This window comes from Mesorhizobium sp. M0119 (assembly GCF_040322615.1).
In the GTDB taxonomy this organism is placed as follows: Bacteria; Pseudomonadota; Alphaproteobacteria; order Rhizobiales; family Rhizobiaceae; genus Mesorhizobium.
Genome location: NZ_JAMYTU010000001.1, coordinates 54,638 through 112,308 on the forward strand (window position 1 = coordinate 54,638; position 57,671 = coordinate 112,308).

Consider the following 57,671-nt stretch of genomic DNA (forward strand, 5'->3'; position numbering starts at 1 on the left):
GCATCGGCAATGGCCGCGATGCGAGCCGGATCCTGCTCCGACAAAAGCATCAGCGCGAACTGGTCGCCGGCAAAGCGCGACAGCGAATCCTTCGGCTTGAGCAGCCGGTGCAGCCGCCGCGCGATGGTCAAAAGGATGGTGTCGCCGGCCGAGATGCCGAGCCCGTCATTGACCTGCTTGAAGCGGTCGATGTCGATGACGAAGACAGTCGGGCGCACCTTCTCTTCGGTGCGGGCGATCGAAATGATCGCCTCCAACCGGTTCATGAACAGCTCGCGGTTGGGCAAGCCCGTCAGATTGTCGTGCACGGCGTCGTGCAGCAGCCGTTCCTCGGATTTCTTCTGCTCCGTCACGTCGACCATGGTGCCGACGCAGCGGATGACCTCGCCGTCCGAGCCGATCACCGGCCGGGCGCGCAGCGAAAACCAGTGATAGTGCCCGTCAGCGCCGCGCAGGCGGAAGTTTTGTGACACCCGGCCGCGCCGGTGCTCGAGCACTACGTCGAGCGTCGTACGAAACGTGTCGCGGTCGTCGGCATGCAGCACCGGCAGCCAGTTGCGGGCGGGACCGCCGAGGCTGTTGGGCGCAAGACCGAGCTGGATGCTGACGTCGGGACGAGTGACGACACGGTCGCGCAGCACGTCCCAGTCCCACACAGTATCGCCCGATCCGGCAACCGCCAGCGCCTGGCGCTCGAGATCGGAGAACAGGCCCTGATGCAGGGCGCCGCCGGCAAAAGCGTGCTGCATCACGGTGAAGCCGATCAGCAGGATGATGAGGATCAGCCCGCCGCCCAGCGCCGGCTGGGCGATATCGTTGTCCAGCATGCCGGTGATCGCCATCCACGATCCACATAGCCACAGCAGAACCATCACCCAACTGGGCACCAGCATGATGGCGCGGTCGTAACCGCGGATACCGAGGAAGATGATCAGGCCGAGCCCGGTCAGCGCGGTAGCGGCGAAGGACAGCCTGGCAATGCCGGCGGCAACCGCCGGATCGATGATGGCGACACCGGCGATCAGCACCAGCCCGAGAATCCAGACCAGTGCGCCGTAGCTGAAATGGCCGTGCCACCGGTTGAGGTTGAGATAGGCAAACAGGAACACCACGAAGGTCGCCGCAAGCGCCACCTCCGTTCCGGCGCGCCACATCTGCTCATTGCCCGGTGAGATTTCTATGATCTTGTTGAGAAAGCCAAAATCGACGCAGATATAGGCAAGCACCGCCCAGGCTAGGGCCGCCGTTGCCGGGAACATCGAGGTCCCCTTGACGACGAAAAGAATGGTCAGGAACAGCGCCAGCAGGCCGGCGATGCCGATGACGATGCCACGAAACAGCGTGTAGGAATTGACCGAGTCCTTGTAGGATTCAGGGTCCCACAGATAGACCTGCGGCAGCTTGGGCGAGGCGAGCTCGGCGATGAAGGTAATCACCGTTCCGGGGTTCAACGTGACCCGGAACACGTCGGCGTCGGGGCTGGTCTGGCGGTCGAGCGCAAAGCCTTCGCTGGGCGTGATCGCGGCGATACGGGTCGAGCCGAGATCCGGCCAGAACAGGCCGGAATTCACCAGCCGGAAATGCGGTGCGACAATCAGCCTGTCGAGCTGCTGGTCGGTGGTGTTAGCGAGCGCGAACACCGCCCAGTCGCCGGTCGAGCGTGCGTCATTGGCCTCGACCTCGATGCGCCGCACGATGCCGTCCGGGCCGGGCGCCGTCGAGACCTGGAAATTCTCGCCTTGGTTGCGGTAGATTTCGACGGCGCCCGAAAGGTCGAGCGCCACGTCGTCGCGGGCAATCTTGATCGGTTCGACCGCAAACGCCGAGGATGCCGCGCAGAGCGTGACGATTGCCGCCAGCATAAAGGCAAGCAGCGACCCGTTGCGCAGAAAATTCGTCAAAAATCAGTCCTTTGTTCCAACGCCCGGCGGATCGTCCGCGATTCGGGCGTATAGGTAATGATCCTGCCAGATGCCGTTGATCCTCAGATAGGATCGTAGCAGTCCTTCGCGCCGGAATCCGGCTTTTTCAAGCACGCGGATCGACCGGGCGTTATCGGGGATACAGGCAGCTTCGATCCGGTGCAACCGCAGCGTTTCGAAGGCGAAACGCGTCACCACCTTGACGGCATCAGTCATCAGGCCGCGTCCGCTGAAGCGCTCGCCGATCCAGTAGCCGATATGGCCGCTTTGGGCGACCCCGTGGCGGATATTGCCGAGGGTGATACCGCCGGCCAGCTTGCCGCTGCTTTTCTCGAAGATGAAGAAGGCGATCGCCGTCCCCTGCGCGTAGTCCTCGCGGTAGCGGCCGATACGATGCCGCCACGCCGTGCGGTCGAGCTCGTCAGGGGTCCATCGCGGTTCCCACGGCTCAAGAAAGGCGCGGCTTTCGCCGCGCAGCACCGACCACTCGCGATAGTCGTTGGTCAGCGGTACGCGCAGCGTGACAAGGTCGCCCTTCAGTGCCGGCAGGTCGCGGCGAAAGAAAGGGAGCGCGAACACGACGCTCGAATAGGCTTAGACGGCGAGCTTGCGGGCAGTGGTCTGCGTGCCCGAAAGCGAATCGAGGATCGCTTCATAGGGCGCGAGCGTACCCACCGGCCCGACGGCTGTAAGCGTCGGCTTGGTCGAAAAAAGCCGAGACGACAGATCCGTCAGCCGCTCGACAGTCAATGCCGACAGCCGCTCCATCAGCTCTTCCTTGGCGATTGGCCTGCCGAACAGAAGCAACTGCCTGGCGATCTGCGAGGCGCGACTGGCCGGGCTCTCGGCCGACATGATCAGCCCGGCGCGGTATTGGGCACGCGCCCGGTCGAGCTCCTCCTGCAGGATGTTTTCACCGGCCTTTTGCAGCTCATCGATAATCACAGGCACCAGCTCGGCAATATCGCTTTGTCCGGTCGCCGCATGGACCCCGAAGACGCCGGTGTCGGAAAAACCCCAATGGAAGGCATAGACCGAATAGCACAGGCCGCGTTTTTCGCGCACTTCCTGGAAAAGTCGCGACGACATGCCGCCGCCCAGGATCATCGAAAGGACCTGAGAGGCATAGAAATCGCGGACGTGATAGGCGCGGCCCTCGAAACCCAGCACGATCTGCGCGTCCATCAGGTCACGGTCTTCGCGAAAATCGCCGCCGACATATTGCGCATATTGCGGGATGGTGCCGTCGGCCTTGCCGCGGAAGCTGCCGAGACGCTTTTCGACCTCGCGCACGAAGTCGTCGTGCTTGATATCGCCGGCCGCCACCATCACCATGTTCTCGGCGCCGTACTGCCGTTCGATGAAGTCGTGCAGCTGCTTCGAAGTGAAGGATTTGACAGTTTCCGGCGTGCCGAGAATCGAGCGGCCGATAGTCTGGTGGCGGAAGGCGGTCTCGGTAAAGTGATCGAAAACGACATCGTCGGGCGTATCGTGCGCGGCGCCGATCTCCTGCAGAATCACATGCTGCTCTCGCTCCAGCTCCTGCGGATCGAATTCGGATTCCTGCAGGATGTCGGAAAGGATATCGACCGCCAGCGGCACATCGTCGCTCAGAACCCTTGCATAATAGGAGGTCGTCTCGACACTGGTGGCGGCATTGATCTCGCCGCCGACGTCCTCGATCTCCGAGGCGATCTCGAAGGCGCTTCGCCGCCTGGTGCCCTTGAAAGCCATGTGCTCGAGCAAGTGCGCCATTCCGTGCTCTTCGTCACGCTCGTTGCGTGCGCCCGACTTGACCCAGGCGCCAAGGGCAACAGATTCGAGGCTTGGAAGGGTTTCGGTGGCGACTGTCAGGCCGTTCGACAGACGGCTTACCTCAACACCCATATGGCAATTACTCCCTAACGCGCCGCCCGCGTGTGGCGGCCGAGATAATCTTCCACCATTTTCAGGTCGGATGGAAGTACCGTGTATTTTTCCTCGGCGCTCATCAACCCGCCTAGCCATGCAGGCAGGGCAGGCGACACGCCGCTGGCGGCTTCGACGGCGGCCGGAAACTTTGCCGGGTGTGCAGTGCCCAGCACCACCATCGGCACCTCACCCGTAGCCTTGCCGGCGGCCACATGCACGGCTGCGGCCGTATGCGGGTCGAGCAGATAGCCGCTCGCCGCAAGTGTGGTGCGGATGGTGGCGGCGACCTCGTCCATGGTGGCGCGGCCGGCGTCGAATTCGGAGCGGATCCTGGCGATTTCGCCGGCCTCGATGGTGAAGGCGCCGGACTGCTTGAGCCCGTCCATGTAGCGCCGCACGGTCGAGGCATCGCGGCCGGACCCCTCGAACAGCAAGCGTTCGAAGTTCGAAGACACCTGGATGTCCATAGAGGGCGACGTGGTCGAAAAGACCCCCTTCGTGCGGTATTCGCCGGTCGCCAGCGTGCGCGCCAGAATATCGTTGTCGTTGGTGGCGATGATCAGCCGTTCGATCGGCAGCCCCATCTTCTTGGCGGCGTAGCCGGCGAAGATGTCGCCGAAATTGCCGGTCGGCACGGTGAAGGAAACCGGCCTGTCGGGCGCGCCGAGCGACAGCGCGGAGGAGAAATAATAGACGATCTGGGCCATGATGCGGGCCCAGTTGATCGAGTTGACGCCGGACAGCGATACCCGGTCGCGAAAACCGTGGTCGTTGAACATGTCCTTCACCAGGCCCTGGCAGTCGTCGAAATTGCCTTCGATCGCCAAGGCGTGGACGTTTGCGGCCGTCGAGGTCGTCATCTGCCGCTGCTGTACCGGCGAGACGCGGCCGTGCGGGAAAAGCACGAAGATGTCGGTGCGGTTGCGCCCGGCAAAGGCATCGATGGCGGCCCCTCCGGTGTCGCCGGAGGTGGCACCGACAATGGTGGCGCGCTGGTCGCGCTCGGCCAGCACATGGTCCATCAGCCGGGCAAGAAGCTGCATCGCCACGTCCTTGAACGCGAGCGTCGGGCCGTGGAAAAGCTCGAGCACGAAGCTGTTCGGCCCGGTCTGCACCAGCGGGCAGACGGCCTCATGGCGGAAGGTCGCATAGGCTTCGCGCACCAGCCGTTCGAACACCGGCGCCGCGATCTCGCCGCCGAGGAAAGGCGACAGCACACGGATGGCAAGATCGGGATAGGCAAGGCCGCGCATCGCGCGGATCTCGGCTGCGGAAAAATGCGGCCAGGCGCTCGGCAGGTAGAGCCCGCCGTCGCGCGCCAGTCCGGCCAGCACCGCGTCGGAAAATCCAAGCGCGGGCGCTTCCCCGCGGGTACTCACATATTGCATCGTCACGTTTCCATTGTTGCCGGGAATTTTCGCCCGCCGCGAGGTGGTGGATTTCTGCGCTGGCTCAGTCGCATTTTTGCCGCGCGGTTGATATACGTCACCGGCTTTGCGAGAGGGAAGTGCAGTTCATGGCGTTTCATTCATTCAACGGTCGTTTTGTCGCGGGTCTGGCGCTCACCGGCTTTATGCTTGCCGCCGCAGGCTGCCAATCGAGCGACAATGGCATTCTCGGCTTCGGCAAGAAGGACACGACACCGCCACCGCCACCCGACCCCAAGGTGCTTTCCAGCCAGCTGCAGGCCTATTGTCCGAAAGTGACGTTGCGTGACGGCACCGCTTTCTTCAATACTTACGCCAAGAGCGGTCCGAAGCCGAAGAAAAAAACCGATGTCGCCGCCGAGGAAGCCGCCCAGCCGGCAGCGGACGGGGCAGGCGTCGATCAGCCGGACGATTCCGCCAAGATCATCTATCAGGCTTCGATCACCGATGTGACCCGCGACTGCAGCCGCGCCAACGGCTCCCTGTCGATGAAGATAGCCGTCGCCGGCAAGGTCGTGCCTGGCCCGATGTTTACCCCCGGCACCATCACCATGCCGATCCGCATCGCGGTGATGCACGGCACCGAAGTTCTTTATTCGCAGCTTCACTCCTATCAGGTCCAGGTCACCGATCCTTCGAGTGCCACGCAGTTCGTCTTCACCGATTCCAGCGTCGTCGTTCCGGAGCCGACGGCGCGGGACTACCAGGCATATGCCGGGTATGACGAGGGCGCTCCGAAAGTAGCGACAGACAAGCCGAAGAAGAAGAAAGCCGCCGCGACCAACTGAGCCGCTGCATTCGCGCCACGGGGGTTGGAGGCGGCCTCTCAGGCGTCCGCCGACCATTCCGACAGCGCGGCGATCACGCTTTTCAGTTCCGCCCAGCGGCGGATGACCGTTTCCGCGCCGGCCTCGGTCAGCGCATCGGCGTGGCCGGGATAGCTGTGCGCCGCGCCGGTAAAGCCGATGACGCGCATTCCCGCCGTCTTGGCGCCGGTGACGCCATGCACGGAATCCTCGATGACGAAGGTGTTCGCAGGATCGGCCTTGAGCTTTTCCGCGGCGAACCGAAACACGTCCGGCGCCGGCTTGGTTTTCCCGGTCGGGGTTTCCAGCGAGGAAAAGATACGGCCGGCAAAGAACGGCAAAAGCTGCACCTTCTCCAGCATGAATTCGATCCGCTCCGAACGCGAATTCGAACAGACGCAGCGCGGCACTGCTACCGCGGCGACAGCTTCGTGCGCCCCGTCGATGGCACGCACGTCGCTGCGCAGCCGGCGATCGACCAGTTGTTCCTCCTTGTCGATCAGCGAGGCCTGGAACGGGATCCGGGACTTTTCCTCGACCCGCATCATGATGTCCTTGAAAGTCAACCCGGCATAGACCTCGGAAATCTCCTCGGCCGATATCTCGTAGCCGGCCGAGGTCAAAAGCTCGGCATCGATACGCGCGGCGATGATTTCGGAATCGACGAGCACGCCGTCGCAATCGAAGATGACAAGATCTAGCTGGGGCATGGTGATCCGGAAAGCGGGATGAAGGTATGCCGAGGGCCCTTTGGTCCAAACGGCTCAGGCGGCGCGGCATACACCAACAGGCCGGGCTTCGCAAATTCGGCAGTCTGCTTCACTGAATATTTACGCTGATCGGTAACCATAACGGACAGTAAACAGTAACGCGTGCCTTGGGTGTCACAATGTCTGCCGTGCGTCTTCTCGACGAGCTTTCCGATGCTCCCCAGCAATCCGAGTGGCTGGATACGATCCTGAAGGGCGACTGCGTCGCCGCGCTCGAACGGCTGCCGGAAAAGTCGATCGACGTGATCTTCGCCGATCCGCCCTACAATCTGCAGCTCGATGGCGATCTGCACCGGCCCGACCAATCCAAGGTCGATGCCGTCGACGACCATTGGGACCAGTTCGACAGTTTTGAGGCCTACGACGCCTTCACCCGCGCCTGGCTGCTGGCGGCGCGCCGCGTGTTGAAGCCCAACGGCACGATCTGGGTTATCGGGTCCTACCACAATATTTTCAGGGTCGGCGCCAAGATGCAGGACCTGGGCTTCTGGATCCTCAACGACGTCGTCTGGCGCAAGACCAATCCAATGCCCAATTTCCGTGGCCGCCGTTTCCAGAATGCCCACGAGACGATGATCTGGGCCTCTCGCGACCAGAAGGGTAAGGGCTACACTTTCAACTACGAGGCGCTGAAGGCATCGAACGACGACGTCCAGATGCGCTCGGACTGGCTGTTTCCGATCTGCACCGGCGGCGAGCGCCTGAAGAACGACAATGGTGACAAATTGCATCCGACGCAGAAGCCGGAAGCGTTGCTCGCCCGCGTGATGACGGCCTCGACCAGGCCCGGCGACATTGTCCTCGATCCCTTCTTCGGTTCAGGAACCACCGGAGCTGTGGCCAAGCGGCTTGGCCGCCACTTCGTCGGCATCGAGCGCGAACAAACCTATATCGATGCCGCCATGGAACGCATCGATGCGGTCCGGCCGCTGGAAGGCGCCAATCTGACGGTACTAACCGGCAAGCGGGCTGAGCCGCGCGTCGCCTTCGTCACGCTTCTCGACAATGGCCTGGTGGCGCCCGGCGCCACGCTCTACGATGCCAAGAAGCGCTGGGCGGCAAAGGTGCGTGCCGACGGCACGCTGGCAATCGGCGACAGCGCCGGGTCGATCCACAAGATCGGCGCACAAGTGCAGGGGCTGGACGCCTGCAACGGCTGGACCTTCTGGCATTATGAGCGCAGCGGCGGCCTGACCCCGATCGACGAGCTTCGCCGCATCGCCCGCCTGGGCATGGAGCGGGCAGGGGCCTGACGGCTTCCGAGTTGCGACAGATCGGTTAATGCGAAGGCTCAACCAACTCCTGGGACCGATTCAAATCACACTTTGATCCCAAGACGCTCAAGGTCCGCCCTGAGCGTCTTTGCATCGGTAAACAGCACCGACTGCCAGCCGGCCGCCTTGGCACCGTCGACATTCTTCGGGCTGTCGTCGATGAACAGCGTGGCTGACGGTTCGAGGCCGAACGCGGCGACGTGGTGATCGTAGATGGCGCGATCCGGCTTGATCTGGTGGATGTCGCCGGAAACGGTGACGCCGCGCGGCCGATTGAGGAAATCGAAGCGCTCGCGGGCCTCGGCAAGCGTATCCGCAGCGAAATTGGTCAGCATCGTCACGTCGTGGCCGCTCTCGATCAGGCCGATCATGATGGCGACGCTGTCCTCATAGGCGTGAGGCACCATCTCGTGCCAGTGCCGGCGGAAATTGCGGATATTTTCCGCGTGCTCGGGATATTGCGCGATCGCCAGCGCTTCGGCCTCTTCCCAACTGCGGCCGCGATCCTGCTCGATATTCCAATCATGCGTGCAGACATTGTCGAAGAACCATTTCCGTTCGTCGGGATCGGGGATCAAGCGACTGAAGGGCAGGTCCGGATCATAGTGGATCAGCACTTTGCCGATGTCGAAAACGATGTGGCGGATTTCAGTCATTCTTCTCTCTTTCAACGCGGCCGCTGCTTTTTCGTCGCGCCCGGTATCGCCGCTTCGATTACCTTTTTCATGACGCTCGGCAGCGCTTCCCCGGAAATTTCATCGGCCAGCGACCAGAAATGCCCGGCGGGGGCGGCACTGTCGGTCTCCGCCTTGAACACGTCGAGTTCAAGCGCAAAATGGGTAAAGACATGGCCGATGCGTCCGGCCTGCCGCCAATTGCCGGGGAACGGGGCTGCCGCTTCCGTGGTGGCGCCGTCGATGCGCGCCGTCCAGCCGGTCGTCGGCACCTCAGTCATGCCGCCGAGGAGGCCCTTTTCGATGCGCTTGCGCAAAAGCACAGCGCCGTCGCCCCTGACCGCAACGAAGGCGGCACCGCGGCGTAAGGGTCTTTCGGCCTTGGGCAGGCGGACCGGAAAGCGTTCGGGGTCGCCCGACATTGTGGCGCTGCAATCTTCGCGAACGGGGCAGAGCATGCAGCGGGGCCGACGCGGCGTGCAGATCGTCGCGCCCAGGTCCATCATCGCCTGCGCGAAGTCGCCGGGCCTTGTCCCGGGGACCATGCGTTCGACCTGGTCGCGTATCTCGCCCTTGGCTTCGCCCAGCGGCGTCGCGATCGAAAACAGCCGTGAGACCACCCGTTCGACATTGCCGTCGACGACCGCGGCTGGTTGGTCGAAGGCGATCGCTGCGATCGCCGCCGCCGTATAGGCGCCGATGCCGGGCAGTTCCTTCAAGCCGGGCTCGCTGTCCGGGAAGCGGCCGCCTTGCCGCGCGACGAGATCGGCACAGGCTTTGAGATTACGGGCGCGAGAATAATAGCCGAGCCCGGCCCAGGCCTTCATGACGTCTTCGGTCGGTGCCGCCGCCAGCGCCTGGACCGTTGGCCATTTCTGCACGAACGCCCGGAAATAGGATTTTACCGCCTCGACCGTGGTTTGCTGCAGCATCACCTCGGAAAGCCAGACCAGATAGGGATCGGGCCGCGCCCCGCCTGCCAACGCGCGCGGCGGAATGCGCCAGGGCAGGTCGCGGTGATGCGCGTCGTACCAGCCAAGCAGCCGGGATGCGATCTCGCCATTGTCTCCGGATACGGCCTTGCGGGTCTGGTCGTGCAGTGCCATTGATCGAGGGTCGGCCCTAATCCATTGGTGCTGAAGCTGGTGATTGGAGAACGCACATGGCAGGGAAAAGGCCCTTCGGCAATCCCGTTCCGGTGAGCGATCTCGCAACCGAGATCCTCGACCCGGTGCTGCGCAAGCGGGCCGGCATGTCGATCGGGCTGGTCCAGTCATGGGAAGAAATTGCCGGGCCGCGGCTTGCGGGCCGCTCGCGACCGGAAAAGATCCAGTGGCCGCGCCGCATGCACGAGGACGATCCTTTCGAACCGGCGGTGCTGGTGATTGCCTGCGAGGGTGTAGCGGCACTGCATCTGCAGCACGAGACCGGCGAGGTCATCAACCGGGTCAATGCCTTCCTCGGTTTCAATGCGATCGGCCGGATCAGGATCGTGCAGAAGCCTGTAATGGCGGGCAAGGACAAGCCGAAACCCAGTTTGCGGCCATTGACTGCGGCCGAGAAAGCGAAGCTGTCCGGCACCGTCGGTTTGATCGAGGACGGCGGGCTGCGCGCCTCGTTGGAGCGGCTTGGCGCCACCATTCTCGGTCAAAAGAAGCCGTGATCTCGCGCTATCGTGATGGTATGCCCGGATTTGGCGATTGGAATAGGGGCGGTAATGCCTTAATTCGCGCCAACTCTCGCTTTTTGTAGCCTTTGCATTGCAAAATCCAACTATTGCCAGGTGATTCGTATGATCCGTTCCTTGTCCCGCAGAAACCTTTTGACTTCGCTGGCCGCAATACCAGCTGCGGCCCTGCTTGCCGCCTGCAGCGACTCGGGCGAGAAAGCCGAGGCGCAGGATGTGAAGCCTGCGGCTCCGGCGGAACCTGCGAAGCCGGCCGCTCCGGCCGCCGCCAAAGCGCCTGAAGCTCAGGGCACGGTGGATATGGCAGCCTTGTTGAAGCCCGGCGCGCTGCCCGACATGCAGCTCGGCAAGGACGACGCAAAGGTCACTATCGTCGAATATGCTTCGATGACCTGCCCGCATTGCGCGCATTTCGCCGAAACCACATTCCCGGAGCTGAAGACGAAATATATCGATACCGGCAAGGCCCGCTATATCCTGCGCGAATTTCCGTTCGATCCCAGCGCCGAGGCCGGTTTCATGCTGGCGCGCTGCTCCAAGGACAATTATTTCCCGATGGTCGACGTGCTGTTCAGGCAACAGGCGAACTGGGTTGGTGTGAACAATACCAAGGACGCACTGCTGCAAATCGCCAAGCTTGCCGGTTTTACACAGGAGTCCTTCGAGGCCTGCTTGACGGACCAGAAACTTCTGGACGATGTGAGATCCGTCCAGAAGCGCGGCGCCGACGAATTCAAGGTTGATTCCACACCGACCTTTTTCATCAACGGAAAGACCTACAAAGGGGCGATGTCGATTGCGGAAATGTCGGCCATCATCGACCCTCTGCTCTGACGTTTCGGCGGCGCCGAAGCGGCGTCGCTTCGGCGTGCGCACTTCTTTGTCTTGCCGCGGATTTTTGTCCTGCCGCGGGTTCTCCTCGCAAAACCGCGGAACAGTTTTGCGAAACTTGGCGATGGGCAGGCGCGAATGAAGTTCTCGCGCCTTCGCCTGCTCGGCTTCAAATCCTTCGTAGAACCCGGCGAGTTCGTCATCGAACGCGGCCTGACAGGCATCGTCGGGCCGAACGGCTGCGGCAAGTCGAACCTGGTCGAGGCGCTGCGCTGGGTTATGGGCGAAAGCTCCTACAAGAACATGCGTGCGTCCGGCATGGACGACGTCATCTTTTCCGGCTCGGGAACGCGTCCGGCCCGCAACACCGCCGAAGTCACGCTCTTCCTTGACAATAGCGACCGCACCGCGCCGTCTGCCTTCAACGACGCCGATGAGTTGCAGGTCTCGCGTCGCATCGAGCGTGAAGCCGGCTCGCTCTACCGCATCAACGGCAAGGAAGCCCGCGCCAAGGATGTCCAGCTGCTGTTCGCCGACCAGTCGACCGGCGCCCGCTCGCCCTCGATGGTCGGCCAGGGCCGCATCGGCGAGCTGATCCAGGCAAAGCCGCAGGCGCGCCGCGCGCTCCTGGAAGAGGCGGCCGGAATTTCCGGCCTGCATACGCGCCGCCACGAAGCCGAGCTGCGGCTGAAGGCGGCGGAACAGAACCTCGAAAGGCTAGACGACGTCGTCGGCGAGCTGGAAAGCCAGATCGAAAGCCTGAAACGCCAGGCCCGCCAGGCCTCGCGCTTCAAGAACCTGTCGGCCGGCATCCGCAAGGCCGAAGCGACGCTGCTGCATCTGCGCTGGACGCTGGCCAAGACGCAGGAAGGCGAAGCGCGTTCGGCGCTGGCGATTGCCACCGCGCTGGTCGGCGACCGTGCCGCCGCCCAGATGGCTGCTGCGAGGGAACAAGGCATCAACGCCCACCGGCTGCCGGACTTGCGCGATGCGGAAGCCGCTGCGGCCGCCGCCTTCCAGCGTCTGTCGATCGCCAAGGCGCAGATCGAGGAAGAGGCGGGCCGCATCCGCGCCCGCCAGGCAGAGCTCGACCGCCGACTGCAACAGCTTGATGGCGACCTTGCCCGCGAGGAGCGCATGGTCCGCGACAATGCGGATATCCTCGAACGCCTCGCCGCCGAAGAAGCCGCGCTCAACGCCGAAAACGCCGGCGCCGCCGAGCGCGAGGCCAGCACCCGCGCGGCTTTCGAGCAGGCGGCATCGACGCTTGCCCTGAGCGAGGCCAGGCTCGCCGCGCTGACCGCCGAACGGGCGGAGGCCGCCGCCTCGCGCAACCAGATCGAACGGACGCTGCGCGACACCGCTGAGCGCCGCGACCGCTTTGCCCGCCAGCTTGCCGATGTCGACCGCGAACTGTCGGAGATCGTCTCCAGGGTCGCCGGCCTGCCCGATCCCGCCGAGAAGCGGCTGCTGGTCGAACAGGCGCTGGCGCTGCTCGAAGAGGCCGAGGCAGCCGCCATTGCCGCCGAACAGGCGGTCGCCGAGGCGCGTGCTGGCGAAAGTGCTGCCCGCCCACCGGTTCAGGACGCAAAGGCCGAGCTGGCGCGGATCGAAACCGAGGCCCGCACGCTGGCCAAGATCCTCAACGCCGCCAGCGGCGATCTATTTCCCTCGGTGCTGGAGCAGATCAGCGTCGTGCGCGGCTACGAGACGGCGCTGGGTGCCGCGCTTGGCGAAGATCTCGACGTGCCGCTCGACCGCAGTGCGCCGGTGCATTGGGGCCAGAGCGAAATCCAGCCCGCCGACGCCGCATTGCCCGAAGGCACAAGGAGCCTCGCCAGCGTTGTGCGCGCGCCGGCGCAGCTGGCCCGCCGGCTGGCCCAGATCGGCATTGTCGAAGCCGCCGAAGGAAGAAGGCTGCAGACGCTGCTTGCTCCCGGTCAACGGCTGGTCAGCCGTGAAGGCGCGCTCTGGCGTTGGGATGGCTTCACCGCTAGCGCCGATGCTCCGACCGCCGCTGCGCAGCGGCTGGCGCAGAAAAACCGGCTGGCCGAACTCGACGCCGAAGCGGTCCAAGCCACGCGCACCCTGCGCGAAGCTGAACAAGCCCTTGCCCAGGCCGAACAGGCGCTTGCCCAGGCGAGCGAGGCCGAACGCAATGCCCGACAGGCCGGGCGCGACGCCCAGCATGGGCTGGATGCTGCCCGCAATACGCTGGCTGAGGCCGAAAAAGCCGGCGGCGAACTGTCGAGCCGGCGTGCAGCACTTGACGAGGCGCGCGCACGCATTGTCGACAGCCATGAGGAAACGGCGGCGGCATTCATCGAGGCGGAAATGCTGCTGCAAGACGCGCCCGATCTCGGCGATCTGCAGTTGCAGCTCGAGCAGTCGGCCGCCAACGTCGCCCGCGATCGCGCCGCCCTTGCCGATGCGCGTGCCGTTCACGAGGGCCTGAGGCGGGAAGCCGAGGCACGTGCGCGCCGGCTCGATGCCATCGGCTCTGAACGGCGCAACTGGGTGGAGCGCGCCGAAAACGCCTCGACGCAGATTGCGGCACTCGGCGAACGTAAGGCCGAGGCGGAGGCCGAGCGCGAGCAACTGGCCGACGCACCCGACGAGATCGACGCCAAGCGGCGCGCCTTGCTGTCGCAGCTCGCCGAGGCCGAAAGCCTGCGAAAAGCTGCGGGCGACCGCTTGCAGGAAGCGGAGAACCGGCAGTCCGAGATGGACAAGGCTGCGACCGCTGCCATCCAGTCGCTCGCCGAAGCTCGCGAAACGCGTGTTCGCGCCGAAGAGCGGCTGACCGCCGCCGACGAGCGGCGGCTGGAAGTCGAAGCGCGCATCCAGGAAACGCTGAACACGCCGCCGCATCTTGTGATCCGCCACACCGGCCTCGAACCCGACAGCCCGATGCCCGAAATGGCCGAGATCGAGCGTCAGCTCGACCGGCTGAAGGTCGAACGCGAACGGCTGGGCGCCGTCAATTTGCGCGCCGAGGAAGAGCAGAAGGAACTGTCGGACCGGCTGGAGACCATCGTTTCCGAGCGCGACGACATCATCGAGGCGATCCGCAAGCTGCGGCAGGCGATCCACAGCCTGAACCGTGAAGGCCGCGAGCGGCTGCTCGCTGCCTTCGAGGTGGTTAACGGCCATTTTCAACGGCTGTTTTCGCATCTGTTCGGCGGCGGCACCGCCGAGCTGCAACTGATCGAGTCCGACGATCCGCTCGAAGCGGGGCTCGAGATCCTGGCGCGCCCGCCCGGCAAGAAGCCGCAGACGATGACGCTGCTGTCCGGCGGCGAGCAGGCGTTGACGGCGATGTCGCTGATTTTCGCCGTGTTCCTGACCAACCCGGCGCCGATTTGCGTGCTCGACGAAGTCGACGCGCCGCTCGACGATCACAATGTCGAGCGTTTCTGCAATTTGATGGACGAAATGGCCGCAACCACCGAGACACGCTTCGTCATCATCACACACAACCCGATCACCATGGCGCGCATGGACCGGCTGTTCGGGGTGACCATGGCCGAGCAAGGCGTCAGCCAGTTGGTGTCGGTCGACCTGCAGGCGGCCGAAGCCATGCGCGAGGCAAGCTGACGCATCAGCTTAATGGTGGTCTCCACCTCGGCTTTCGACTATAGCACGACGAAATGGGCCGGATCTGCCGCTCCAGATACCGGCCCGGCTGTGCGCGTGGAGAAGCTTGTTGCCTATACTTGTCACCGGAGCCGCGGGGTTCATTGGCAGTCACGTTTGCCACCATCTGCTCGACCGGGGACAAGCGGTCGTCGGCGTCGACAACATGAACGACTATTACGACTTGGCGCTCAAAAAGGGGCGGCTCGCCCGCCTGCTGCCCCATAAGGATTTTTCGTTCCACCAGATCGATATTGCCGAACAGGGCGCGCTTGCGGCCGCTTTGACCGGGCAAAGCATCGTCAGGATCGTGCACCTTGCCGCGCAGGCGGGCGTGCGGCACTCACTCGACAATCCGCGGCTCTATATCCGCTCCAATGTCATGGGCCACCTCGAAGTGCTCGAATTCTGTCGCACCGAACCGGCATTCGAGCATCTGGTCTATGCCTCGTCGAGTTCGGTGTATGGCGGCAACCGCAGCGTGCCGTTCAGCGAAGCCGATCAGGTCGACAAGCCCGTTTCGCTCTACGCTGCCACCAAGAAAGCCGATGAGTTGATGAGCCACACCTACGCCCATCTGTTCGGCATACCGCAGACCGGCCTGCGGTTTTTCACGGTCTACGGTCCTTGGGGCCGCCCTGACATGGCCTATTGGATGTTCACCCGGGCGATGCTCGAGGGCAAGCCGATCCGGGTTTTCAACAACGGCGAAATGTGGCGCGATTTCACCTACATAGACGATGTTGTGAAGGCGGTTGTCGCCGTGCTCGACAAGCCGCCGGCGGCTGACGTTCCGCCGAACAGGCTTTACAATGTCGGCAACAACCGGCCGGTGCGCCTGGGCGACTTCATCGACATTCTGGAAAGGCTGCTCGAGGTCAAGGCAATCCGCCACAACGAGCCGATGCAGACGAGCGACGTCGAGAAGACTTACGCCGACATGACCGCGCTGGAGCGGGATTTCGGCTTCAGGCCTAGCGTTTCGATAGAGGACGGGCTGAAGAAGTTTGTCGATTGGTACCGGCCGTACTCGAAACACTAATTTGCACCGCTCGCCGTGACGTCTTCTATCTCGATGCGAACCGATGTCACTGGCATTCGGCCTAAATCCGCAACTGATCCGGCGCGAAGCTTTGAAGAACCTGGCCCATGGTGCTCGTGCGACAGTAGCTCACCATCAAGCGTGACCTAGAGTGGGCACAAGTCGGACTGCAAAAGCATCATTTTGTCCTAGCATCCTGTTAACCACGTGCTCGCTGAAAAGTATCCGATTAACCTTTGAGGCGCTTATGACCGCTATGTTTCGTGGCTTGCTGTTCAGTATGAGCTGTGTGGATGTGCGGATTCGGGGGCTATTTCGGTTCAGTCCGGGATGCGGAAGCTTTGCTTACGCACATGACGTCCGCGATCGCCCATCGCGGGCCGGATGAACAAGGGAAATTCGTAGCGCCCGAGGCTGGACTTGGGCATGCGCGGCTGTCGGTGATCGGGATTGGCGATGGCCAGCAGCCGATGTCCGACGAAACCGGCAATTTGACGATTGCGTTCAACGGCGAGATCTTCAATTACGTGGAATTGCGCGAAGGGCTGCTGGCCAAGGGCCGACGCTTCCGCACGTCGAGCGATACAGAAGTTCTCCTGCAGCTGTATGACGAGATGGGCGAAGACTGCCTGTCGCTCCTGAACGGTGATTTCGCCTTCGCGATTTGGGATAACCGGCGGCGGCGGATGGTGCTTGCAAGAGACCGCATGGGTGTTAGGCCGCTGTTCTACACCAGCAAGGACGGGGTGCTCTACTTTGCGTCGGAGATAAAGGCCCTGCTGAAGGTACCCGGCGTCTCGGCCGAAATCGATCCGATTGCACTCGACCAGATCTTTACGCTGTGGGCGCCGATCGCTCCACGCACGGCTTTCCGCAATATCCACGAGCTGGAGCCGGCAAGCGTGATGATCGCGACACAGGGGCAAGTGACGGTCAAACCATACTGGCATCTGGACTATCCTCATCGAGATGCGCCATCGAAGATCACCAATGAGGATGACGCGGCCGAAGAACTGCAGGCCCTTTTGACCGACGCGGTGAGGCTTCGCATGCGCGCCGACGTGCCGGTCGGTTCTTACCTTTCGGGCGGGCTCGATTCATCCCTCGTTTCGGCACTCGCGGCCGGTATGACTCCTCTTAAGCTGCAGACATTTTCCGTGACGTTCGATAGCGCTGAGCATGACGAAAGCGCCTTCCAGACCGAAATGGCGTCAGCACTTGGCACGCGCCATCGAACCATAGCCTGCCGTGCCGGCGATATCGCCGGTGTGTTTCCCGAGGTCATCCGCTTTACCGAGCGGCCGATCATCCGCACCGCCCCGGCCCCCCTCTATCAACTGTCCGGCCTCGTTCGCCAGGCCGGTTTGAAAGTGGTGCTGACAGGCGAAGGCGCCGACGAGGTCTTTGCCGGCTATGATGTCTTCAAGGAAGCGCGGGTTCGCCGTTTCTGCGGACGACAGCCGGCATCGCGCATCAGGCCACAGCTGTTCCGCAAGCTTTATCCCTATTTGCCGGGTCTGCAACAGCAGTCCGTGGAGTACCTGGCTGCGTTCTTCGGCACCGGCAGCGCTGCCCTGGACGATCCGCTGTTCTCCCATCGGCCGCGTTTCAAGACTACATCAGCGGCGAAGATGTTCTTTTCCGGTGACCTGCGCGCGACATTGAAGGGGTATGACGCAGCCGAGGACCTGGCCAGCCGGTTGCCTGAGGCGTTTTCCCGGTGGCATCCGCTGCATCAGGCGCAATATCTCGAAACCCGCTTTCTCCTGCCGGGCTACATCCTCTCCAGCCAGGGCGATCGCATGGCCATGGCGCACGGTATCGAAGGGCGTTTCCCCTTCCTTGACCATCGCTTGGTGGAGTTTGCTGCAGGACTTCCGCCGGAGATGAAGCTGAAGGGACTGGTGGAAAAACACATACTGCGCAAAGTTGCCAAGCACCTGCTTCCGACGGCCATCCGCGAGCGCACCAAACAGCCTTACAGGGCGCCGGAAGCCCGCTCCTTCGTTGGAGCCGGAGAACTGGACTACGTACGCGACTCGCTCAGCGAGGCGAGTATCGCCGCCGGAGGACTATTCAACGCCAAGGCGGTGGCGAACCTGCATGAGAAATGCCGCTTGCAGCCAGCGTCCGGATTCCGCGACAATGCGGCTTTCGTTGGCATTTTGTCGGCGCAACTGTGGCAGAAGATTTTTACCGGCGAAAAGGTCGGTGAAGCCCGAGCGGCCTGAGAAATCGAGGGAAGGAAAAATCATGGTAGCAATCAAGGACAAGGTCAAAACCTTTATCGTCGACAACTTCATGTTCGGCGACACGTCCTACGAGCTTGCAGACACCGCATCACTGATCGAGAACGGCATCATCGACTCGACGGCCGTGTTGGAGCTAGTGGCATTCATAGAAGATGATTTCGGCATAGCGATGGTCGATGCCGACATCGTACCGGCCAATCTGGATTCGATTGACCGTATCTCAGCCTTCATCGAGGCAAAAGCAGAAGCGCTGGCAGCGTAGGCGCCATCGGCGAGGAGCGTCCGTGCGGATCGAACATTTTCTGACGGCGAAGGCCGGTGCCTATCCAGCCAAAACGGCATTGATCACCGAGCACAAAAGGCTGTGCTACGAAGAGCTGGACGATCTCTCGAGCCGCCTGGCCGCCGCCCTTTTCATGAATGGCGTCAGGCGCGACGACCGGGTCCTGATCTTCATGGACAATTGCTGGGAGGCTGCGGTTTCGATTTTCGCGGTTCTTAAAGCAGGCGCGACTTTCAGTCCGATCAACGCATCCACCAAGGCCGAAAAGCTGGCCTACATCATCGCCGATTGCAATGCCGCAGCGATCCTCACGCAAGCAAAACTGATGCCCGTGGTCACCGAGGCGTCCGGATCCTCCAGCAAGACCGGCATCTTCGTGGCTTCCACTGTTGCTGCCGATAACCAATGCCCGGCAGGGGCCACATCCCTGGCGGAGTGCTTGACGGTCCAAGCCAGGGAGATTGACCATCGCGGCATTGACGTCGATCTTGCGATGTTGATCTACACCTCGGGCTCGACCGGCCGGCCCAAGGGCGTGATGATGACACACCGCAATTGCGACGCGGCGGCCGACTCGATCACCACCTATCTGCGCAACTCGCCAGACGACATCATCTTGAATGTTCTGCCGCTCGCCTTCGACTACGGCCTCTATCAGTTGCTGATGGCCGTCAGGCTCGGCGCCACGCTCGTGCTCGAGAAGTCCTTCGCTTTTCCCCAGGCGGTCTTTGAACGCATCCGCCAGGAAGGCGTCACCGGGCTTCCGCTCGTGCCCACGATGGCAGCGATGATCCTGCAGATGCGTGACCTAGCGCCGGGCTTCCTGCCCAGCCTTCGCTATATTTCCAACACGGCGGCTGCCTTGCCGCCGCCTCACATAGAACGCCTTCGGTTCCTTTTCCCCGGTGTCACGCTCTATTCGATGTATGGCCTGACGGAATGCAAGCGCTGCACCTATCTGCCGCCCGAGGAGCTCGACCGCCGGCCGGGCTCGGTCGGAATAGCCATTCCGAACACCGAAGCCTTTGTCGTCGACGACGAGGGGCAACGGGTGCCGCCGGGCGTAGCAGGTGAGCTGGTCATTCGCGGGCCGCACGTCATGCAGGGTTATTGGCGAAACGAAGCTGCGACGGCACGAGCCCTGCGCCCGGGTCCGAACCCTTGGGAGAAGGTTCTCTACACCGGCGATCTGTTCAGGGCCGATGAGGAAGGCTTTCTTTATTTCGTCGGCCGCAAGGACGACATCATAAAGTCGCGGGGAGAGAAGGTGGCGCCCAAAGAAGTGGAAGCCGTGCTTCATGCTCATCCGGGCATTGCGGAAGCGGTGGTTGTCGGTGTGCCGGATCCCGTGCTCGGGCATGCGATCGGCGCAGTTATCGTACGGTCTGACCCGGCGCTGAGCGAAAAGGATATCATACGTCACTGTGCACGCCACCTTGAGGACTTCATGGTCCCCAAGGTCATCGAGTTCCGCCGCGAGCTGCCGAAGACCGATACCGGCAAGGTCAGCCGTCGGCTTGCGGCAGAAACAATGGAGGCCGCGCAATGAATGTTCGCCCGACCGAGGATGCGCGGACCTTTCTGGCGCAGGCTCTGGCGATCGACCTGGCCACCGAAACGGACCGTATCGTAACGGCCTTGCGCCAGCAGTTGCGCGGGCTTCGCAAGCGGGGCCTTGTGCTCGGTCTTTCGGGCGGGATCGATTCGAGCGTCTCGGTCGCGTTGGCGGCACGAGCCGTCGGCCCCAAGAATGTGCTTTGCCTGTTCATGCCGGAAAGCGATTCCGATCCTGAAAGTCTGCGGCTCGGCCGCCTCGTCGCCGAAACTTTTGGTGTCGAGGCTGTGACGGAGGATATCGGGCCGATCCTGCGCGCAATGGGGTGCTACAAGCGTCGCGACGCCTTCATCCGCGAATTGGTCCCGGAATACGGCGAAGGCTGGGCCTCGAAGATCGTGATCGCGAACGTCCTTGAGGGCGGGGATTACAATATCTCATCCCTGGTGGTGCAGGATCCGGAAGGCAAGCAGACGAAACTGAGAATGCCGCTGCCTGTCTATCTCGGCGTCGTCGCCGCAACCAATATGAAACAGCGCACCCGCAAGCAGATTGAATACTATCATGCCGATCGCTTGAACTTCGCCGTTCTTGGAACGCCGAACCGGCTGGAATACGATCAGGGTTTCTTCGTGAAGAACGGTGACGGCGCCGCGGACGTCAAGCCGATCGCCCACCTCTACAAAACGCAGGTCTATGCGCTGGCGGCCCATCTCGGCGTTCCGGAGGAAATCCTGAACCGGCCTCCGACAACCGATACCTACTCGCTGGCGCAGACCCAGGAGGAGTTCTACTTCTCGCTTCCTTATGACCGTATGGATCTTTGCCTTTACGGTCTCAACAACGGCGTGGCGGCTGAGGTGGTGGGGCAGGCGGCGGGGTTGGCCGCCACACAAGTGGAACGCGTCTGGGCCGATATTATCGCCAAACGCAAGGCGACCCGCTATCTGCACCAGCGTCCGCAACTCGTTGATGACGTAGAGGAAATCGGTACCTGACAAACAGGTAAAGCGGTGTGCACGGTTCGATTTGAATGCGTCCGGCTTTAACTGAAACGGCTGCCGATCAGCCGGCTCCACTGCTCGCCCGCAAGCCCATTCAGGAAGACGTGCGAGTTCTTCATGGCGTCCAAAAGCTCTGGATCGCGTGAATGCACCACCGTTGAGGCAACGGTCAGGAAAGCGATGCGTCGTCCAAGCATCGCCTCTAGAAGTGCAGGTTGAATACGTCCGCGCAGGCCGCTGACGCCGCGCGCGGCGGCATGATCGATCAGGCAATCTATCACGGAGCCCGCCTGGCCGGGGAGGGCGAGGATCTGCAGCACGCGACCAATTTCATACTTCCGTGCGTAATAGGCGAAAGCGCCGACATTGGTGCCGACTGGCGACGTCACACAAACGTAGACAAGCTCGCCCAGATCCGGCTTTTGTGCCGCATCGGTCAGGATGTGGTCGAGTTGGTCTTCCGTCCAGTCCGGCCGCAGGGTGAATTGAGCGGTAAACGGCTCGATGAGCTTGGCGAATGTGTGGCCGTCGATTTCGGATGTACGAAATGCTCCGTGGCCTGCCCCGTCCACCGCCACACCCGACCAGCGTCGTTCGCTGGACGTCATCCTGCCGCAATAAAATCGGTCGACGGCACGCGCCAACGGATTTAGCATTCGGGCAAGCGCCATGCGATTGGCGGAAAGGCTGAGCATGAAGGCCGCCGGTCGCATCACGCGGACCCAGTCAAGGCTGTATTGCGGCAGGACCACGCCGCGCAGCCGGGTCCACAATTTCACGGAGATATCGTTGGCCGTCTCGCTGAAGGAGATGTCCTGCGGACCATCGAGGTAAGCTTTCAGCAAGCGGGCGCCGGCCAGCGGATCGTGCTCATGGTCCTCGACCATGAGCGAGCTACAGATGGCGGCGCGTAGTTGTCGGCCGTTGAACGTCATCGGCAGCACGTGGACACCGACAAATCCGGAGACGCGACCGGCGTTGTTGACGTGGACAAGCGACCGGAGGTCGTCTCCGCAACCGGGCGCATCCAGATAAAACCGTTTCATGTATTCCACGAGAGAGGCCGGCGCTTCGGTCCTTTCCCTCAACAGCACGCGCTGAAACATGTTCGCGACTGCCGGGAGGTCGGCGCCTTGCAAGGCGCGAATGACGCTCAAACCCGGCTCCCGCCACCAAAGTCCCATCCACCGAGCTTCCGGGCCAAGGCGACGCGAGGCACGAGAACATCGGACGCGAGTTCCAACTCGACGCCCATGAAGCCGTACAACCTCGACCAGTTGCGATCGCCCCGGTGACTGAACGGAGTGCTGAATTGCTGCGGCAAGGTGGACCCTTTGCTTGACCGACGAAAACCGGCGTCATTGCTGCTAGCAGATTCAGGTAAACCGATATTAAAGTCGTTGCTTTGAATGGTAGCGAACCAGGTTGTCCGGCCTCATACCTGGACATCAGCAATTTTGGTTGCTGGCGGACTCTACACGACCAGCGGCATGAGTTGCGTGCTCCACGTCGAACCGTTTCGGCTGGCCAAAGTTTCGTGTGGCGGCTCTTGACTGGGGGCGCCGGCGTAATACGGTGAGGACAAATACCGGCTCTGGCCGCCGGGCGGCAAGAATGCCTCGTATGCCTCGCCTTGCGGCGGTGGCTGCGGGGCATTGTCATTTTGAGGCTTTGCTTGAAACGGCATATCGAGATCGGCATTCTCTATTCGCGGTCCGGCAACTACCGGCTGGTGTCCGAATCCTGCCGTGCGGGTGCGATGAACGCCATCGCCGACGTCAACGCCGATCCCGCTATCCCATTCGAATTCATCCCGGTCGAGCGCGACCCGCAGGGCAACATCGATCGGTATGCAAGCGGCTGCGCGGACATTCTCGCCAACAGCGGCGCGCGTCACATCATTGGCTGCGTCACCTCGTGGAGCCGCAAGGAGGTCATTCCAATCCTGGAAAGGGCAGGCGGCACGCTGTGGTACGCCTGCCCGTACGAGGGCTTCGAAGCCAACGAGCATGTCGTCTACACGCACGCCTGCCCCAATCAGCATCTCGTACCGCTGCTTGCCTATGTCGTGCCTCGCTTCGGCGCCGACGGCTTCCTGCTCGGTTCCAACTACATCTGGGGTTGGGAGACCAACCGCGTGGCGCGCGACCTGATTGCGGACGCCGGCGGCAAGGTGCTGGGCGAACGCTACCTGCCGCTCGGCGAGGTCGATGTTGCGCGGCTGATCGCGGAGATACAGGCGACGAAACCTGATTTCATTCTGAACAATCTCATCGGCCCTTCTTCCTATGCGTTTATCGCCGCCTATGCCGAGCTTGGCCGGTGCGACCCGCATTTCAGGCCGGAGCGTTGCCCGATCCTGTCCTGCAATCTCACGGAATGCGAATTGCCGGCGCTCAACGGGGCAGGCGATGGCCATCTTTCCGTTGGGCCCTATTTTCACGACATCTCGGGGGCGGATCGCGGAGCGGCTTCAGTGTCTTCCGTCATGCCTGCCTCATCCTTCGAGGCGGCGGCTTATGCCTCGGTGCGCACGCTCGCCGAGATCCTCACCCGCAACCCCGGTGCACAATGGACGGACCTTCCCAAGGTCTTTGCCGGAACATCATTTCGAACACCGCTGGGCGACATCGCCATCGACCCGCAAACCCAGCACGCTACCTTGCCGGTGCAGATCGGACGTATCGATGGAACATCGTTCAAAACGGTCACGCTGACGAAGGGCGTGGCACCCGATCCCTACCTTTCCCGCTATGACCGGACGGAGACGTTCGGGCGGCCACGCCTGCGGGTGATGTCGTGAGCAAGATGGCGCGTATCCCGAACCTTGGAGGCGCCAGGGCTTTTGTCCTGCATCGTCCACATCCGACCGTGCAGGCGATCACAAGGCAATTGTCGGCCATCGGCCTTGAGGCGATTGGCTTCTGGCCGGAACTGCCGGCCGAAGCCTTGGCGGCGGACTTCGTTTTCTTCGACGTCGACCTCGGCTTTGACGAGCAATTTCCGTGGAAGCCGGGCGAGGCACCGATGCCGCTGATAGCACTGATCGGCTCCGAGGCGCCGGGGCGTGTCGAATGGGCACTGTCGCACAAGGCCGATGCCCAATTGCTGAAACCGGTCGGCAATGCCGGCGTCTATAGCGCGCTTTTGATCGCAAGGCAGAGTTTCGAGGCGCGCAAGCTTCTGGCCAGCGAGATCGCCTCGCTTCGTCAGCGGGTCGCGGAGCGCCAGACCATCGTACGCGCCGTGGAGGTCTTGTCGAAGGGCGCCGAGGACGGCCGTGCCTATGCGCAACTCCGCTCGCTGGCGATGAGTTGGCAAATCAGCGTCGAGGACGCCGCGCGCAGGATCGTGGCGATGACACAAGAAGAAGGCGACGATGACCAATCCGATCGCGCCTGAGCTTTCAGCCGCCGGGCGTATGCCGACTAAGCCTCGCGCCGGCATCTGGCGACGTCTGCTAAAACGGCCTCTCGCTCTGCTCGGCCTCGGGATTATCGCCGTTGTCTTGGCCGGCGCCATTCTTGCGCCGTGGCTGACAGGCTACGATCCGAACGAGCAGATGTTCGACGGGCTCACGCTTGAAGGCGCGCCACTGCCGCCGGGAGCCCAATTCTGGCTGGGCACCGACCTGCTTGGCCGCGACCTGCTGACCCGTCTCCTCTTCGGTGCGCGCACGTCGCTGATCATCGGCATCGTCGCCAATGGCGTGGCGCTTCTGATCGGCACGCTGGTCGGCATCACCGCCGGCTATTTCCGCGGCTGGATCGGCAGCGCGCTTATGCGCTTCACCGATCTGATGATGGCCTTCCCGGCGCTGCTGCTCGCCATCTGCCTGGCGGCGGTGCTCCAGCCGAGCCTGTGGATCGTCGCCATGGTGATCTCACTGGTGAACTGGGTGCAGACCGCCCGCGTCATCTACACCGAGACGAGTTCGCTCTCCGAGCGCGAGTTCATCGATGCCGAGCGCACCATCGGCGCAAGCGCCCCACGCATCCTGTTTCGTCATATCTTGCCGCACCTTTTGCCGACGATCATCGTCTGGGGCACGCTCGGCATTTCGACCACGGTGCTGCTCGAAGCGACGCTCAGCTATCTCGGCATCGGCGTGCAGCCGCCGACCGCGTCCTGGGGCAACATCATCTTCGAGAACCAGACCTATTTCCAGGCCGCGCCCTGGCTGGTCTTTTTTCCCGGTGCGGCGATCCTGGCACTGGCGCTGGCCTTCAACCTGGTCGGTGACGCACTGCGCGACATCCTCGACCCGACGCAAAGGGGCCGGGCATGATCGCCTATCTCGGCCGTCGCGTCGTCCAGTCACTGCTCATCCTGCTCGGGGTGTCGCTGAGTACCTTTGCGCTGCTCTACCTCCTGCCGGCCGATCCGGTTCGCCAGATCGCCGGCCGCAGCGCCACGCCCGAGACGGTCGAGAACATCCGCCGGCAGCTCGGCCTCGACCAGCCCTTTGCCGTTCAGTACTGGCACTACCTGACCAGCCTCCTCAGCGGCGATCTGGGGCGCTCCTACATTCAGCGCTCGGAGGTTACGGAGCTTATCGTCTCGCGGCTGCCGGCAAGTCTGCTGCTGATGGTCGGCGCCATTGCCTGCGAAGTCGTGATCGGGCTGACGATGGGCCTCATCGCCGCCGTCAAGCGTGGCACCGCCACCGACCAGTCGCTGATGGTCGCCTCCTTCGTCGGCGTCTCGGCGCCGCAATTCGTCGTCGGCCTGCTGCTGCTTTATGTGTTCGCCGTGCGGCTCGGCTGGTTCCCGATCGGCGGTTACGGCACTTGGCGCCATCTGGTGCTGCCGTCGCTGACCATGGGAATTCTCGGCGCCGGCTGGTACGCCCGCATGATGCGCTCGTCGATGATCGACGTGCTGCGCCAGGATTACGTGCGTACCGCGCGTGCCAAGGGTCTTGCACGCAGCGCCATTATCTTCCGCCACGCGCTGCCCAACGCCATCCTGCCGGTCATCGCCATGATCGGCATCGACATCGGCATCTTCATGGGCGGCATCGTGGTTGTCGAAAGCGTGTTCGGCTGGCCAGGTATCGGCCAGCTAGCCTGGCAGGCCATTCAGCGCATCGATATTCCGATCATCATGGGGGTCACCCTGGTTTCGGCCTTTGCCATCGTGCTCGGCAATCTCCTGGCCGACACGGTCGCACCGTTCATCGATCCACGCATCAAGCTCAGATGAAAACCAAGAAAACCAGAGAAAGGGAACATGACATGAGAAAATATCTGATATCGACCGTGGCGGCATCGGCGCTTGCGCTGGTGCTTGGCATGACAAGCGTACGCGCCCAAGACGCCGTCGATCCGAACGCCAAGCAGGGCGGCGCGATCACCATCACCTACAAGGACGACGTCGCCACGCTCGATCCAGCCATCGGCTATGACTGGCAGAACTGGTCGATGATCAAGAGCCTGTTCGACGGGCTGATGGACTACGAGCCGGGCACCACCAACCTGCGGCCCGACCTTGCCGAGAGCTACGAGATTGCGCCCGACGGCAAGACCTTCACCTTCAAGCTGCGCCATGGAGTGAAGTTCCACAATGGCCGCGAGATGACCGCCGACGACGTGAAATATTCGCTCGACCGGGTCACGAATCCAAAGACACAGAGCCCGGGTGCCGGCTTCTTCGGCTCGATCAAAGGCTATGACGACGTCGCTGCCGGCAAGGCGGAAAGCCTGGCGGGCATAACCGTCGTCGATCCCTACACGATCAAGTTCGAGCTGACCCGGCCCGACGCCACCTTCCTGCATGTTATGGCGATCAACTTCTCGCATGTCGTGCCGAAGGAAGAAGTCCAAAAATACGGCGCGGACTTCGGGAAGCACCCGGTCGGCACCGGCGCCTTCAAGCTCGCCGAGTGGACGCTCGGCCAGCGCGTGGTCTTCGAGCGCAACCCGGATTACTGGCACAAGGGCCTGCCGCATCTCGACAAGATCACCTTTGAGATCGGCCAGGAGCCGATAGTGGCGCTGCTGCGGCTCCAGAAAGGCGAGATCGACGTTCCCGGCGACGGCATTCCGCCGGCGAAATTCCAGGAGGTGATGGCCGATCCCGAGCAGAAGGCCCGTGTCGTCGAGGGCGGCCAGTTGCACACCGGCTATATCACCATGAATACCACCATGGCGCCCTTCGACAATGTGAAGGTGCGGCAGGCCGTCAACATGGCGATTAACAAGGACCGCATCGTCCAGCTGATCAACAACCGTGCGGTGCCGGCCAATCAGCCGTTGCCGCCGTCGATGCCCGGCTACGACAAGGAATTCAAGGGCTATCCCTATGACGTGGCCAAGGCCAAGGCCTTGCTTGCCGAGGCCGGGCATCCCGGCGGATTTGACACGCAGCTGTTTGCCATGAACACCGATCCCAACCCGCGCATCGCGCAGGCCATTCAGCAGGATCTGGCGGCGGTCGGCATCAAGGCCAGCATCCAGTCGCTCGCGCAGGCCAACGTCATTGCCGCCGGCGGCGACAAGGCCGGTGCGCCGATGATCTGGTCCGGCGGCATGGCCTGGATCGCCGACTTCCCCGATCCGTCGAACTTCTACGGCCCGATCCTCGGCTGCGCTGGTGCCGTCCCAGGCGGCTGGAATTGGTCGTGGTATTGCAACAAGGAGCTCGACGCCAAGGCAGCCGAAGCCGACTCCGTCGTCGACCCGGCCAAGGCTGGCGAACGCGCCAAGATGTGGAGCGAGATCTACGGCAAGATCATGGAAGACGCGCCCTGGGCACCGGTGTTCAACGAGCAGCGTTTCACCATGAAATCGGCCCGCATGGGTGGCGCCGACAACCTCTATGTCGACCCGGTCCACATCCCGATCAACTACGACAATGTGTATGTGACCGATGTGCAATAACTGCGACTACACCATCCACGGGCGCCACCATCATTTCGGCTGGGACAATTCCTTTGTCCCGGCCGAACGGGTCGCGCCAGGGTCGACGATCGAGTTCCAGTGCCTGGACTCGTCCGGCGGGCAGCTGACGATGGAGAGCACCGTCGACGACGTTGCTCTGCTCGACTTCGCCAAGGTGAACCCGGTTACTGGGCCAATCTATGTCGACGGGGCAGAGCCGGGCGATGCCCTGAAAATCACCATCGAGGCGTTCAAGCCGTCCGGCTTCGGTTGGACGGCGAATATCCCGGGATTCGGTCTGTTGGCGGATGACTTCACTCAACCGGCACTGAATATTTGGAAGTACGACGCCGCCTCGCTCGAACCGGCGCTGTTCGGCAAGAGCGGCCGGGTGCCGCTCAAGCCCTTCGCCGGCACCATCGGCAATGCCCCGGCTGAGCCGGGTCTGCATTCGGTGGTCCCGCCCCGGCGCGTGGGCGGCAATCTGGACATACGCGATCTTGCTGCCGGCACGGTGCTCTACCTGCCCGTAGAGGTCGCGGGAGCGTTGTTCTCGGTCGGCGACACGCACGCCGCGCAAGGCGACGGCGAGGTCTGCGGCACGGCGATCGAGAGCCCCATGAACGCCGTGCTGACGCTCGATCTGGTCAAGGATGCCCGGCTGCGGACGCCGCGTTTCACGACGCCCGGTCCGGTGTCGCGGCATCTCGACGCCAAAGGCTACGAGGCGACAACCGGTATCGGGCCGGATCTGATGGACGGCGCCAGGAGCGCCGTCTCCCAGATGATCGACCTGCTCTCCGGCCGCTACGGGATGGATCCGGTAGACGCCTATATGCTCGTGTCGGTTTGCGGCGACCTGCGCATCAGCGAGATCGTCGACATGCCCAACTGGGTGGTTTCTTTCTACTTCCCCCGCTGCGTCTTTGAATGAAGGTGGAGGACATCAAACGATCCACGCAGGCCGCCGCGGAGAGTGGCTCTGTCAGGCCGGTACTCAGCGTCTCAGGTCTGAGCGTCGCCGTGCGCGGCGAGGAGGGCGAGCGCGACGTCGTTTCCGACCTGACATTCGGCCTGATGCGCGGCGAAACGCTTTGCATCGCCGGCGAGTCCGGTTCCGGCAAGTCGATGACGGCGCTGGCCATCATGGGCTTGCTGCCGCAGCCGGCGGCACGCATCAGATCAGGCTCCATCCGGCTCGGCGATCAGGATCTCGCGGCTCTCAGCGAGAGCGGTATGCGCCGCATCCGCGGCGACCGTATTGCCATGATCTTTCAGGAACCGATGACATCGCTCAATCCGGTTCTGTCCGTCGGCCGGCAGCTCACGGAGGCGATCGAGGCACACACCTCGCTGTCGCGCTCCAACTCGCGGCTGAGGGCGCTCGAGGCGCTGAAGGCAGTCCGAATTCCGGATGCCGAACGGCGGCTCGAGCACTATCCGCACGAACTCTCAGGCGGCATGCGCCAGCGCGTGATGATTGCCATGGCTCTGGCCCTGAACCCGGACGTGCTGATCGCCGATGAACCGACGACCGCCCTCGACGTCACCGTTCAGGGCGAGGTGCTGGAGTTGCTGCGCGACCTGCAGCGCGAGCACGGCACCAGTGTTATCCTGATCACGCACGACATGGGCGTCGTCGCCGAGATGGCGGACCGCGTCATCATCATGCGCGATGGCCGGATGGTCGAGCAGGGCAGGGCGGACGACATCTTCAATCGACCGCAGGCCGACTATACACGCGAGCTTCTGGCCGCTGTGCCGCGCATCGGCGGCGGACGGACGGCCGAAGACCGACAAGATGCCACCAACATGCCGGCCGAGCTTGTATCTGTCAGCGATCTTCACGTCCGCTTCGACCTGCACGGCGGCTTCTTCGGCCGCGTTGACCGCAGGGTGCACGCGGTCGAAGGCGTCAGTTTCTCGATCGCGCCGCACGAAACCCTGTCGCTGGTCGGCGAATCGGGCTGCGGCAAGTCGACGACGGCCAAGGCGATCGCCGGGCTGGTGCCCTTCACCGGCAGCATTTCAATCGGCGGCCACGACCTGTCGGCGCTCAGCCGCAAGGAGCGCAAGGCTGTCCGCCGCAATGTGCAGATGATCTTTCAGGATCCCTTCGCGTCCCTCGACCCGCGCATGCGGGTCGGCGATCTCGTCGCCGAGCCTCTGCTGATCCACGGCCTCGGCGACAGAGAGCAACGGCATGCCCAGATCGCCGCCCTGTTCGAACGTGTCGGCCTCTCCGCTGACCAGATGGAGCGCTATCCCCACGAATTCTCCGGCGGGCAGCGCCAGCGAATCTGCATTGCACGCGCGCTGGCGCTGCGACCAAAGCTGATCATTGCCGACGAGAGCGTCTCTGCTCTCGACGTGTCGGTGCAGGCGCGCGTGTTAAGATTGCTGAAGGAACTGAAGCGCGAATTCGGCGTCGCATATCTCTTCATCTCGCACGACATGGCAGTGGTGGAGAACATCTCCGATCGCGTGGCGGTAATGTATCTGGGGCAGATCGTCGAGATGGGCACCCGCGACCAGATCTTCTCCAACCCGCGCCATCCTTACACAAAGCGGCTGATCGAAGCCGTTCCGGTTCCCGATCCAGGCCGCCGCCGCGCCCGGTTCGCCCGTTTGGACAGCGAAATTCCAAGCGCTGTGCGGCGCATCGGTGACGAGCCCCGGAAACTCAAGCTGGAAGATGTTGGCGACGGCCACCTCGTCGCCACTTGATCGAGCTTAGGCTGCCTCGTCCAGCCAATCCGCAGAGGCTCGGGGACAGCAGCATATGTGATGCTCGGGCGCGGAAAATGATCGGCGATGGCGCTGCCGCGGCAGCGCCATTAGGCAATGCCAGTTGGCAAGTTCGCCAGTTTACATCTGACATGTTAGTGTGCTAACGCTACATGCGCATTGATTTCAACGGAGATCGCATTGGCTTCCCGCTTTGGTCTTTCGGTTGCCCTAACCACACCCTTCGACCCGTCGGGGAAGATAGCGCTCGCGCCGATGATCGCGCATGCCCGAACCTGCCTTGGCGCCGGCTGCAGTAGCGCGACGCTGTTCGGCACCACCGGCGAAGGAGCCTCGGTCGGCACCGACGAGCGGCGGATCGTCACCGAGGCCATGCTGGCGGCCGGTATTCCGGCACATCAGCTCGTTGCCGCAGTGCTGGTCGATGCAGCTGAAGATGCCGCCGATCAGGCTCGGCACGCGTTGCAGCGCGGCGTTCGCAACATTCTGCTCGCTCCGCCGAGCTACTTCAAGAATGTCGGCGAGGACGGGCTGTTCGGATGGTTTTCCGCCGTCTTCGCCGCGCTCGGTCCGCTGGCGCGCGACGTGCTCCTCTACAACATCCCCTCAGTCACCATGGTGCCGCTCCCGCTTGGGCTGATCGGTCGGTTGCGCGCCGCCTTTCCCGCTGTGGTGGCCGGGGTGAAGGATTCCGGCGGGGACTGGAGCTACAGTGAGGCGCTGCTTGAAGCCCACGGCGATCTGGTGATCCTCATCGGCGACGAACGGCATCTGGCGAGAAGCGTGCGCCGCGGCGGACAGGGTGCAATTTCCGGCATGGCTAATTTTGTTACCGGCGAAATCCGCGCAATGGTCGAAGAGGGCCGCGACGACTCACGCGTCGAGGACTTCGTGCTCGAATTGCTCAAATACCCGGTCACGCCGGCGGTGAAGGTCATGGTCGCGCGCACGACCGGCGACGAGCGCTGGCTGGCGGTCCGCCCGCCCCTGGAGGCGATCGATCCGCAAGGACAGCGGCAGCTTGCCGCTGCCTACGACAGGCTGTTTGCGACAGAGGCCGCCTGACCGACAAGGCCGGGCTGACCGACAAGGAAGCGAGCTGAAGTGGAAGACGGCAGCGAACCGATCACTCTCCGGGAGAAAGCCTATGCCAGCTTCACGCGGCATTTGCTAGCCCGTGATCTGCGGCCGGGGCAGTTCGTGTCACAGCGCGAACTGGTCGCTTTCACCGGGCTGCCGCTGGGTGCCATTCGCGAGATCGTCCCGCGTCTCGAGGCTGAGGGACTGCTGACCACCATCCCGCAGCGCGGCATGCAGATCGCGCATATCGATATCAATCTGATCCGCGAGGCGTTTCAGTTTCGGTTGTTCATGGAACGCGAGGCAGTGGCGCTATTCACGACCAGCGCTTCTGACGCCGAACTTGCCCGCATGCGGCGCGAACATGAAGAGATGCTGGCGCAAGCTCTCGGGCAGGCGCCGACGCCGGAAATGGAAGCCAAGGCCCAGAACATCGACTGGGCCATGCACGACACTTTCATCAATGCGCTCGGCAACGAGATTATCGCCAAGGCCTATCTGGTCAACTCGGTGAAAATCCGGCTGATCCACCAGGAGCGTTTCCGCATCGACGGTCGTGTGGTGCCGGTGATGCGCGAACATTTGGCGGTCATCGAAGCCATGGAGAGCCGCAATCCGCAAAAAGCGGTTGAAGCGATCAGTCTGCATATCGACAATGCGCGCCGGCTGGCGCTCCAGATCTGAGGAAATATAGCGGCGCCGCGGTTCGCGGCGCATCCACAACGACAGCAACCGGGAGGAAGAAATGTCGTCCAATCTGTTCAACCCAACCAGGAGGCAACTCCTTGCCGGAACGGCGGCGCTCACCGCTGCCGGCCTTGTGGGGCTTCGCCCCGGCTTTGCCGCAGGTGTCGACTGGAAACGCTTTGCCGGGACGACGCTTGACGTCAATCTGGTGAAAAGCCCGCGCAGCGACACCATCCTGAAATATCTCGCCGAGTTCGAGGAACTGACCGGAATCAAGGTCAATGCCGAGGCCACACCCGAGCAGCAGCAGCGCCAGAAGACGGTGATCGAGTTGAGCTCGGGCAAGCCGAGCTTTGACGTCGTGCATCTGAGCTACCACGTGCAGAAGCGCCAGTTCGAGAAGGGTGGCTGGCTCGCCGACATCGCCGGCTATCTCGCCGATCCGTCGCTTACCGATCCGGCGCTGGTCGAAAGCGACTTCGCCGAAGCCGGCATGCTGTTTGCCAAGGACGGCCAGGGCGTGCTGCGCTCACTACCCTTCTCGGTGGACTACTGGATCCTCTATTGGAACAAGGAGCTGTTCGAGGCCAAGGGCCTCAAATACCCCGAGACCTTCGAGCAACTGGTGGCCGCCGCCGAAGCGCTGACGAACCCGTCGACCAATACATACGGCTTCGTCGCCCGAGGGCTCAAGAACGCAAACACGCCGGTGTGGACGTCGCTGATGCTCGGCTACGACATGACGCCGCTCGATGACAAGGGCAAGCTGCGCACCGAGGCTCCCGAGGCGATCGAGGCTGCCGCGCTCTATCAAAGATTGATGACCAAGTCCGCCCCTCCGGGCGTTACCGGGTTCAATTGGGCCGAAGCACAGTCTGCCTTCCTGCAAGGCAAGATCGGCATGTGGCTCGACGGCGTGGGTTTTGCCCCGCCGATGGAAAATCCGGAAAAATCGAGGGTGGTCGGCAAGGTCGGTTATGGCGTGATGCCCAAGGGTCCCAAGGCGCATGCTTCGGGCACCTTCGGCGACGGGATTGGCGTTACCTCCGCCAGCGAGAAGAAGGAGGCCGCCTATCTGTTCTGCCAGTGGGCGGTATCGCCAACCATGGGCGCGCGGCTGTTGCAGGCCGGCGCCGGTGTTCCGTTCCGCAAATCCGTGCTGGAGGATCCCAAGGTGCGCGAAGGTGTCACCATGCCAGCAAGCTGGCTCGATGCCGTGGTCGGCTCGGGCAATATCAGCCGGCTGGCGCTGCCGGTCATCATCCCCGTCACGGAATTCCGCGACATCTTTGGGGTGGCGTTGACCAACATGATTGCCGGCGCCGATCCCGCCGCGGAGCTGAAGAAGGCCACCGAGCAGTTCCAGCCGGTTCTCGACAGGAGCGAGCAGGGCTGATGTCGGCCACCACCCCAGAACAGGCCGGGGTGACGATGCCGGTTATCGACGGGAGCCAGACGATCCGGCTGGCTCCCAACTACTGGCCCTTCGTTGTCCCCGCACTCGTCGTCGTCGGCGCCGTCATCGTTTTCCCCTGGGCTTTCACCCTGTGGATGAGCGTCAATCGCTGGACGCTCGGCCAGTCGCGGAGCTTTGCCGGGATGGAAAACTATCTCCGCCTGGCTAGCGACCCACGTTTCTGGGAATCCCTTGTTCATACGTTGACCTACACATTCCTCTCGGTTGCAGCGCCGATGCTCCTGGGCACTCTGGCCGCCCTGATCTTCGACGCCAGGTTTCCGCTGCGCGGCCTGCTGCGCGGCGTCTTCGTCATGCCGATGATGGCGACACCCGTTGCCGTGGCACTGGTTTGGACAATGATGTTCCATCCTCAGCTCGGCGTGCTCAACTACCTGCTGTCGCTGGTCGGCATCCCGGCTCAGGAATGGATATTCAACGCCAACACGGTCATCCCGTCGCTTGTTGCGGTCGAGACTTGGCAGTGGACGCCGCTGGTCATGCTGATCGTGCTTGGCGGGCTGGCCTCGGTGCCGCGCGAGCCCTTCGAAAGCGCCGAGATCGACGGCGCCAATGCCTGGCAGCAATTCCGCTATCTCACTCTGCCGATGATCGCGCCGTTCCTGATGATCGCGGTCATCATCCGCACCATCGATGCGTTGAAGAGTTTCGACATCATCTACGCGATGACCCAGGGCGGGCCGGGCACGGCGTCGGAGACCATCAACATCTATCTCTACAACACCGCCTTCTCCTACTACGATATCGGCTACGGCTCGGCCATGGCCGTGGTGTTCTTCATTGTCATCGTGGCCCTGTCTTTTGTCCTGCTGATGCTGCGCCAACGCTCGCAGTGGATCGATACGGAGGGCAAATAGATGAGTTCACGGCTGCTCAACCAGATCGGTCTGTTTTTCGCTGCCCTGGTTTTCGTCTCGCCGGCGATCCTGTTCTTCCTTTGGATGATCTCGCTGTCGCTGAAATTCGAGATCGACAACGGTGCCTATCCGCCGATCCTGATCCCGGAACGCTTCGCCTGGTCGAACTATGTAAAGGTGTTCGAGGAGAACAATTTCCTGCTCTATCTGTGGAATTCGGTTCTGGTGACTGGCACGGCGACCTTGCTGGCGCTGCTGATCGGCGTACCGGCCGGCTATGGCATCGCACGGCTCAAGGCTGAACGGTCGGCGGTCGTCATCATGATCGCCCGCATGACGCCTGGGCTATCCTATCTCATCCCGCTGTTTCTGCTGTTCCAATGGATCGGGATTCTCGGCACGCTCTGGCCGCAGATCATCATCCACCTGGTGGTGACGGTACCGATAGTGGTGTGGGTGATGATCGGCTATTTCGAGACCACGCCGATGGAACTGGAAGAGGCGGCCAACATCGACGGCGCCAGCTCCTGGCAGGTTTTCCGGCTGGTTGCCCTGCCCATCGCCAAGCCGGGCATCGTCGTCGCCTTCATCCTGTCCGTCATCTTCTCGTGGAACAATTTCGTCTTCGGCGTGGTGCTCGCCAGCCGTGAGACGCGCACCCTGCCGGTCGCCGTCTACAACATGCTGTCCTACGAGCAGGTCAGCTGGGGGCCGCTCGCCGCGGCGGCGCTGGTGGTGACGTTGCCGGTGCTGATCCTGACTATGTTCGCGCAAAGGCAGATCGTCGCGGGGCTGACCGCCGGCGCCGTCAAGGGCGGCTGAGGGCGCGCCCTGACATCACTCTTTTTCCGGGAAAGATCCAATGGCATCGGTAACGATCAACAACGTGCAGAAGGCCTTCGGGGCCACCAAGATCATTCACGACGTCAGCGTCGATATCGCCGATGGCGAATTCGTCATCCTGGTCGGCCCGTCGGGATGCGGAAAATCGACGCTGCTGCGTATGATTGCGGGACTTGAAACGATCTCCGGCGGGAAGATCGCCATCGGCGAGCGTATGGTCAATAATCTGCGGGCGCGGGACCGGAACATCGCCATGGTGTTCCAGAACTATGCGCTCTATCCGCATATGACTGTGGCCGACAATATGGGCTTTGCCTTGAAGATCAAGAGAGCCGACCCGGCCGACACCGCTGGCCGTGTCAGGAAGGCAGCCGGCATTCTCGGCCTGGAAAAGCTGCTTGACCGCTATCCGCGCCAGCTTTCCGGCGGCCAGCGCCAGCGCGTCGCCATGGGCCGCGCGATCGTACGCGACCCGCAGGTTTTTCTGTTCGACGAGCCGCTCTCCAACCTCGATGCCAAGTTGCGCGTCCAGATGCGCGGCGAAATCAAGGCCCTGCACCAGCGGCTGGGTACGACGACGATCTATGTCACGCACGACCAGATCGAGGCCATGACGATGGCCGACAAGATCGTCGTGCTGCATGACGGCCTGGTCGAGCAGATCGGCGCGCCGCTGGATCTCTACGACCATCCGGCCAATCTCTTCGTTGCCGGCTTTATCGGCTCGCCCGCCATGAACTTCATTGCCGGCCGCATCGAGGAGGGCGTGTTCCGCAGCGCCGGCGGGTTGGTCCTGCCGTTGCCGGAAGGCGCCCAGCCGGCAGATGCCGCGGGACGCGAACTCGTCTACGGCATTCGACCGGAACATATCCGGGCAACCGGGCAGGGCATGCCGGGCACGGTCACGCTTCTCGAGGCGACCGGCTCGGAAATCTTCGCCAGGGTCGACTGCTCCGGTGAAGAAATTTCCTGCCTCTTCCGAGAAAGGCTTGCGCTCAAGCAAGGCGAAGGAGTGCGGATCGAAATCGACCGCGCATGTGCGCATCTGTTCGACGCCGAAACTGGTCGGCGCATCTGACCCGATGGTCCGGTGAATGCGTGGTCGGCCTTAGGTCGGCAAGGCGAATTCACCGGCGAGTTCGATGGCGCGGCCTTCGCGGGCCGATCTCTGGGCGGCGAGACCCACGACGACGGCCCACCAGCCGTCTTGCAACGTCACCTCCACCTTGCCATGTCCGCGCGCCGCAGCGGTGAAGCGGGCGTGCTCGAAATAGGTCGACCCGTTATGGTCGCCTGCCTCGAGCAGCCGGGGGTCGACGGGAATCTCCAGCAGTCGTGGTCCAGGCGGATTGCGCGGGCTGACGATCAACTGGGGCACCGGCGCAGGGCCAAGGTGGGTCGGCCAGAAACGGCCTGGTCCGGGCACCAGACATTCAATCTTTCCGTCGCCGCCGACAGCGCAGAGTTCCTCCTGGTAGCGGCTGCCCTCGGCAAACATGCATAGTTCCAGCATGGCGCGCGCGCCGCTCGCGAAATCAACCAGCACATAGCCATGGTCAAGGATATCCGGCCTCTCACCGCGGTAGCGTTCGTCGAGATGGTTTACGGCCTGTCCAGCGCTGGCCATCACGCGGACGGGATCCGATTCAAGGATCAGCCGCATCAGGTCGAAGAAGTGGCAGCACTTCTCGACGAACGTGCCGCCGGTGTTGCGGTTGAAGCGGTTCCAATCGCCGACCTTGGCCAGAAACGGGAAGCGGTGCTCGCGGACCGTCAGCATACGGATGCCGCCGGTGGCGTGGCGCGCCTGCTCGACGAATGCGGCGACGGGCGGCATATAGCGGTATTCCATGGCCACCCAGACGAGCGGAAGCCGCGCTTTCAACACCGCGATCCGCCCCTCGTCGGCGGCTTCGGTGAAGAGCGGCTTTTCCACCAGCACCGGCAGTGGTCGAAGTGCGGCGATCTGCTCCATCTGACTGAGGTGCTGGTGGTTGGGGCTGGCAATCAAGACGCAGTCCACCTCATCCATGGCCAGCAGCTCGGCGATGGATGCCGCCGATCGCGCGCCCGACGCCGTCGCCAGCGACGCCGCCAACATGCCGGGGTCCGGCTCGAAGATCGCGGCCACATGCGCGTCGGGCAACAGAGCGATGTTGCGGATATGCTCGCGGCCCATCATGCCGCAGCCGATGATGCCGTAGCCGATCGATGATCTGGTCACGCTGCGTCTTCCTCCGGCCTATCTGAAACGCGTGACATACCGCGCCGCGCCCGGATCGAACCAGCTGCGGGAATATTCCGCGCTGGCGCCGTCGCCAGCCCAGGCGATACGTTCTATGAACCCCACGACCGTCCCCGGCGGTGGCCTGAACTCGAGCGGGGCCCAGTCCGGCGCAGGCGCGACGGCGACATGGTCTTCGGCGCGAACGATCGAAAAGCCGAGCGCGAGCCGGTAGTGGAGATAGAGGGATTCCGACAAATCCTCGCGCTTGAGCCGCTCGGCGCGGCTGGCGTCGAGCCAGATCTCCTCGACCGCGGCCGGCTCGCCGTCGAGCCGTCGCAGCCGGCGTATGCGGTGGGCTTCGCCGGCTCTGCCGAATTGCGGCAGGTCGGCGGGCTTGGGCAGCCGCTCGACTGATAGCACGTCGGCACTCGGCAGGCCGCCACCGCCGATGCGCTCCAGGCGAAAGAAGGCATAGATCCCGAGCAAGTCGCCGCGCGCCCGCACATAGTTACCCGAGCCCTGGATGCGGTCGAGAAGGCCCTTTTCGGTCAAATCTGCCAGCGCCCGCCTGAGCGTGCCGACGGCAATCCCGAGGCTCGCGGCCATCTCGCGCTCGGGCGGCAGCCGCGCCCCGTCGGCCAGTCGTCCGGCCGCGATTTCGCGGATCAGCATTTCGCTGGTCTGCAAGTGCACAGGCAAGGGGCCACGCATCTGGCTTGATCGGTGGCCGGGGTCAGCCCTTGTCAAATGCATCCGGTGTTCCAATCGCATCCCGGCTTCGGGTTTGGCTCCAAAATTGATACAGTATTGATCTACACTAAAACGAATGCTAGGCAAGCCCCATTCGCAGCTCCGGACGTCATTGAAGAGTTGCCCGGACGTCTTTTTCTGAAGAGTGGCAATGAGCATCGTCCCAATCACCTCGCCGGATCTCGACGCAGCCGAAGTCTCGTGGTTCGCCGCACTCTGCTCGGACGACCATCGATATCTCGGCGTTCCGGACGGCGCGCTGCGCTCGAGCTGGGCGCATTGCTCCGAGATCGTGAAGGCGTCCGAGGAACTCGGTTTCCGCAACATCTTGTGTCCATCGTCCTATCAGGTCGGCCAGGACACGCTGAGCTTCGTTGCCGGCTGCGCGCCGATCACGTCGAAGATCAATCTGCTTGCCGCTGTGCGCTGCGGCGAGATGCAGCCGATCATGCTGGCGCGCACGATTGCGACGCTGGACCACATGCTGGAAGGCCGGCTGACGGTGAACATTATTTCGTCGGACTTTCCGGGCGAGACAGCCGACAGCGCCTACCGCTATCAGCGTTCGCGCGAGGTGGTGCAGATCCTGCGCCAGGCCTGGACCAGCGACAGCATCGATTTCGAGGGCGAGGTCTATCGTTTCAAGGGGCTCTCGACGGCACCGGCGAAGCCCTATCAGCAAAATGGCGGTCCGCTGCTCTATTTCGGCGGTTATTCGCCCGACGCGCTCGAGCTTTGCGCCGAACAGTGCGACGTCTACCTGATGTGGCCGGAAACCAGGGAGGAGCTCGCCGGCCGCATGAGAGCCGTCCACGAGCGCGCCGAGCGTCATGGGCGGACGCTCGACTACGGCCTGCGCGTCCACATGATCGTGCGCGATACCGAGGCCGAGGCAAAGGAATATGCCCGGGAGCTGGTTTCGAAGCTGGATGACGAGCAGGGCAGGGCGATCCGCGAGCGCTCGCTCGACGCCCGATCGCTCGGCGTATCGCACCAGGCCAGGAACCGCCAGATCGCCGATGCCGAAGGCTATGTCGAGCCGCATCTGTGGACCGACGTCGGGCGCGCGCGCTCGGGCTGCGGCGCGGCGCTGGTGGGCTCGACCGATCAGGTTCTGTCGGAAATCGAGGCGTATATGAAGATGGGGATCCGCGCCTTCATCTTTTCCGGCTACCCCCATCTCGATGAGGCGCGTCATTTCGGCACCAAGGTGCTGCCCCAGCTCAAGACATGCTCGCTCCCGCACGCCTATGGCCGGGTGCCGGAACGGATCCCGGCGACACCACTGGGAACGGGGGAGCGCCGCTGATGGAGCATGTTGTGTGTGACCCACGCCTTTTGCGCAATGCCTTCGGGCGTTTCGCCACCGGCGTCACAGTCGTCACCACCGGCACGACCGACGGCCCGGTCGCGATCACCGCCAGCAGCTTCTCATCCGTGTCGCTCGACCCGCCGCTGGTGCTCTGGTCGATCGGCCGCCACTCGCGCCGGTTCGAAGCCTTCGCCAATTCCGCGCACTACGCCATTCACGTGCTGGCGGAAGATCAAATCGATCTGTGCTGGCGTTTTTCGAAGTCCGGGACGGACTTTGCCGATCTTGACCTGTCGTGGAGCGAGCACGGCGTGCCATTGCTGCCGCGCGCACTGGCGCGGTTCGAATGCAGCGTCGCCGACCGCTTCCCGGCTGGCGACCATATGATCCTGCTTGGACGTGTCCTTGAACTGCAGACGCAAGAGGGTTTGCCGCTGCTCTTTGCTGGCGGCAAGTCGCGCGCTCAAGAGGCCAGCTGATGACCGCCGGCGCCGCTTCGGGCTGGTGCCGTCGACTGGCGCACCACGAGATTGCAGGCAAGTTCGACGCGACGCGGCGGCGACCCCGAATGGGCCATGTCGTCGAGCAGCAGGCTAAGCGCAGCCGATCCGATCTCGCGCATAGGAATGTGCATCGCCGTCAGCGGCGGGTTGCAGAAGGCAGCGAGCGGCAAGTCGTCCATACCGACCACGGACACATCGCCAGGCACCGAATATCCGGCCTCCTGGACGCCGGCGATGGCACCAAACGCCAAGCTGTCGCCAGCCGTCAGCACGGCGGTGAAATCGAGGCCGCGGGCCGCGATGCGCTCGGTCACGGCCCTGCTTGCAAGTTCCGGCAGCCAGTCCTGCACCTCGACCACGAAGTCGTCGAAGCCGGCAATGCCGGCCGTGATCAGCGCGTCGCGCCAACCTTCGTAGCGCCGCTCGATCGTGCGCCGGCCACGCCGCATCAGGAACAGGATGCGGCGGTGGCCGAGGCCGATCAGATGCTGCGCGGCAGGCATGGCGGCAGAGCGATTGCAGGGCGTCACGCTCGAATGGCGCATGGAGGGATCGTCGCCGTTGACGAGCACGATCGGCTTGGCGAATCCGGCTGTCAGCGTCAGCACATCGTCATCGTCCAGCGTCAGAAACAGGCAGCCGGCGACGCTGTCGTCGCGCTCGGATTCACGCAGCAGCGCGATTTCGTCCTCGGGCGCCGAAACCGGCCGGGTCACCAGTTCGACGCCCAGCAACCGGGCGCGCTCGTTGAGCCCATCAAGGACATGGTAGGTGAACTGATTGCGGGCACTGTCCACCATTGCCACGCTGCTTGCGGCCAGGATGACCTTGCGGCCGGCAACCGAGGCGGGAATGGCATAGTTCATCGACTTCGCCGTTTCGATGATCCTGGTGCGAAGCTCGTTCCTCACGCCGCCGACGCCGCTCAGCGCACGAGAGGCGGTGCTGACCGACACGCCGCAACGCGCCGCGATCTCCTCAAGTCGAATGCGGCGGCTGGGGCGGCCGCGCTTGCCCTGGATACTCATGCGCTCCGTCACCTCCGCCAAAGTCATCCGATTAATGCAAAAAATTTTCAGATTGCGCAAGAAAAATGGCTATGAAACAGTTCTGATGAAGCGGGAGAAACGGGAGGAGTTATGCCGCTATCGGCCGAACGCCTGAATTCCGCGCTTGCCAGCCTCGTGGCCGGCATGACCGGCTTGCGTCATGACGGGCGGTTCCATGAGCCGAATCTCGACGGCACGCCGGGCGACTATGTCAGCTTCGACAGCTGGGAATGGCCGCAGGGCGTCGGGCTCTACGGGCTGGTTCGGCTGTGGGCGCAGACCGGTGACGATCGGCTGCTGCAGACGATCGAGGCCTGGTACGATCGACGCATCGCTGCCGGTCTCCCGGCGATGAACGTCAACACCACCGCGCCTCTGTTGGCGCTAAGTGAATTGTGGCGGCGCCGGCGCCAGCCGCGCTTCGAGCCGGTCCTGCGCGAATGGGCCGAGCAGGTAGTCACCGCCTTGCCACGGACGCCCGAGGGCGGTTTCCAGCACGATGTTTCGGATCGGGTCAACGACGACGAATTGTGGGACGACACGCTGTTCATGGTGGCGCTGTTCCTCGCATCGTATGGCCAGGCTGCCGGCCAGCGTCGCTTCGTCGAGGAAGCAGAACGGCAATTCCTGATCCACGCCCGTTATCTCGCCGACCCGGCATCAGGGCTGTGGTTCCACGGCTGGACGTTCGCGGGACGGCACAATTTCGCCCGCGCGCTTTGGGCGAGAGGCAATGCCTGGATTACCGTCGGTATCCTCGACCTGGTGGAGTTCGCCGAAATTGCGCCTTCGGTCCGGGCCTATCTGCTCGGCGTGCTGGGGACCCAGATCAACGCCCTGCTCGAGGTGCAGGCAGGTTCGGGCGCATGGCATACTCTGCTCGACGACCCGACGTCCTACGAGGAGATTTCTGCGACTGCCGGTTTCGGCTACGGGTTGATGAAGGCCGCGCGGCTCGGAATTGGCTCGACAGAGTGCCGTGCCGCCGGGCTCCGCGCCTTGGAAGCCGTGGTGGCGAATATCGATGACAAAGGTGTGGTGGCGAACGTGTCCTATGGCACACGCATGGGCGCCGACCTGCAGTTCTATCGCGATATACCGATCCATCCGACGGGCTACGGGCAGGCGCTGGCCATTCTGTGCCTGACCGAAGGGGCGCGGCATCTGCAGTCGAAGGTGGAGGCGGCATGATGCGGACGCTCTATGGCGCGTCGCCGGGCGATATTGCCGGCATGGACACGGACCGGTTGAGGGCCGAGTTCCTGGTCGACGGCTTGTTCCGGCCTGGCGCGATCGAATTCGCCTACACCCATGTCGACCGCATGATCGTCGGTGGCGCGGTGCCGCTGGCCAACCCGCTGACATTCGGCAACGGGGCCGAAGTCGGCACCCCGCTCTTCTTTGACGCGCGCGAGATGGGCATCGCCAATCTCGGCGGCAATGGCGCCGTCGCGGTGGACGGCAGGCGCTTTCCCGCGGCTAACCGCGACATCGTCTATATCGGACGCGGAGCACGCGAGGTGACGCTGGAGAGCGACGATCCGGAGAGGCCGGCACGCTTCTACATGAACTCGGTGCCGGCCGGCGCCGATATTGCGCACCGTCTCATCGTCAGCAGCGAAGCCAAGCCGCTTGTGCTCGGCGAGGAGGCTCGCGCGAACAGGCGCACGCTGCGCATGTACATCCATCCCGAAGTGGCCCCGTCCTGCCTCTTGCTGATGGGGATCACCGACCTCGCGCCAGGCAGCGTGTGGAATACCCTGCCGCCGCATCTGCATGAGCGGCGCATGGAAGCTTATTGCTACTTCGACCTCGCCGAGGCCGACCGCGTGGTCCATCTAATGGGCCGGCCAGACAAGACGCGCCACCTGATGGTCGCCGACGGTGACGTTGTCCTGTCGCCCGCCTGGTCTATCCATATGGGTGCCGGCACCGGCCCCTATGCTTTCGTCTGGGGCATGACCGGCGAGAACCAGGCCTACACCGATGTCGATCCAGTTGCCGTGAAGGATTTGCGATGAGCGAGGCCGCGCAAAGCGTTCGGACGGACTTTACGCTGCGCCGGCCGCTCACGGCGGGGCAGCCAATAGTCTATTGGCGGCTCGGGTCTATCGCCGAGCAACGCTACGACGTGGCCGACCAGCCCATGCAAGGCGAGATGGATCCCTTCTTCTTCTTGACCAAGCACAAGAATTTCATTCCCCATGAATATCCGTGCCGCACGCAGTTCGCAGCGGAACGCCGCGGCAAGCGACCACAGGTCAGCGCCGAATTCGGCGCCGAGCGCCTGTGGCTGCCCTTCGCCTCGCCGCGCATCGACCTGTCGGGCTTCTGGTTTCGGCCAACGGTGCTTGGAACCTGGGCCGAGACCACCATCGAGGCGGCCTCGAGTGGCGAGGTGATGGTGCGGCTGCGCACATGCGGCGGCGCCATACTCTTTGCCAATGGCGAGGAAGCCGGCTGGATGGCGCCCTACGGCCGCAATCTGGAAAGTGCCGGGCATTTCAAGATCGCGCTGAAGGCCGGCCGCAACGACGTCCGGATATGGTTCGACGATCTCGCCGAGCGCGACGCCCGCTACTATTTCCAGCTCGATTATCTATCCGGTCCGGCTGCTTCGGTCGCACTGCCGATCGAAGTCGAGAGCGGCGTTGCCGATGCGATGGAAGCAGCCCTCGACGACATGCATTTCGACCGTCCCGCCAATGACGGCGGCGAGGTGGCGCTCGTCACCGGCGTGGCCCTGCCGCGCGACGCGCAAGTCGAGATCGAGATCGAAGGCGATTTCATGTCGATCGAGACGCCGGTGCGCTTCGCCTTCGAACTGCCGGCGGGCCAGACGCGGCTGCCGATCGCTGATACCGAGCAGCTGCCGGCCGACTTTCGCCATTTCAAGGTGACGCTGAGGGTCGCAGACCATGCCGTATCGCGTGTCTTCGGCGTCGAGATATGCCACGCGCGCCGTCAGGGCGATGCGCCGGAAACGCTTACCGCGCGTATCGATGAGGCCTTGCGCGAGGTCGCCGGTCACGCCGAGGCCGATACGGTGCGCGCGCTGGCGCGCCTGGCGATCGGACAGCAGGGCTCCGAGACCGACGCCATGATCTCCGGCACGCTGCCGGCGATCGAGGATTGTCACGATTGCGCCGACTTCATCCTGGTGCCGCTGCTGTGGTGCCGCAAGGCCTTTGGCGATCGGCTGGAAGTGAGCCTGCGCGCGCGCGTCGACAACGCCATCCTCGGCTATCGCTACTGGATGGACGAGCCCGGCAATGATGTGCAGTGGTACTTCTCCGAGAACCACGCGCTGCTCTTCCACACCGCCGCCTATATTGCTGGTGGCCTGTTGCCTGATGTGCGGTTCGTGCGGTCGGGCCGCCTTGGCCGCGAACAGTCCGCGGTGGGAGCCGCGCGGGTGCGGGCCTGGCTCGATCATTTCGAGGCATGGGAGATGGCCGAGTTCAACTCGGCGCCTTATTTTCCCATCGACCTCAAGGGCCTGTGCGCGCTCTACGCGCTGGCCCCGGACAAGGACATCGCCGAACGTGCCGGCAAGGCAATCATACGCCTGCTTGAAATCGTCGCCCGCTCGGCGCATCGCGGCATCCTCACCGGGGCGCAGGGCCGCTCCTACGAGCACACGCTGCGCGCCGCGCGTTCGCTGGAATTATCCGGCATCTGCCGCATGCTTTGGGGCAAGGGCAATTACGGCATGCGCTTTCATGCGCTGCCACAGCTGGCACTGTGCCTGCGGGATCACGATTTGAGCGTTCCGGACGGGTTGGCAGCAATTGCGTCCCTCACCGACGATACGGCGTGGGAATGGACTTTTGCGCAGGGACAAGACCGCTTCGCGCGGCTCTACCACTACAAGACGCGCAACCATGCGATGGGCAGCGCCGCTGGCTATCGCTGGAATCAATGGGGTTATCAGGAGACCGTCATTCACGCCCGGCTGGGCAAGAATCCGGATGCACAGATCTGGATCAACCACCCCGGCGAAGTGCTGCAGTCGGGATATGGCAGACCATCATATTGGGGCGGCTCAGGCACTTTGCCCCGGCTTCACCAATACCGCGACCTCGCCATCGTCAGCTTCTCCTGCTCGGATGAACAGCCCGACTTCACGCACGCCTGGTTCCCCGCACGTGCCTTCGATGCCGTGCAAATGGGTGGCGATCGGGCGTTCGCGCAATCCGGCGACGCCTTCGTCATGCTGAAGACGGATGTGCCTCTCACGCAGGTAGTGGCCGGCCCGACGGCCGGCAACGAGTTGCGGGCGGCGGGACGCAGGACGACATGGATCATTCGCCTCGGTGACCGGGATGCCAATCTGCCGGCGCTCGACGCCTGGGCGGGCGCCTTTTCCGGCCTGTCGGTGCGGTCGGGTCCCGACGGCGAGTTGATCGTCGAGGATCCGGAGTACGGCACGGTGCATTTCCTGATCGACGCAAGGATCGTGGCTGAGGGACGCACACTCGATCCGACCAACTGGACCGTGCGCGGTGAGGCGATGCGCATGAAGCACAGAGAATAGGGAGGAAATCGGCTGCGACGCTCAAGAGGAGAGGGCGTAGCGGCTTGAACTATCGGGGCGCCGCCCCGCTAAAGGAGGAGACGAAAGCATGAATAAGTCCCGCACTTTGCTGGCCGCGCTATCGGTCAGTCTGCTCGCATCGACCAGCGCGTTTGCCGGCGACGTGCGCATCATGTGGTATTCGGACGGTGTCGAAGGCGATGTCATCCAGGACATTCTGAACCGCTTCATGAAGGACAATCCCGACATCCACGTCACGCTCGACAACGTCGCCTACAAGGTGATCCAGGAGCAGCTGCCCATCCAGCTCGAAGCCGGCCAGGGCCCGGACATTGCCCGCGTCACGAACATCAAGGAGCTTGCCCAGCACTGGCTCGATCTCAGGCCACTGGTGGCTGATCCGAAATATTGGGAGGACAATTTCGCTGACACGCTGGACTGGATGCGCCCCGACGACTCCAACGCCATCCCGGGTTTCATGACCCAACTCACGCTCACCGGCGGCTTCGCCAACAAGACGCTGTTCGAACAGGCCGGCGTGCCGCTGCCCGGCGACAAGGCGACCTGGGACGACTGGATCAACGCCGCCGCCGAAGTGGCGAAGAGCCAGCAGCTTCCGGCTGCCTTCGCCATCGACCGTTCCGGTCACCGCATTTCGGGTCCGAATGTCTCCTTTGGAGCGAACTATGTCGGCCCCGATGGTATGCCGGCGAAAGTGGACGACGGCACCAAGGCGTTCGTCGGCAAGCTCGTCGACTGGACCGCCAAGGGCCTAATGCTGAAGGATACCTGGGTGTCGGCGGCAGGCTCGACCTACCGCGCGGCCGCCGATGACTTCATCAACGCCCAGATCCCGTTCTACTATTCGGGCAGCTGGCAGGTCGCCAATCTGTCGACCAAGATCGGCGACAGTTTCGATTGGGTGGCAACCGGCTCGCCTTGCGGTACCGCAGGCTGTTCGGGCGTGAAGGGCGGCGCGGCGCTGGTCGCCATCAAATACACGAAGAATCCCAAGGACGTCGCCAAGGTCATGGATTATCTGGCCCGTGAAGACGTGGTGAAAGAGTTCAGCGAGCGCACGCTGTTTCTGCCCGCGCACAAGGGCGTCGTAGACAAGGGCGGGCTGAAATGGGTCTCGGCCGACAAGAACGTCGGTCCGGCGCTCGACAAATTCGTCAAGGCGGCGGGTGAAACCCTGCCGGCGGCCGATGCACTGCCGCCGTGGAAGTGGGCCAACGCTTACTTCGCCGCGCTGGTGACGCGCGTCAGCCAGGTGATGGCCGGCGAGCTCAGCCTCGACGATGCCTGGGGCAGGATCGACCAGGATATCGCCGACAAGGTTGCCGAGGCGAAGTGACTGCCGCCGCGACACTGAAGGCATGGGCTGGCGCCGCCCTCGCGGCGCCGGTCGTGTGGCTGGCATCGATCGTCAACGTCCCGCTGAAGTTCTGGCAGCGCGCGACGGGCACCGGCGGCATGGCCGCGTTCTTCCTAGCCCCAAACATGGCGATCTTCGGCATTTTCGTCCTGATGCCGATGATCATCAACTTTTTCTATTCGGCCACGTCAGGAACGGCCTACTTCCTGCAGGACCGAACCTATGTGGGGCTCGAGCAATACCGGCGCCTGCTCGATTGCGGCAACTACCTGGACACTGCCACTTGCCACGAGGATCTCTTCTGGAAGGCCGTGCACAATACCGGCCTGTTCGTCGTCGTGCAGGTGGCGCTGATGACGGTCGTGTCGATGGCGACAGCGCTGATCCTGAACCGCGAGATCGTCGGGCGCAGCTTCTGGCGCGCGGTGTTCTTCTTTCCGGTGCTGCTGTCGCCCGTCGTCACCGGCCTGATCTGGCGTTGGATCCTGCAGCGCCAGGGCCTGCTCAACCTGATCGTCCATGATCTGGGCGGCGAGCCGCACAACTGGCTGACGGACCGTTTCTGGGCTTTCACCGCCGCCGTCAGCGTTTCGGTCTGGGCGCATATGGGCTTTTACACGCTCATCCTGCTTGCCGGATTGCAGGCGATCCCGCGCGACCTTTACGAAGCGGCCGAGATGGACGGCACGAAGCCGGCGCGGGTGTTCTGGCGCATCACGCTGCCGCTGCTGATGCCGAATCTGCTTGTCGTCATCGTACTGACGCTGATCCGCGCCGTGCAGATCTTCGACGAAGTCTACGTGCTGACGGGTGGAGGGCCGGGAACCTCGACCCTCTATATCACGCAGTACATCTACGAGATCGGCTTCGCCTCCCTGCTGCGCAATCCGGGGCTGGCTTCGGCGGCTTCGATCCTGATGGCGTTGGTGCTGGTCGTGCTCACCTTGGTTCAGCTGCAGGTCGGACGCAGGGGTGAGCGGAAAGGAGCCCGCGAATGAGCCGGATCGTGACATTCCTGACCCGTCGGCGCGGCGGTCGCGGCTGGCACTGGACGGATATCGTAAGCTGGCTGTGGCTGCTCGGCGGCGTTGTCGTCATGTTCGGTCCGGCCATCTGGCTGGTGGGTTCGTCATTCAAGACGCCGGCACAGCTTGCCGAGTTCCCGCCGACCATAATGCCTTATGTCAGCCAACAGGCGAGGGTTGAAGGCTACGACAAGCCGCTGGCCCTCTACAGGGTGAAGCTGCCGGATGGTTCGACCAAGGTGCTGGCCGAGGTGCGGCGCATCGGCATCATGGCGCAGATGGTGGACCCCCAGGCGCCGAACGATGTCGTCAAGGTCAACATCGCCGACCGGCAGCCGGTGCGCGAAATCGGCTTCGCGACGGAGAACTACACCGAGCCCTTCGTCCATTTCGACTTCCTGCGCTATCTGCGCAATTCGGTTTTTGTGACGGCAATGGCGACGCTGATCACGCTGCTCACCAATTCGATGGCCGCCTTCGCCTTGTCGAAATACAAGTTCCGCGGCCGCGATCTGACGATGCTTGTGATCGTCGGTACGCTGATGGTGCCGCTGTCGGTCATCCTGGTGCCGCTCTATTCGGTGGTGGGCGCCGTCGGGCTGCTCGATTCGCTATGGGGCGTGATCTTGCCGACCGTGGCGACGCCGACCGGCGTCTTTCTGCTGCGTCAATATATGCTGACCATTCCCGACGAGCTGCTCGATGCGGCGCGCATGGACAACGCTTCCGAATGGCAGATCTACTGGCGCATCGTATTGCCGCTTGCAGCACCGGCGCTCGCCGTGCTGGCGATCTTCTCCGTCGTCTGGCGCTGGAACGACTTTCTGTGGCCGCTGGTGGTGCTGTCGCGCAAGGAACTCTACACACTCCAGGTCGGCCTCAACACCTATGCCGGCCAGCTAAACGTGCAGTGGCACTACATCCTGGCGATGACAGTCGTGACGATGATCCCCGTCGTCCTCGTCTTCGTCTTCCTGCAGCGTTACATCACTTCCGGCATTGCCGGCACCGGGCTGAAGTGAGGATGTCATGGGACGGATAACGCTGACCAACATCGATCGCGCTTACGGCAAGATGAAGATCTTGCACGGCATCAATCTCGACGTCGGTGACGGCGAGATGCTGGTCCTCGTCGGCCCGTCGGGTTGCGGCAAGTCCACGCTGCTGCGGCTGATTGCCGGGCTCGATCGGCCGACCGACGGCAAGATCGAGATCGACGGGGTCGACGTCACCAACGTTTCGGCCGCACAGCGCGGTCTGGCGATGGTGTTCCAGTCTTACGCGCTCTACCCGCACATGAGCGTGCGCCAGAACCTCGCCTTCGGGCTTGAAAACATTCGTATGCCGAAGGCCGAGATCGACGCGCGGATCACGGAAGCGACGCGCATGCTGGAAATTGCTCCCTATCTCGACCGCCGGCCCGGTCAATTGTCGGGCGGCCAGAAGCAGCGCGTGGCGATCGGCCGTGCGGTGGTGCGCAATCCGACCGCCTTTCTGCTCGATGAACCGCTGTCCAACCTCGATGCCGAACTGCGCATCACCATGCGCGCTGAACTGGCGGGCCTGCACCGGCGGCTGGCAACCACGATGATCTACGTCACCCATGACCAGATCGAGGCGATGACCCTGGCGGACCGCATCGTGGTCATGCGCTCGGGGCGGATCGAACAGGTCGGCCGGCCGCTCGATCTCTACAACGCGCCGGCCAACCTGTTCGTCGCCGGCTTCATCGGCGCGCCGCGGATGAACCTGCTGCCGGTAAAGGTGCGTTCGGCAAGCGCTGGTGAGGTGCGTGTCGAAGGTCCGGGCGGGCTGTCGGCCTCGGTTGCCGCCGACGGGGTCGCGCTGAAACCGGGGGACGACGCGACGCTTGGCATCCGGCCACACGACATCCAACTTTCGAATGGCAGCAAGGGATCGGTGGAAGCGCGGGTAACGCTGGCCGAGGCGTTGGGACCGGAAACCGTTGTCCACGCCACCATTGCCGGCGACAGCAAACTGATCGCCGTTCTCAAGCAGCAGGGCGTTGAAACGCAAGGGCCGCCGATCAACCTCGCTCTGCCGCCGGAGCGCATGCATCTCTTCGATTCTGCCGGGCTGCGTGTCGCACCGCATTAGCCGGCGGCAAGATAGCGGGTTGCTTTCATGAACCGTCGCAACTGCCGCACAGCGAATGCGTGTTGCGCGCTTGTCAAAACAGGGGAACATTAAGACAACCGAACTCTTCAAGAGGGCGCTCTCTGCGATCATTGCTGCCACGGTCTTCGGCAATGCGAAGGTTCGCGCCGGCACGTTCGCGCGCCTGAGGAATCCGGCTGACTGATAATACGACCTGTGCTGAGGTTCAGTACGAACCACTGATCAGGGCAGATGGGATGTTCGTCCGCGTGATAGCGGCGAGGCCGTGAAATCCGCGATCGTTCTGCAGTTCTGCTTTGTTGCAGAACCGCAGCTCGACGGAGACGTTCTCGTGAAACTGTACTGCGCACCGTGGGCTTCCAGCCTCGCCGAATATCTCGCTCTTCGGGAGGCGGATACCTCCTTCGACAGCGAGCGCATCGACCGGATGTCGAGGCAATCATGAGCCGAGCCCGCAAGATCGCAATCGCCATCGTTGCCCTCATGGTGATTCCAATGGCAGCTATTTGGAGCTGGCAGTGGTTCACAAGGGGCCGGTTCGAGGAAACGACCGATAACGCCTATCTCCGCGGAGACATTACCAGCATCGCTCCGAAGCTCGCCGGTTACGTCGTCAAAGTCGACATAGACGACAATGCCAGTGTGTCAAAGGGTGCTGTCCTGTTTCGCATCGACGACAGCGACTACAAAGCCAAGGCGGAGCAGGCGAAAGCCAACGTCGCCGCCCGGCAGGCGGAAATCGCCAACATCAAGGCAACTCGTGAACTGCAGGACGCATTGATCGCGCAGGCTGAGGCGCAGGAGCAATCTGCCGCAGCCGACCTGCAATTCGCCCGCGCCAACCTGAACCGCTACGTCACGCTGCAGAAGAACGGGACCGCAAGCGATCAGAAGCTGCAGGATGCGCAGGCCGGCCATGACAAGGCAAAGGCATCGCTGGATGGTGCAGAGGCCAATCTGCTGGCTCAAAAGTTGAAGCTCGGTGTCCTGGATGCACAATTGTCCGGTGCGCAGGCAGCCCTGTCGCAGGCACAGGCAGCGCTCGACCTGGCACTGCTCGACCTGGCCAACACCGTCGTGAGGGCCCCGGTCGACGGCATCGTCGGCAATCGCCAGATCCGTGTCGGCCGCTATGTCAACCCAGGGACAGCAGCCCTGGACATCGTTCCGGTTAACGATGTCTGGATCGTCGCCAACTTCAAGGAAACACAGCTGAAGCAGGTTGAGATCGGCCAACAGGTCCGTGTCATGGTTGACGAATATCCAGATCTGCAAATCGACGGCCTTGTCGACAGCTTCGCTCCGGGCAGCGGCGCGGCATTCAGCCTGCTGCCGCCGGACAATGCCACCGGCAACTTCATCCGCGTCGTCCAACGCGTGCCGGTCAAGATCAGGATGACGCGCAATCCGTTGCCCGGCCGCCTGGTTCCGGGACTCTCGGCTCGTGTTGCCATCACCGTCGGCACCAAGGATGCTCCGGCAGTAGCGCAGGAAATGCAGACAGGCGGGACAGCGGACGGGCGCTCAGCACAATGATGCACCTCGCCGAAACGGCGGCTGTGCAGTGCCATCCCGGCACCCTGCGCGCTTCCTTGATAGCAACCGGCGTTGTGCTGGCCGCCTTCATGGACGCGGTCGCATCCACTGCACTGTCCATCGGCCGGATCGACATGCTCGGCGACACCTACGCAACCTTGGACGAACTGGCGATGATCGACGTTGTTTTCATCGCGGCCAAGCTGACGGCGTTCCTTGTCGCTCCGCTTCTTGTGACGGCAGCCAGGCCGACCGCCTGCCTGCGCGCGGGGGTTGTCGCCCTTCTGCTGGCATCCGCGGCCTTGACGTTGTCGGTGGACCTCACCTGGATTTGCATCTGCCGCATTGTCCAAGGGCTGGCTGGCGGCACAGTTCTCGTCGCCGGCCAGACACTGCTGTTCTTTCGGTTCCCGCACCGGCATCAGCCGGTCGTTCAGGCGGTTTTTGCCGTAGGCGCCGTCATGGCTCCGACAACCGTCACGCCGGCCCTGCAGGGCTGGCTTGTCGATCATCTGACCTGGGAGTGGATATTCCTGAGCATCATTCCGCTCGGCATCGTCTCCCTTGTCCTGTTGGCGGCGGACGGCGATCAGGCCTTTTGGCGGAAAACCAGGTTTCCTGCCGTCGAGATATTGTTGCTCGGCATCAGCGCCGCGCTTTTGACCTACGTCCTGCTGCAAGGCAGCAGGTTCAACTGGTTCGACGACACCGACATCACCTTCCTTGCCGCAACCGGTGTGACGGCTGCCGGCCTCCTGGCCGTCTGGGAGACCCGCTTTCGTTCAGAAGGCTCACTGCTGGCCATCTCGCCCCTTGGCAATCCGGACTTTCGCTTTGGCCTTCTCGTCAGCTTCGTCGCCGGCTCTGCCCTTTCAGGCAGCGCCTATCTCATTCCGGCTTTTGCCCTCAACGTGCTCGATTTTACCGCCACGGGCGCAGGAGTGCTTCTGCTGCCCAGCGGAGCCATGCTCGCGCTTGGACTTCTGTTGTCCGGCTTCGTCATCCAAAGGACCGGGATGCGCCCGATCACGCTTGCGCCATTTGGCATTCTGCTCTTCGCAGGCGCCATGTGGCTGCTGTCCGCTTCGACGAGCGGTAGCGGATCACCGGACCTGACCCTTGCTCTGCTGCTGCGAGGATTCGGCCTCGGCCTTCTGTTCGTGGCATTGACACTGGTTACGCTGCAGGGCCTTGCCGCCAATGCGCTGCCGTTCGGCATCGGGCTGTTCAACTTCGGCAAGCAGGTGGGCGGTCTGACCGGCACAGCCCTCTTGCAAACGTATATTGATCACCAGAATGTCCACAATCGGACGATACTGGCGTCCCACCTCGTCAATGGCGATCCAGCCGTAGACCAGCGCTTGAGAGCCACTGCGAACGCTTTGGCGAACAGTGTCGACAGCAGTGCGGCGACCAAGGCCGCGCTGCCGCTGCTGCAGCGCGCGCTTGAGAAGCAGGTCGCCACGATCTCGTTCGACGAAGCTTTCTTCGCACTCGTCCTGCTGTTCGCGGTCGCTGCGCCCTGTCTCATTGTCGCCAAACAATTGCTCGGCCGCCAAGCCGCTCCGCAGAACTAAAACCGCGTCCACGCCCTATACTTTGGAACAGATGTATTGGTCGGGAGAGGCTTCCAGATTATCTCATGAGCCGTGTCAACTGGACGAGATAGGGATGACGAATGCAGGGGTTTTTCCGGTTTCGCTCTGCAGCCAACGGAGAGGCAGGCGAGGGTCTTACCTGTCCGGCGCGCGCTTTCCAGCGGTGAGTGGCGCTGCCACTCTTTGATGCGTCATTCCAGTCGCTCCTTGCACGAGGCGATCGTTACGCGCGCAGGAGAATCCGGCCTTTTCCAGCTTCCGTAAAGGCGGCCGCAGCACCCACATTCCGTGTAATACACGGATGTCCATGAGACGCGGGGGCATGGCGGTATTAGACTTGGGGCCGTGAGTTCGCCTGTCCAGATAGGGAACAAGTGCTATACGAAGCGCTGACAGTTCCTTTGTGCGGCAGGAGTAGCCCATGACAGCAGCGTCCAACTCATTTGACGAAACCGACTCCGAAGCATTGCGAGCGGCGCGGATCATCGAAAACGTGGTCGGTAACGCATGGGCGACCGACGCCGCCGGCAAATTCACCTACGTGACTCCGGCGGCGCTTTCGCTTCTTGGCATGACGTTGGAGGAACTCAATTCGCCTTCGGAAGAGGGCCGTTCCGGTTGGAAGCGGATAATCCATCCAGACGATTATGACGGCGCCGTCGCCACATGGCGTCGCTGTCTGCAATCAGGTGAGCATTACAATGTCGAGCACCGCATTTTGCGCCCGAGTGGTGCTTACGGTTGGGGGCGAAGTTCGGGACAGCCATTGCGCGACAGCCAAGGTCGTATCCATGCATGGTACGGTGCAGTGATCGACGGCGATGTTCCGTCCGTCGTCAGTAAGCGATTCGCGGATGTCGCCAATGCTGCGCTTGAGGAAAAAGCCGCGCCCGACGTACCGCATTCGCTGAGGGTTATTCATCCGGACGACCGGGCTGCGGCGGCTCATGCGGCCGCGCGCGCCTTCTGGACGGGCGTCCCACAAGTCACAAGACATCGGCAACTCCAGGCCGACGGTAACTATCGTTGGACCGAAACCCGCTCAGAGCCGGGGTACAGTGTAAGTGTCGATATCGACGATCTGGTGACAGACAGGGAGCCTCGGCCAACTACGACAGCGTCAGACCGGTCGGGCGAAAACGAAGCCGAAGCAATCCGGTCGGCGAGGGTCGTCGAGAGCATATTCGGCAACGGATGGGCATTCGATGCGGCCGGTAGGTGGATCTACCTGCACCCGTTTGCCCAGAATTCCCTCGGGGTGACGCTGGAGGATCTGAATGCTTCGTTGAAGGAGGGTCATACCGGCTGGAAGCGGTTGCTTCATCCGGATGACTATGACCAGATCGCCGCCGCATGGCGTCACTGCCTGGAGAGCGGCGATCATTTTAATGTCGAGTTTCGCTTTCGGCGCGCGACCGGCATCTATGTCTGGGCTCGAACCGCGGCACGACCAGTGCGCGACAGTCAAAGTCGTATCACGGGATGGTTTGGCATCGCGCTTGACATCGACGTTTACAAGAAAACCGTGGCGGCGTTGCGCTATCGGGAGCGTGAGCTCTCACAGCTCGTGGACATGGTTCCGAGCCACATCTGGCGGCTGGCTCCGGACGGCGAGCCGATTTTCTTCAACAAGCGCATGGTCGATTTCCTCGGCCTGAACGTAACGGATGCGGACAAGCCGGGGATGAGTCGGCTGGAGGTGGTCATAGAGACAATCCATCCAGACGACGCAGCAGCGTTCCGAAACGCGCTCCACCATTGCCTCGCCACCGGCGAGCCCTTCTCTATGAGACATCGCCTGCGCCGCGCCGACGGCGTCTATCACTGGATGTCGAGCCGGGCGGACCCGATACGGGATCAGGACGGACGCATCGTCCAATGGTATGGCCTCTGTCTCGACATCGATGATGAGGTGCGCGCGCAAGAGGCGTTGCGCGATCGGGAGCGCGAGCTCTCGCAACTCGTGAACATGGTCCCGGTCCAGATCAGGCGTCTGACGCCGGACGGCGAGCCGACCTTCTTCAACAAGCGCTTGCTGGACTTTTTCGGTCTGGACGACGTAGCGGCTTTGGACAAGCCGGGCATGAGCCGGCTGGCTGCAGTCATAGGGACCCTCGTCCATCCCGATGATGCAGCTAACTTGCTGGAGACGGCCCGCCACTCCTTCGCCACCGGCGACCCCTTCTCCTTGAAGTATCGTATGCGTCGTGCGGACGGTGCGTATCGCTGGGTTGATGGTCGCGGGGAACCGCTGCGAGATCAAAGCGAAGCGATTGTGCAATGGTACGTAGTTTCCATCGACATCGACGATGAGATGCGCGCACAGGAAGCGCTGCGCGATCGGGAGCGGGAGCTCTCGCAACTCGTGGATATGGTTCCCAGCCTGCTCTGGCGGTTGAGCCCAGAGGGCGAGCCGACCTTCTTCAATAAGCGCCTGATAAATTTTCTCGGCATGGACATAGCAGACACAGACAAGCAGGGCATGAGCCGGCTGACAGCCGTCATAAAAGCCGCCGTCCATCCCGATGATGCGGACAGCCTTAGGGAAGCGCTCAACCATTCCCTCGTCACCGGCGAGCGCTTCTCCAAGAAGTATCGCCTGCGGCGTGCGGATGGCGTCTACCGCTGGGTGGAAGGCAGCGCGGAGCCACTGCGGGATGAGAGCGCCCGCATCGTCCAGTGGTACGGCCTCTCACACGACGTCGATGATCAGCTGCGCGTCGAAGAAGCGCTGCGACGCAGCGAGCGGCAGCTTCAGCAGCTCATAGATACAGTGCCAATGCAGATCTGGTGCGTAACGCCAGGCGGCGAGCCAGCATACATTAACAAAACTATGGTGGACTATCTCGGCCTGAAGCTGGAAGATTTTGATGCTCCAGGATTGCCGAGCGCCATTGAAACCATCGTCCATCCGGAGGACAGGGCCGTATTGCTGGGAGCTCTAACCCATTCCTTCAGCACGGGTGAACCGTTCGAGCTGAAGTTTCGTAACCGTCGATGGGACGGTGCATACCGCTGGACTGAGGGACGCGCGGATCCGCTTCGCGATGAGAGCGGTCGCACAATCCGGTGGTACGGCGCCAATGTCGACATCCACGATTTTGTAATTTCTCAGGAAGCGCTGCGAGAAAGGGAGCGCTCGCTCTGGCAGCTCGTTGAAACGCTGCCGGCAATGATCGATTGCGCCGCGCCGGATGGTGAGCCGATATATCGCAGCCAGCAGCTCCGCGAATTCCTCGGCTACGACCTTGAAGAATTGGACGACACGGGAAAGTCCCGGCTGGCCGGCACACTCGACGCCGGCGTTCATCCCGACGACGTCGCGGGAGTCAAGGAGCAGTACGCCCATTCATTGTCCACCGGCGAGCCATACTCGCGGAAGCACCGTCTGCGGCGCTTCGATGGCGAATATCTCTGGGTCGACACGCGCGCGGCGCCGATGCGCAACGCCGAGGGTGCCATTGTGCAGTGGAATGTCATCTGCCTGGACATCGAAAATGAGGTTCGGGCGCAGGAGGAACTGCGTCTGGCGCAAGAGAGACTTGCGCGTGCGAGCCAGGCGGCGAGCCTTGCGGAACTCTCTGCTTCCATCGCGCATGAGGTGAACCAGCCGCTGGCCGCAATCGTCGCCAACTCCAACGCATGCCACCGGTGGCTGTCCGCCGAGCCTCCGAACGTCGAGCGCGCGAAGATCACGGCCGGGCGCATCATTCGGGACGCTAACTCGGCGGCGGATGTCGTCAGCCGCATCCGTGCCTTGTTCAGGCCATCCCTTGAAATGAGAACCAGCATGCCGATCCCAAGTGTCATTGCCGAAGCGCGTGACCTCATGGCCGAGGAAGCCATGCGGCGTCGCGTGCGCATGGATGTCGACATCGAAAGCAACCTTCCGCTCGTCGCGTTCGATCGCGTCCAGATCCAGCAGGTCTTGGTCAATCTCATCCGCAACGGCGTGGAGGCGATGGACGCC

Annotated in this window: 47 protein-coding genes (2 of these 47 running past the window's edge); 36 read left to right on the forward strand and 11 right to left on the reverse strand. The window is 62.9% G+C overall.

Annotated features, from left to right (window positions below; genetic code table 11):
• The 4 genes in view from NKJ40_RS00300 to thrC are tightly spaced (at most 15 nt apart) and all read right to left on the reverse strand, a layout consistent with a single transcriptional unit that may run on beyond the window.
• Window positions 1-1,901, reverse strand: the 5' portion of a protein-coding gene (locus NKJ40_RS00300) for an EAL domain-containing protein (RefSeq protein WP_352463901.1). 988 nt of this gene lie to the left of the window's left edge; 1,901 of the gene's 2,889 nt are visible here — the first part of the coding sequence; it begins with the start codon at window positions 1,899-1,901; its stop codon lies beyond the left edge, outside the window.
• A 3-nt stretch (window positions 1,902-1,904) separates the two neighbouring features.
• The gene (locus tag NKJ40_RS00305; RefSeq protein WP_292657505.1) at window positions 1,905-2,501 is read right to left on the reverse strand and encodes a GNAT family N-acetyltransferase; all 597 of its coding nucleotides are present in this window, start codon (window positions 2,499-2,501) and stop codon (window positions 1,905-1,907) included.
• Window positions 2,502-2,516: 15 nt separating this feature from the next.
• Entirely contained in the window at window positions 2,517-3,809 is a 1,293-nt protein-coding gene (locus tag NKJ40_RS00310) for a M16 family metallopeptidase (RefSeq protein WP_292657506.1), read from the reverse strand.
• A gap of 14 nt (window positions 3,810-3,823) precedes the next feature.
• The gene (thrC, locus tag NKJ40_RS00315) at window positions 3,824-5,221 is read right to left on the reverse strand and encodes a threonine synthase (RefSeq protein WP_352463902.1); all 1,398 of its coding nucleotides are present in this window, start codon (window positions 5,219-5,221) and stop codon (window positions 3,824-3,826) included.
• 128 nt (window positions 5,222-5,349) lie between these two features.
• On the opposite strand from thrC, the gene NKJ40_RS00320 reads away from it, so the two are divergent.
• Window positions 5,350-6,048 carry a hypothetical protein gene (locus NKJ40_RS00320; RefSeq protein WP_352463903.1) on the forward strand — a complete coding sequence of 233 codons (699 nt, stop codon included), beginning with the start codon at window positions 5,350-5,352 and terminating at the stop codon, window positions 6,046-6,048.
• A gap of 38 nt (window positions 6,049-6,086) precedes the next feature.
• Here NKJ40_RS00320 and NKJ40_RS00325 read toward each other — a convergent pair whose 3' ends face one another.
• On the reverse strand, window positions 6,087-6,776 hold the full coding sequence (locus tag NKJ40_RS00325; protein WP_352463904.1) for an HAD family hydrolase: 690 nt from the start codon (window positions 6,774-6,776) through the stop codon (window positions 6,087-6,089).
• A 179-nt stretch (window positions 6,777-6,955) separates the two neighbouring features.
• Between NKJ40_RS00325 and NKJ40_RS00330 the strand changes: the two genes are divergently transcribed.
• The gene (locus NKJ40_RS00330) at window positions 6,956-8,089 is read left to right on the forward strand and encodes a site-specific DNA-methyltransferase (RefSeq protein ID WP_352463905.1); all 1,134 of its coding nucleotides are present in this window, start codon (window positions 6,956-6,958) and stop codon (window positions 8,087-8,089) included.
• Between the two features lie 65 nt (window positions 8,090-8,154).
• Here NKJ40_RS00330 and NKJ40_RS00335 read toward each other — a convergent pair whose 3' ends face one another.
• Entirely contained in the window at window positions 8,155-8,766 is a 612-nt protein-coding gene (locus NKJ40_RS00335) for an HAD family hydrolase (RefSeq protein ID WP_352463906.1), read from the reverse strand.
• 11 nt (window positions 8,767-8,777) lie between these two features.
• Window positions 8,778-9,890 carry an A/G-specific adenine glycosylase gene (gene mutY / locus NKJ40_RS00340; RefSeq protein WP_352463907.1) on the reverse strand — a complete coding sequence of 371 codons (1,113 nt, stop codon included), beginning with the start codon at window positions 9,888-9,890 and terminating at the stop codon, window positions 8,778-8,780.
• Window positions 9,891-9,946: 56 nt separating this feature from the next.
• Between mutY and NKJ40_RS00345 the strand changes: the two genes are divergently transcribed.
• The 8 genes from NKJ40_RS00345 to nadE all read left to right on the forward strand — a co-directional run bounded on the left by NKJ40_RS00345 (window position 9,947) and on the right by nadE (window position 21,068).
• Window positions 9,947-10,447 (forward strand): DUF721 domain-containing protein, encoded by a 501-nt coding sequence (locus NKJ40_RS00345; protein WP_352463908.1) that lies wholly within the window; start codon window positions 9,947-9,949, stop codon window positions 10,445-10,447.
• Window positions 10,448-10,576: 129 nt separating this feature from the next.
• A complete protein-coding gene (locus NKJ40_RS00350) occupies window positions 10,577-11,305 on the forward strand; it encodes a DsbA family protein (RefSeq protein ID WP_352463909.1) in 729 nt (242 codons plus the stop codon).
• A 135-nt stretch (window positions 11,306-11,440) separates the two neighbouring features.
• Window positions 11,441-14,899 carry a chromosome segregation protein SMC gene (smc, locus tag NKJ40_RS00355; RefSeq protein WP_352463910.1) on the forward strand — a complete coding sequence of 1,153 codons (3,459 nt, stop codon included), beginning with the start codon at window positions 11,441-11,443 and terminating at the stop codon, window positions 14,897-14,899.
• A gap of 109 nt (window positions 14,900-15,008) precedes the next feature.
• Entirely contained in the window at window positions 15,009-15,980 is a 972-nt protein-coding gene (locus NKJ40_RS00360) for an NAD-dependent epimerase/dehydratase family protein (protein ID WP_352463911.1), read from the forward strand.
• Between the two features lie 293 nt (window positions 15,981-16,273).
• Window positions 16,274-18,211 carry an asparagine synthase (glutamine-hydrolyzing) gene (gene asnB / locus NKJ40_RS00365; RefSeq protein ID WP_352463912.1) on the forward strand — a complete coding sequence of 646 codons (1,938 nt, stop codon included), beginning with the start codon at window positions 16,274-16,276 and terminating at the stop codon, window positions 18,209-18,211.
• A 19-nt stretch (window positions 18,212-18,230) separates the two neighbouring features.
• Window positions 18,231-18,494 carry an acyl carrier protein gene (locus NKJ40_RS00370; RefSeq protein WP_352464247.1) on the forward strand — a complete coding sequence of 88 codons (264 nt, stop codon included), beginning with the start codon at window positions 18,231-18,233 and terminating at the stop codon, window positions 18,492-18,494.
• Between the two features lie 22 nt (window positions 18,495-18,516).
• Complete coding sequence (locus NKJ40_RS00375) at window positions 18,517-20,064, forward strand: class I adenylate-forming enzyme family protein (protein ID WP_352463913.1); 1,548 nt, start codon at window positions 18,517-18,519, stop codon at window positions 20,062-20,064.
• Window positions 20,061-21,068, forward strand: coding sequence for an NAD(+) synthase (gene nadE / locus NKJ40_RS00380; protein WP_352463914.1), 1,008 nt, complete (start codon window positions 20,061-20,063; stop codon window positions 21,066-21,068). The genes NKJ40_RS00375 and nadE overlap by 4 nt, the downstream gene beginning before the upstream one ends.
• Before the next feature lie 47 nt (window positions 21,069-21,115).
• On the opposite strand, the gene NKJ40_RS00385 is transcribed toward nadE, so the two are convergent.
• On the reverse strand, window positions 21,116-22,231 hold the full coding sequence (locus NKJ40_RS00385) for a hypothetical protein (protein ID WP_352463915.1): 1,116 nt from the start codon (window positions 22,229-22,231) through the stop codon (window positions 21,116-21,118).
• A 518-nt stretch (window positions 22,232-22,749) separates the two neighbouring features.
• Here NKJ40_RS00385 and NKJ40_RS00390 point away from each other — a divergent pair.
• The 13 genes from NKJ40_RS00390 (at window position 22,750) to NKJ40_RS00450 (ending at window position 36,725) form a co-directional block, all read left to right on the forward strand.
• Window positions 22,750-23,877, forward strand: coding sequence for a transporter substrate-binding protein (locus NKJ40_RS00390; RefSeq protein WP_352463916.1), 1,128 nt, complete (start codon window positions 22,750-22,752; stop codon window positions 23,875-23,877).
• Window positions 23,874-24,476 carry an ANTAR domain-containing response regulator gene (locus tag NKJ40_RS00395; RefSeq protein WP_023716955.1) on the forward strand — a complete coding sequence of 201 codons (603 nt, stop codon included), beginning with the start codon at window positions 23,874-23,876 and terminating at the stop codon, window positions 24,474-24,476. The genes NKJ40_RS00390 and NKJ40_RS00395 overlap by 4 nt, the downstream gene beginning before the upstream one ends.
• A 19-nt stretch (window positions 24,477-24,495) precedes the next feature.
• Window positions 24,496-25,362, forward strand: a complete 867-nt coding sequence (locus NKJ40_RS00400) for an ABC transporter permease (protein WP_352464249.1) — start codon at window positions 24,496-24,498, stop codon at window positions 25,360-25,362.
• Window positions 25,359-26,279: an ABC transporter permease gene (locus tag NKJ40_RS00405; RefSeq protein ID WP_352463917.1), complete on the forward strand. Its 921-nt coding sequence runs from the start codon at window positions 25,359-25,361 to the stop codon at window positions 26,277-26,279. The genes NKJ40_RS00400 and NKJ40_RS00405 overlap by 4 nt, the downstream gene beginning before the upstream one ends.
• A 32-nt stretch (window positions 26,280-26,311) precedes the next feature.
• Entirely contained in the window at window positions 26,312-27,955 is a 1,644-nt protein-coding gene (locus tag NKJ40_RS00410; RefSeq protein ID WP_352463918.1) for an ABC transporter substrate-binding protein, read from the forward strand.
• On the forward strand, window positions 27,945-28,889 hold the full coding sequence (locus NKJ40_RS00415; protein WP_352463919.1) for an acetamidase/formamidase family protein: 945 nt from the start codon (window positions 27,945-27,947) through the stop codon (window positions 28,887-28,889). Before NKJ40_RS00410 ends, NKJ40_RS00415 begins: the two co-directional genes overlap by 11 nt.
• Window positions 28,886-30,682 (forward strand): ABC transporter ATP-binding protein, encoded by a 1,797-nt coding sequence (locus tag NKJ40_RS00420; RefSeq protein WP_352463920.1) that lies wholly within the window; start codon window positions 28,886-28,888, stop codon window positions 30,680-30,682. Before NKJ40_RS00415 ends, NKJ40_RS00420 begins: the two co-directional genes overlap by 4 nt.
• A gap of 201 nt (window positions 30,683-30,883) precedes the next feature.
• The gene (locus NKJ40_RS00425) at window positions 30,884-31,768 is read left to right on the forward strand and encodes a dihydrodipicolinate synthase family protein (RefSeq protein ID WP_352463921.1); all 885 of its coding nucleotides are present in this window, start codon (window positions 30,884-30,886) and stop codon (window positions 31,766-31,768) included.
• Between the two features lie 39 nt (window positions 31,769-31,807).
• Window positions 31,808-32,467: a GntR family transcriptional regulator gene (locus NKJ40_RS00430; RefSeq protein ID WP_023674176.1), complete on the forward strand. Its 660-nt coding sequence runs from the start codon at window positions 31,808-31,810 to the stop codon at window positions 32,465-32,467.
• A gap of 61 nt (window positions 32,468-32,528) precedes the next feature.
• Window positions 32,529-33,866: an extracellular solute-binding protein gene (locus NKJ40_RS00435; RefSeq protein WP_352463922.1), complete on the forward strand. Its 1,338-nt coding sequence runs from the start codon at window positions 32,529-32,531 to the stop codon at window positions 33,864-33,866.
• A gap of 35 nt (window positions 33,867-33,901) precedes the next feature.
• The gene (locus tag NKJ40_RS00440; RefSeq protein ID WP_245274609.1) at window positions 33,902-34,804 is read left to right on the forward strand and encodes a carbohydrate ABC transporter permease; all 903 of its coding nucleotides are present in this window, start codon (window positions 33,902-33,904) and stop codon (window positions 34,802-34,804) included.
• On the forward strand, window positions 34,805-35,626 hold the full coding sequence (locus tag NKJ40_RS00445; RefSeq protein ID WP_023674179.1) for a carbohydrate ABC transporter permease: 822 nt from the start codon (window positions 34,805-34,807) through the stop codon (window positions 35,624-35,626).
• A 40-nt stretch (window positions 35,627-35,666) separates the two neighbouring features.
• Window positions 35,667-36,725: an ABC transporter ATP-binding protein gene (locus NKJ40_RS00450; RefSeq protein WP_352463923.1), complete on the forward strand. Its 1,059-nt coding sequence runs from the start codon at window positions 35,667-35,669 to the stop codon at window positions 36,723-36,725.
• Window positions 36,726-36,755: 30 nt separating this feature from the next.
• Here the strand turns inward: NKJ40_RS00450 and NKJ40_RS00455 are convergent, their stop codons facing one another.
• Window positions 36,756-37,871, reverse strand: coding sequence for a Gfo/Idh/MocA family protein (locus NKJ40_RS00455; protein WP_352463924.1), 1,116 nt, complete (start codon window positions 37,869-37,871; stop codon window positions 36,756-36,758).
• A gap of 18 nt (window positions 37,872-37,889) precedes the next feature.
• Entirely contained in the window at window positions 37,890-38,546 is a 657-nt protein-coding gene (locus NKJ40_RS00460) for a GntR family transcriptional regulator (protein ID WP_352463925.1), read from the reverse strand.
• A gap of 229 nt (window positions 38,547-38,775) precedes the next feature.
• Between NKJ40_RS00460 and NKJ40_RS00465 the strand changes: the two genes are divergently transcribed.
• Window positions 38,776-39,933 (forward strand): LLM class flavin-dependent oxidoreductase, encoded by a 1,158-nt coding sequence (locus tag NKJ40_RS00465; RefSeq protein ID WP_352463926.1) that lies wholly within the window; start codon window positions 38,776-38,778, stop codon window positions 39,931-39,933.
• On the forward strand, window positions 39,933-40,415 hold the full coding sequence (locus NKJ40_RS00470) for a flavin reductase family protein (RefSeq protein WP_352463927.1): 483 nt from the start codon (window positions 39,933-39,935) through the stop codon (window positions 40,413-40,415). The genes NKJ40_RS00465 and NKJ40_RS00470 overlap by 1 nt, the downstream gene beginning before the upstream one ends.
• On the opposite strand, the gene NKJ40_RS00475 is transcribed toward NKJ40_RS00470, so the two are convergent.
• Window positions 40,400-41,467: a LacI family DNA-binding transcriptional regulator gene (locus NKJ40_RS00475; protein ID WP_352463928.1), complete on the reverse strand. Its 1,068-nt coding sequence runs from the start codon at window positions 41,465-41,467 to the stop codon at window positions 40,400-40,402. The genes NKJ40_RS00470 and NKJ40_RS00475 overlap by 16 nt on opposite strands.
• 111 nt (window positions 41,468-41,578) lie before the next feature.
• On the opposite strand from NKJ40_RS00475, the gene bglB reads away from it, so the two are divergent.
• The 11 genes from bglB to NKJ40_RS00530 all read left to right on the forward strand — a co-directional run.
• Window positions 41,579-42,679: a beta-galactosidase BglB gene (gene bglB / locus NKJ40_RS00480; RefSeq protein ID WP_352463929.1), complete on the forward strand. Its 1,101-nt coding sequence runs from the start codon at window positions 41,579-41,581 to the stop codon at window positions 42,677-42,679.
• The gene (gene kduI / locus NKJ40_RS00485) at window positions 42,676-43,509 is read left to right on the forward strand and encodes a 5-dehydro-4-deoxy-D-glucuronate isomerase (RefSeq protein WP_352463930.1); all 834 of its coding nucleotides are present in this window, start codon (window positions 42,676-42,678) and stop codon (window positions 43,507-43,509) included. Before bglB ends, kduI begins: the two co-directional genes overlap by 4 nt.
• Entirely contained in the window at window positions 43,506-46,025 is a 2,520-nt protein-coding gene (locus NKJ40_RS00490) for a hypothetical protein (RefSeq protein WP_352463931.1), read from the forward strand. Before kduI ends, NKJ40_RS00490 begins: the two co-directional genes overlap by 4 nt.
• An 88-nt stretch (window positions 46,026-46,113) precedes the next feature.
• A complete protein-coding gene (locus NKJ40_RS00495; protein WP_352463932.1) occupies window positions 46,114-47,382 on the forward strand; it encodes an ABC transporter substrate-binding protein in 1,269 nt (422 codons plus the stop codon).
• Entirely contained in the window at window positions 47,379-48,401 is a 1,023-nt protein-coding gene (locus NKJ40_RS00500) for a carbohydrate ABC transporter permease (RefSeq protein WP_502903671.1), read from the forward strand. The genes NKJ40_RS00495 and NKJ40_RS00500 overlap by 4 nt, the downstream gene beginning before the upstream one ends.
• Window positions 48,398-49,450, forward strand: a complete 1,053-nt coding sequence (locus NKJ40_RS00505) for a carbohydrate ABC transporter permease (protein WP_352463933.1) — start codon at window positions 48,398-48,400, stop codon at window positions 49,448-49,450. Before NKJ40_RS00500 ends, NKJ40_RS00505 begins: the two co-directional genes overlap by 4 nt.
• A 7-nt stretch (window positions 49,451-49,457) precedes the next feature.
• Window positions 49,458-50,546, forward strand: coding sequence for an ABC transporter ATP-binding protein (locus NKJ40_RS00510; protein ID WP_352463934.1), 1,089 nt, complete (start codon window positions 49,458-49,460; stop codon window positions 50,544-50,546).
• Window positions 50,547-50,832: 286 nt separating this feature from the next.
• Window positions 50,833-51,012: a hypothetical protein gene (locus NKJ40_RS00515; RefSeq protein ID WP_352463935.1), complete on the forward strand. Its 180-nt coding sequence runs from the start codon at window positions 50,833-50,835 to the stop codon at window positions 51,010-51,012.
• Window positions 51,009-52,103: an HlyD family secretion protein gene (locus NKJ40_RS00520; RefSeq protein WP_352463936.1), complete on the forward strand. Its 1,095-nt coding sequence runs from the start codon at window positions 51,009-51,011 to the stop codon at window positions 52,101-52,103. The genes NKJ40_RS00515 and NKJ40_RS00520 overlap by 4 nt, the downstream gene beginning before the upstream one ends.
• Window positions 52,100-53,680, forward strand: coding sequence for an MFS transporter (locus NKJ40_RS00525; RefSeq protein ID WP_352463937.1), 1,581 nt, complete (start codon window positions 52,100-52,102; stop codon window positions 53,678-53,680). Before NKJ40_RS00520 ends, NKJ40_RS00525 begins: the two co-directional genes overlap by 4 nt.
• Window positions 53,681-54,122: 442 nt before the next feature.
• Window positions 54,123-57,671: the 5' portion of a PAS domain-containing protein gene (locus NKJ40_RS00530; protein WP_352463938.1), read on the forward strand. Its footprint extends 270 nt past the window's final position; 3,549 of the gene's 3,819 nt are visible here — the first part of the coding sequence; the start codon lies at window positions 54,123-54,125; its stop codon lies beyond the right edge, outside the window.

Coding starts and splice junctions, on each gene's coding strand:
- NKJ40_RS00310 (WP_292657506.1), bottom strand. CDS start 3,809: ATGGGTGTTGAGGTAAGCCGTCTGTCGAACGGCCTGACAGTCGCCACC.
- thrC (WP_352463902.1), bottom strand. CDS start 5,221: ATGCAATATGTGAGTACCCGCGGGGAAGCGCCCGCGCTTGGATTTTCC.
- NKJ40_RS00320 (WP_352463903.1), top strand. CDS start 5,350: ATGGCGTTTCATTCATTCAACGGTCGTTTTGTCGCGGGTCTGGCGCTC.
- NKJ40_RS00325 (WP_352463904.1), bottom strand. CDS start 6,776: ATGCCCCAGCTAGATCTTGTCATCTTCGATTGCGACGGCGTGCTCGTC.
- NKJ40_RS00330 (WP_352463905.1), top strand. CDS start 6,956: ATGTCTGCCGTGCGTCTTCTCGACGAGCTTTCCGATGCTCCCCAGCAA.
- NKJ40_RS00335 (WP_352463906.1), bottom strand. CDS start 8,766: ATGACTGAAATCCGCCACATCGTTTTCGACATCGGCAAAGTGCTGATC.
- mutY (WP_352463907.1), bottom strand. CDS start 9,890: ATGGCACTGCACGACCAGACCCGCAAGGCCGTATCCGGAGACAATGGC.
- NKJ40_RS00345 (WP_352463908.1), top strand. CDS start 9,947: ATGGCAGGGAAAAGGCCCTTCGGCAATCCCGTTCCGGTGAGCGATCTC.
- NKJ40_RS00350 (WP_352463909.1), top strand. CDS start 10,577: ATGATCCGTTCCTTGTCCCGCAGAAACCTTTTGACTTCGCTGGCCGCA.
- smc (WP_352463910.1), top strand. CDS start 11,441: ATGAAGTTCTCGCGCCTTCGCCTGCTCGGCTTCAAATCCTTCGTAGAA.
- asnB (WP_352463912.1), top strand. CDS start 16,274: ATGTGCGGATTCGGGGGCTATTTCGGTTCAGTCCGGGATGCGGAAGCT.
- nadE (WP_352463914.1), top strand. CDS start 20,061: ATGAATGTTCGCCCGACCGAGGATGCGCGGACCTTTCTGGCGCAGGCT.
- NKJ40_RS00400 (WP_352464249.1), top strand. CDS start 24,496: ATGCCGACTAAGCCTCGCGCCGGCATCTGGCGACGTCTGCTAAAACGG.
- NKJ40_RS00405 (WP_352463917.1), top strand. CDS start 25,359: ATGATCGCCTATCTCGGCCGTCGCGTCGTCCAGTCACTGCTCATCCTG.
- NKJ40_RS00410 (WP_352463918.1), top strand. CDS start 26,312: ATGAGAAAATATCTGATATCGACCGTGGCGGCATCGGCGCTTGCGCTG.
- NKJ40_RS00415 (WP_352463919.1), top strand. CDS start 27,945: ATGTGCAATAACTGCGACTACACCATCCACGGGCGCCACCATCATTTC.
- NKJ40_RS00420 (WP_352463920.1), top strand. CDS start 28,886: ATGAAGGTGGAGGACATCAAACGATCCACGCAGGCCGCCGCGGAGAGT.
- NKJ40_RS00435 (WP_352463922.1), top strand. CDS start 32,529: ATGTCGTCCAATCTGTTCAACCCAACCAGGAGGCAACTCCTTGCCGGA.
- NKJ40_RS00440 (WP_245274609.1), top strand. CDS start 33,902: ATGCCGGTTATCGACGGGAGCCAGACGATCCGGCTGGCTCCCAACTAC.
- NKJ40_RS00445 (WP_023674179.1), top strand. CDS start 34,805: ATGAGTTCACGGCTGCTCAACCAGATCGGTCTGTTTTTCGCTGCCCTG.
- NKJ40_RS00450 (WP_352463923.1), top strand. CDS start 35,667: ATGGCATCGGTAACGATCAACAACGTGCAGAAGGCCTTCGGGGCCACC.
- NKJ40_RS00460 (WP_352463925.1), bottom strand. CDS start 38,546: ATGCTGATCCGCGAAATCGCGGCCGGACGACTGGCCGACGGGGCGCGG.
- NKJ40_RS00465 (WP_352463926.1), top strand. CDS start 38,776: ATGAGCATCGTCCCAATCACCTCGCCGGATCTCGACGCAGCCGAAGTC.
- NKJ40_RS00470 (WP_352463927.1), top strand. CDS start 39,933: ATGGAGCATGTTGTGTGTGACCCACGCCTTTTGCGCAATGCCTTCGGG.
- NKJ40_RS00475 (WP_352463928.1), bottom strand. CDS start 41,467: ATGAGTATCCAGGGCAAGCGCGGCCGCCCCAGCCGCCGCATTCGACTT.
- bglB (WP_352463929.1), top strand. CDS start 41,579: ATGCCGCTATCGGCCGAACGCCTGAATTCCGCGCTTGCCAGCCTCGTG.
- kduI (WP_352463930.1), top strand. CDS start 42,676: ATGATGCGGACGCTCTATGGCGCGTCGCCGGGCGATATTGCCGGCATG.
- NKJ40_RS00490 (WP_352463931.1), top strand. CDS start 43,506: ATGAGCGAGGCCGCGCAAAGCGTTCGGACGGACTTTACGCTGCGCCGG.
- NKJ40_RS00495 (WP_352463932.1), top strand. CDS start 46,114: ATGAATAAGTCCCGCACTTTGCTGGCCGCGCTATCGGTCAGTCTGCTC.
- NKJ40_RS00505 (WP_352463933.1), top strand. CDS start 48,398: ATGAGCCGGATCGTGACATTCCTGACCCGTCGGCGCGGCGGTCGCGGC.
- NKJ40_RS00510 (WP_352463934.1), top strand. CDS start 49,458: ATGGGACGGATAACGCTGACCAACATCGATCGCGCTTACGGCAAGATG.
- NKJ40_RS00520 (WP_352463936.1), top strand. CDS start 51,009: ATGAGCCGAGCCCGCAAGATCGCAATCGCCATCGTTGCCCTCATGGTG.
- NKJ40_RS00525 (WP_352463937.1), top strand. CDS start 52,100: ATGATGCACCTCGCCGAAACGGCGGCTGTGCAGTGCCATCCCGGCACC.